Origin of the sequence: Pseudoalteromonas sp. 3D05 (assembly GCF_002723455.1) — a bacterium.
In the GTDB taxonomy this organism is placed as follows: domain Bacteria; phylum Pseudomonadota; class Gammaproteobacteria; order Enterobacterales; family Alteromonadaceae; genus Pseudoalteromonas.
The window spans coordinates 57,672-103,047 of the sequence record NZ_PDUS01000016.1 but is presented as its reverse complement, the minus strand read 5'-3'; the positions used below and the strand labels follow the sequence as shown (position 1 = coordinate 103,047).

Annotated in this window: 45 protein-coding genes and 1 tRNA gene (1 of these 46 running past the window's edge); 16 read left to right on the top strand and 30 right to left on the bottom strand. The window is 39.0% G+C overall.

All coding sequences use genetic code 11. The features are described 5' to 3' along the window. Positions 1–81: 81 nt before the first annotated feature. A tRNA-Phe gene (locus CSC79_RS15390) sits at positions 82–157 on the bottom strand. Between the two features lie 363 nt (positions 158–520). On the opposite strand from CSC79_RS15390, the gene CSC79_RS15385 reads away from it, so the two are divergent. Continuing rightward, entirely contained in the window at positions 521–3,295 is a 2,775-nt protein-coding gene (locus CSC79_RS15385) for an ATP-binding protein (protein WP_099296628.1), read from the top strand. Between the two features lie 58 nt (positions 3,296–3,353). Here CSC79_RS15385 and CSC79_RS15380 read toward each other — a convergent pair whose 3' ends face one another. Together CSC79_RS15380 and mutY are read right to left on the bottom strand one after the other, a co-directional pair. Next, positions 3,354–3,626, bottom strand: a complete 273-nt coding sequence (locus tag CSC79_RS15380; RefSeq protein WP_099296627.1) for an oxidative damage protection protein — start codon at positions 3,624–3,626, stop codon at positions 3,354–3,356. Between the two features lie 39 nt (positions 3,627–3,665). After that, a complete protein-coding gene (gene mutY, locus CSC79_RS15375) occupies positions 3,666–4,727 on the bottom strand; it encodes an A/G-specific adenine glycosylase (RefSeq protein ID WP_099296634.1) in 1,062 nt (353 codons plus the stop codon). Positions 4,728–4,888: 161 nt separating this feature from the next. On the opposite strand from mutY, the gene trmB reads away from it, so the two are divergent. The 5 genes from trmB to arcA all read left to right on the top strand — a co-directional run bounded on the left by trmB (position 4,889) and on the right by arcA (position 9,992). Further along, positions 4,889–5,614, top strand: a complete 726-nt coding sequence (trmB, locus tag CSC79_RS15370; protein ID WP_099296626.1) for a tRNA (guanosine(46)-N7)-methyltransferase TrmB — start codon at positions 4,889–4,891, stop codon at positions 5,612–5,614. Between the two features lie 43 nt (positions 5,615–5,657). Further along, positions 5,658–6,683, top strand: a complete 1,026-nt coding sequence (rsmC, locus tag CSC79_RS15365) for a 16S rRNA (guanine(1207)-N(2))-methyltransferase RsmC (protein ID WP_099296625.1) — start codon at positions 5,658–5,660, stop codon at positions 6,681–6,683. 339 nt (positions 6,684–7,022) lie between these two features. Continuing rightward, a complete protein-coding gene (locus tag CSC79_RS15360; protein WP_099296624.1) occupies positions 7,023–8,648 on the top strand; it encodes an ATP-binding protein in 1,626 nt (541 codons plus the stop codon). Between the two features lie 2 nt (positions 8,649–8,650). Further along, on the top strand, positions 8,651–9,169 hold the full coding sequence (locus CSC79_RS15355; RefSeq protein WP_237114038.1) for a YfiR family protein: 519 nt from the start codon (positions 8,651–8,653) through the stop codon (positions 9,167–9,169). A 106-nt stretch (positions 9,170–9,275) separates the two neighbouring features. Beyond that, positions 9,276–9,992, top strand: coding sequence for a two-component system response regulator ArcA (gene arcA, locus CSC79_RS15350; protein ID WP_099296622.1), 717 nt, complete (start codon positions 9,276–9,278; stop codon positions 9,990–9,992). A gap of 24 nt (positions 9,993–10,016) precedes the next feature. Here arcA and arcB read toward each other — a convergent pair whose 3' ends face one another. Then, positions 10,017–12,341 carry an aerobic respiration two-component sensor histidine kinase ArcB gene (arcB, locus tag CSC79_RS15345; RefSeq protein WP_099296621.1) on the bottom strand — a complete coding sequence of 775 codons (2,325 nt, stop codon included), beginning with the start codon at positions 12,339–12,341 and terminating at the stop codon, positions 10,017–10,019. A gap of 466 nt (positions 12,342–12,807) precedes the next feature. Between arcB and folE2 the strand changes: the two genes are divergently transcribed. The 4 genes from folE2 to CSC79_RS15325 all read left to right on the top strand — a co-directional run bounded on the left by folE2 (position 12,808) and on the right by CSC79_RS15325 (position 16,166). Then, entirely contained in the window at positions 12,808–13,728 is a 921-nt protein-coding gene (folE2, locus tag CSC79_RS15340) for a GTP cyclohydrolase FolE2 (RefSeq protein WP_099296620.1), read from the top strand. Between the two features lie 80 nt (positions 13,729–13,808). Next, complete coding sequence (locus CSC79_RS15335) at positions 13,809–14,402, top strand: DUF2726 domain-containing protein (RefSeq protein WP_099296619.1); 594 nt, start codon at positions 13,809–13,811, stop codon at positions 14,400–14,402. A gap of 110 nt (positions 14,403–14,512) precedes the next feature. Further along, complete coding sequence (gene mtnN / locus CSC79_RS15330; protein WP_099296618.1) at positions 14,513–15,220, top strand: 5'-methylthioadenosine/S-adenosylhomocysteine nucleosidase; 708 nt, start codon at positions 14,513–14,515, stop codon at positions 15,218–15,220. Between the two features lies 1 nt (position 15,221). After that, complete coding sequence (locus CSC79_RS15325) at positions 15,222–16,166, top strand: cobalamin biosynthesis protein (protein WP_099296617.1); 945 nt, start codon at positions 15,222–15,224, stop codon at positions 16,164–16,166. A 93-nt stretch (positions 16,167–16,259) separates the two neighbouring features. On the opposite strand, the gene tyrS is transcribed toward CSC79_RS15325, so the two are convergent. Continuing rightward, positions 16,260–17,459 (bottom strand): tyrosine--tRNA ligase, encoded by a 1,200-nt coding sequence (gene tyrS, locus CSC79_RS15320; RefSeq protein ID WP_099296616.1) that lies wholly within the window; start codon positions 17,457–17,459, stop codon positions 16,260–16,262. Positions 17,460–17,608: 149 nt separating this feature from the next. Between tyrS and CSC79_RS15315 the strand changes: the two genes are divergently transcribed. Further along, on the top strand, positions 17,609–18,922 hold the full coding sequence (locus CSC79_RS15315) for a peptidoglycan DD-metalloendopeptidase family protein (RefSeq protein ID WP_099296615.1): 1,314 nt from the start codon (positions 17,609–17,611) through the stop codon (positions 18,920–18,922). A 240-nt stretch (positions 18,923–19,162) separates the two neighbouring features. Here CSC79_RS15315 and CSC79_RS15310 read toward each other — a convergent pair whose 3' ends face one another. The 10 genes from CSC79_RS15310 to CSC79_RS15270 form a co-directional block, all read right to left on the bottom strand. Beyond that, the gene (locus tag CSC79_RS15310) at positions 19,163–19,456 is read right to left on the bottom strand and encodes a DUF3325 family protein (RefSeq protein ID WP_099296614.1); all 294 of its coding nucleotides are present in this window, start codon (positions 19,454–19,456) and stop codon (positions 19,163–19,165) included. 2 nt (positions 19,457–19,458) lie between these two features. Beyond that, positions 19,459–21,006, bottom strand: coding sequence for a PepSY-associated TM helix domain-containing protein (locus tag CSC79_RS15305; RefSeq protein ID WP_099296613.1), 1,548 nt, complete (start codon positions 21,004–21,006; stop codon positions 19,459–19,461). Between the two features lie 25 nt (positions 21,007–21,031). Further along, positions 21,032–21,322, bottom strand: coding sequence for a DUF3649 domain-containing protein (locus CSC79_RS15300; RefSeq protein ID WP_099296612.1), 291 nt, complete (start codon positions 21,320–21,322; stop codon positions 21,032–21,034). Positions 21,323–21,370: 48 nt separating this feature from the next. Then, positions 21,371–23,506, bottom strand: coding sequence for a TonB-dependent receptor (locus CSC79_RS15295; protein WP_099296611.1), 2,136 nt, complete (start codon positions 23,504–23,506; stop codon positions 21,371–21,373). Between the two features lie 89 nt (positions 23,507–23,595). Further along, positions 23,596–24,933, bottom strand: a complete 1,338-nt coding sequence (locus tag CSC79_RS15290; RefSeq protein ID WP_099296610.1) for a sensor histidine kinase — start codon at positions 24,931–24,933, stop codon at positions 23,596–23,598. Continuing rightward, a complete protein-coding gene (locus CSC79_RS15285; protein ID WP_099296609.1) occupies positions 24,930–25,616 on the bottom strand; it encodes a response regulator transcription factor in 687 nt (228 codons plus the stop codon). Before CSC79_RS15285 ends, CSC79_RS15290 begins: the two co-directional genes overlap by 4 nt. Positions 25,617–26,109: 493 nt before the next feature. Next, on the bottom strand, positions 26,110–26,286 hold the full coding sequence (locus CSC79_RS20115) for a hypothetical protein (protein WP_180270447.1): 177 nt from the start codon (positions 26,284–26,286) through the stop codon (positions 26,110–26,112). A gap of 149 nt (positions 26,287–26,435) precedes the next feature. Then, positions 26,436–27,566, bottom strand: a complete 1,131-nt coding sequence (locus CSC79_RS15280; RefSeq protein ID WP_099296608.1) for a sodium ion-translocating decarboxylase subunit beta — start codon at positions 27,564–27,566, stop codon at positions 26,436–26,438. A gap of 11 nt (positions 27,567–27,577) precedes the next feature. Continuing rightward, entirely contained in the window at positions 27,578–29,359 is a 1,782-nt protein-coding gene (gene oadA, locus CSC79_RS15275) for a sodium-extruding oxaloacetate decarboxylase subunit alpha (RefSeq protein WP_099296607.1), read from the bottom strand. 10 nt (positions 29,360–29,369) lie between these two features. Further along, positions 29,370–29,615: an OadG family transporter subunit gene (locus CSC79_RS15270; protein ID WP_099296606.1), complete on the bottom strand. Its 246-nt coding sequence runs from the start codon at positions 29,613–29,615 to the stop codon at positions 29,370–29,372. Between the two features lie 521 nt (positions 29,616–30,136). Between CSC79_RS15270 and CSC79_RS15265 the strand changes: the two genes are divergently transcribed. Both CSC79_RS15265 and CSC79_RS15260 read left to right on the top strand, forming a co-directional pair. Further along, entirely contained in the window at positions 30,137–30,307 is a 171-nt protein-coding gene (locus CSC79_RS15265) for a DUF1328 family protein (protein WP_087531995.1), read from the top strand. A gap of 49 nt (positions 30,308–30,356) precedes the next feature. Then, positions 30,357–30,548, top strand: coding sequence for a hypothetical protein (locus CSC79_RS15260; protein ID WP_064666403.1), 192 nt, complete (start codon positions 30,357–30,359; stop codon positions 30,546–30,548). Between the two features lie 57 nt (positions 30,549–30,605). On the opposite strand, the gene pdxJ is transcribed toward CSC79_RS15260, so the two are convergent. From pdxJ to rpoE, 10 genes are all read right to left on the bottom strand, one after another. Then, positions 30,606–31,337 (bottom strand): pyridoxine 5'-phosphate synthase, encoded by a 732-nt coding sequence (pdxJ, locus tag CSC79_RS15255; RefSeq protein ID WP_099296605.1) that lies wholly within the window; start codon positions 31,335–31,337, stop codon positions 30,606–30,608. Between the two features lie 16 nt (positions 31,338–31,353). Beyond that, complete coding sequence (recO, locus tag CSC79_RS15250; RefSeq protein WP_099296604.1) at positions 31,354–32,040, bottom strand: DNA repair protein RecO; 687 nt, start codon at positions 32,038–32,040, stop codon at positions 31,354–31,356. Between the two features lie 19 nt (positions 32,041–32,059). After that, positions 32,060–32,992, bottom strand: coding sequence for a GTPase Era (gene era, locus CSC79_RS15245; protein WP_099296603.1), 933 nt, complete (start codon positions 32,990–32,992; stop codon positions 32,060–32,062). Next, the gene (gene rnc, locus CSC79_RS15240; protein ID WP_099296602.1) at positions 32,982–33,659 is read right to left on the bottom strand and encodes a ribonuclease III; all 678 of its coding nucleotides are present in this window, start codon (positions 33,657–33,659) and stop codon (positions 32,982–32,984) included. The genes era and rnc overlap by 11 nt, the downstream gene beginning before the upstream one ends. Before the next feature lie 2 nt (positions 33,660–33,661). Next, positions 33,662–34,597 (bottom strand): signal peptidase I, encoded by a 936-nt coding sequence (gene lepB / locus CSC79_RS15235; protein WP_099296601.1) that lies wholly within the window; start codon positions 34,595–34,597, stop codon positions 33,662–33,664. A 25-nt stretch (positions 34,598–34,622) separates the two neighbouring features. Next, positions 34,623–36,410 (bottom strand): translation elongation factor 4, encoded by a 1,788-nt coding sequence (gene lepA / locus CSC79_RS15230; RefSeq protein ID WP_099296600.1) that lies wholly within the window; start codon positions 36,408–36,410, stop codon positions 34,623–34,625. 69 nt (positions 36,411–36,479) lie between these two features. After that, positions 36,480–36,929 carry a SoxR reducing system RseC family protein gene (locus CSC79_RS15225; protein WP_099296599.1) on the bottom strand — a complete coding sequence of 150 codons (450 nt, stop codon included), beginning with the start codon at positions 36,927–36,929 and terminating at the stop codon, positions 36,480–36,482. A gap of 6 nt (positions 36,930–36,935) precedes the next feature. Continuing rightward, positions 36,936–37,892 (bottom strand): MucB/RseB C-terminal domain-containing protein, encoded by a 957-nt coding sequence (locus CSC79_RS15220; RefSeq protein WP_099296598.1) that lies wholly within the window; start codon positions 37,890–37,892, stop codon positions 36,936–36,938. A gap of 4 nt (positions 37,893–37,896) precedes the next feature. Beyond that, a complete protein-coding gene (locus CSC79_RS15215; protein ID WP_099296597.1) occupies positions 37,897–38,502 on the bottom strand; it encodes an RseA family anti-sigma factor in 606 nt (201 codons plus the stop codon). A 2-nt stretch (positions 38,503–38,504) separates the two neighbouring features. Further along, positions 38,505–39,086 carry an RNA polymerase sigma factor RpoE gene (rpoE, locus tag CSC79_RS15210; protein WP_058560042.1) on the bottom strand — a complete coding sequence of 194 codons (582 nt, stop codon included), beginning with the start codon at positions 39,084–39,086 and terminating at the stop codon, positions 38,505–38,507. Positions 39,087–39,351: 265 nt separating this feature from the next. Here rpoE and nadB point away from each other — a divergent pair, with 265 nt between their 5' ends. Beyond that, positions 39,352–40,968: an L-aspartate oxidase gene (gene nadB / locus CSC79_RS15205; RefSeq protein ID WP_099296596.1), complete on the top strand. Its 1,617-nt coding sequence runs from the start codon at positions 39,352–39,354 to the stop codon at positions 40,966–40,968. 380 nt (positions 40,969–41,348) lie between these two features. Here nadB and CSC79_RS15195 read toward each other — a convergent pair whose 3' ends face one another. Further along, positions 41,349–41,600, bottom strand: coding sequence for a succinate dehydrogenase assembly factor 2 (locus CSC79_RS15195; RefSeq protein WP_099296594.1), 252 nt, complete (start codon positions 41,598–41,600; stop codon positions 41,349–41,351). A 185-nt stretch (positions 41,601–41,785) separates the two neighbouring features. Between CSC79_RS15195 and CSC79_RS15190 the strand changes: the two genes are divergently transcribed. Together CSC79_RS15190 and CSC79_RS15185 are read left to right on the top strand one after the other, a co-directional pair. Continuing rightward, complete coding sequence (locus tag CSC79_RS15190; protein WP_099296593.1) at positions 41,786–42,697, top strand: transcriptional regulator; 912 nt, start codon at positions 41,786–41,788, stop codon at positions 42,695–42,697. 12 nt (positions 42,698–42,709) lie between these two features. Continuing rightward, positions 42,710–43,195, top strand: a complete 486-nt coding sequence (locus CSC79_RS15185; protein ID WP_099296592.1) for a peptidylprolyl isomerase — start codon at positions 42,710–42,712, stop codon at positions 43,193–43,195. A gap of 58 nt (positions 43,196–43,253) precedes the next feature. Here the strand turns inward: CSC79_RS15185 and CSC79_RS15180 are convergent, their stop codons facing one another. The 4 genes from CSC79_RS15180 to CSC79_RS15165 all read right to left on the bottom strand — a co-directional run. Further along, complete coding sequence (locus CSC79_RS15180) at positions 43,254–43,703, bottom strand: hypothetical protein (RefSeq protein WP_099296591.1); 450 nt, start codon at positions 43,701–43,703, stop codon at positions 43,254–43,256. A 17-nt stretch (positions 43,704–43,720) separates the two neighbouring features. Then, positions 43,721–44,536, bottom strand: a complete 816-nt coding sequence (locus tag CSC79_RS15175) for a DUF481 domain-containing protein (RefSeq protein WP_099296590.1) — start codon at positions 44,534–44,536, stop codon at positions 43,721–43,723. A 60-nt stretch (positions 44,537–44,596) separates the two neighbouring features. Continuing rightward, the gene (locus CSC79_RS15170) at positions 44,597–44,917 is read right to left on the bottom strand and encodes an HI1450 family dsDNA-mimic protein (protein ID WP_099296589.1); all 321 of its coding nucleotides are present in this window, start codon (positions 44,915–44,917) and stop codon (positions 44,597–44,599) included. Between the two features lie 112 nt (positions 44,918–45,029). Next, a protein-coding gene (locus tag CSC79_RS15165; RefSeq protein WP_099296588.1) for a multidrug efflux RND transporter permease subunit crosses the window boundary here: on the bottom strand, positions 45,030–45,376 show its final stretch. The gene runs 2,764 nt beyond the window's last position; the window shows 347 of its 3,111 coding nt (coding positions 2,765–3,111); its start codon lies off the right edge, out of view — the gene reads right to left on this strand; its stop codon occupies positions 45,030–45,032.

Here is a 45,376-nt window from a genome sequence, read left to right as displayed (position 1 = left end):
AGCTAAGTCGGCACACTAAATCGTGTGCTTTGGCACGCGTAATAACGTTTATATTTTCATTTAAACACTATTACTAAATAATGGTGCCTCGACCCGGAATCGAACCAGGGACACGAGGATTTTCAATCCTCTGCTCTACCAACTGAGCTATCGAGGCAGCTTCAGATTTAACTAAAAACCACATGGATTTTTAGAACACTTCCCAAGCATTCTTCTGACTGAGCTGTTTGGGCGTGCGGCGTATTAAACTGGTTTTGCCCTTGCAAGTCAACTTTTTTTTTGTAGAGTCAAACTGTTTGAACAGTTTTACACCAATGTGATTAATTAACACAAGAAATGCTGCTTTTTAGAGCGCTTTTAAAGGTTTAAATGTATTAAAGCGCTTTTTTTATGAAATATCATGTAAATTTCATTTTAATGAACATTAACCAGTGAATTATTTCTGGTAAATGATAGGATTAATTTTCAGTACAAAGCCGCTATTTGGCCGCAGTTAATAATGATAATAATTGGAAAATAAATGCAAAGTAAATTTTCTTCTCCGGTGAAAGGCTTGTTGCCACTTATAATAGTCATAAACCTTGTTGTAACTACAATCGCACTAGCTGCTTTCGCTTTCTATCCCTCTGAGCAAACCAGTAAGCTTGCACCTAAAGAACCTGTTAGCTTAGTTGATTTATCTGAAAAGCTCGCCTCACCTCTGGTTACTGCACTGACAGAGCCTGGGCAAAATAGAGCCTCTAAATTACTTAATGTAAGCGCTGCGTTTGGCTCTGAGTTTGAATATCACTTATATAGATATGGTGTAAATTCACCAACAGAGTTAGTTTACTCAACGACTAAACCAGCGATTGAGCCATTGATGCTTGATTTACACACGCCTAATAAAAATACGGTTTACAAGCAATTAAAGTTAAATGACCAGCCTGTTGGTGAGTTAATTATCAAAAGAGTAATACCCAAAGACTCTGTAATTACTTCTGAGTCTTCCTCACTATCGTTAATTCTAGCTCTGTCTGCACTTGTGTGTTTAATTATTTTTTCTCTATTCATAAATGCTTATATTAATGTAAGAATTCGTAAATCAACCAATACGTTGGCTCTTGAATTACAATCAATAACAGAATCATCAGATTACAATAAAACCGTAGATGAAGGACTCGACGTTGGTTTAGATAATGTTGCTCAAAACGTTAATTTGTTGCTAGGCCAAGTACAAACAGCCATAAGTAATAACCGAGTAGCTCAATCAGATCTAGAAAAATTACAAAGTAGCCTAGAGACCGAAGTTCATAATAGAACGCTAGCACTTGAAAAAGCGACACACAGTGCTGAACAAGCTAGTGAAGCAAAAACAACTTTCTTAGCAACCATGAGTCATGAGATTCGCACTCCTATGAATGGTGTTATTGGTACCATTGATTTATTAAGGCAAACCGAGCTTGACGGTGCTCAGCATAGATTGAGCACAATAATCCGTGACTCAGCGTTCTCTTTGCTTGGCATTTTAGATGATATTCTAGATTTCTCTAAAATTGAGGCGGGTAAATTAAACATCGATACAACCCCTTTCTCTGTTACAGATACCATAGAAGAAGTTGCTCGTGTTCTTTCTTCTATTGCTAAAAAACGCCAACTAGATCTTGAGCTATCCATTGCACCGGATATCCCTACAAATTTAATAGGTGATACCATTCGAGTGCGTCAGGTACTTTATAATTTATGCAGCAATGCTATTAAGTTCACGAGTACTGATGAGTCGCGTCGCGGCCATGTTCGCATTGGTGTTGAGGTTGCGCAAAATACGACAGACCATTTTACCCTAAGGTTTACCGTGAGTGATAACGGTAAGGGAATGAGCCAAACTCAGTTAAGAGAAATATTTAGCCCGTTCATTCAAGCTGAAAATTCTATTACGCGTGAGTACGGTGGAACAGGGTTAGGATTATCTATTTGTAAAAGCCTGACTGAGTTAATGCTGGGCACTATATCTGTGTCTAGTGATGTTGGTATTGGCAGTGAGTTTATCGTTGAACTACCTTTTAGTACTGAAAGCACCATTAATTATGCCCATAAGAACACATTAAAAGGCAAGCATGTCGCTCTTGTAACCAACGACTCATCAAGAAGACAAACATTAAGCCGTTACTTATCATTTATGGGTGCCAATACACATTACGCTCAATCAATTTCTGAAATAGAAGAAATTCAAGAACACAGTGAATTGATATGGGTTCTTGATGGTATCGAGTCTATTGATAAAACAAACTCACTATTACGCCGATTAGTCTATACGTTAGAAGATTATAACCAGCAAGTTGTGGTTTTAAGTAAACTTGATGAAGCTGCGATTAATCATAAAAATATCTTTTATCTCAATGCCACTCCGTTATGTAAGTCAAGTTTTATGATCTCAGTACTTGTAGCGGCTGGACTACATACCCCCAAAAAAATAAAACAGGTAAAAACCCTCAATAACTTCTTGAATATAGAGCAAGCAAGAAGCGAGAATAATCTGGTTTTATTAGTTGAAGATAATCTTTTGAACCAGCAAGTATTAACAGATCAACTTCACTTATTAGGGTTTGGTGTAGAAGTTGCTGACAATGGTGAAGAAGGGCTTAAAATTTGGCGCAAAGAACGCCATATGCTTATTTTAACTGACTTACATATGCCAAAAATGTCTGGCTACGATATGGTTGAAAAGATCCGAGAAGAGGCATCTGAGTTAGACGACATAAACGCACAACCGTATATTATTGCAATAACGGCAAATGCACTTAAAGGCGAAAAAGAACGCTGTTTAAATGCGGGGATGAACGATTATATAACTAAACCCGTTGAATTGAATGCTCTGGAAAAGCTACTTAACAATTGGCGAGATAAAAACCAAGAAGACTCCGCTTTGCCGGCCGTCGAGGAAATGAAAGGCCCTTCGGCACCAATTGATATGGACAAACTTTCTCAATACGTTAATAACGACGAAGCAAAACAGATTCGCTTTTTCAAAATGTACATTGAGCAAAGTAGCGTGCTAGTTAAGGACATTAATAGCGCAGTGATTATTAATGACACGCAAAGCATCGCTCAAGCTTGCCATCAATTAAAATCAATCTCGACAACTATTGGTGCAGAAAGTATTGCAAAACTAGCCATAGATTTTGAAACACATTGTAATCAACAAGATTTAACGAGTGATGAGCTAATTGAGCTTAGGGATAACTTAGAGATTGAGTATTCGCGGGTTGCTCAGTTTTTAAAAGAGCAGATAAAAAATGCTGACGAAGACATTTAATTTTTGAACAAAACAAATAAAAGGGCTGACAGCCCTTTTATTTTAACAAAGCTAAAAGTTACTTTTCAGGTGGTCGATAGCCTTCTATCTCAACATCTTTATTCTCAAACAAAAAGCCAACCATCTGCTCTTCTAAAAATGTACGATGTTCAGGGTCCATCATGTTTAGGTGTTTTTCATTAATCAGCATCGTTTGCTTGTGTTGCCACTGTCCCCATGCTTCTTTTGAAATATTATTAAAAATCTTTTCACCCAGCTCACCAGGGTAAAGCTGGTAGCCAAGACCATCCGCTTCTTTTTGTAACTTTTGACAAAATACTGTGCGTGCCATGATAGACCTCTTATACGCTTAAATTTAATTACACCTAGTTTAAACTATTGTAGCGATTTGTTTAACTAGCTTTTTAGTTGGCGCAGCTAAACCAACCTCAATTGATTGGTCAAGTGGATACCAAACGAGTTGACGTTCATTAACTACATCAGGCATTTTATTAATTTTAAGCACATGGGGGTTAATCGTTAATTCAAAATGCGAGAACACATGAGTAAACGGCTCAACTTCTTTGGTAGTTAACTCAAGTCCCTGTTGCACTAAAAAAGCATCCAACTGGCTTTTTTGTTCAAATTCAAAAAAGCTAAACAAGCCACCCCAAATACCAGAGTTAGGTCTTTTTTCCATTAATACTTGGTCATCACATTGGATAATTAATTGATGACAGGCTTTTTTAGGCACTGCTTTTTTTGGTTTTGAATGAGGGAACTGCTTAACGACCGCGTTATTAAATGCCTTACAACGGCTGTTAAGTGGGCAAGATTCACAGTCAAACTTACTTCGTGAACATAGGCTTGCACCTAAATCCATCATTGCCTGATTAAACTCAGTAACGTTATCTTTTGGGGTCAGTTGTTCTGTTAATTGCCATAGTTGGTTTTCAACCTTTTTAACCCCATACCAGCCTTCAACCATAAAATAACGAGCCAGCACGCGCTTAACGTTACCATCTAATATTGGATGATGTTGGCCAAGAGACAATGATAAAACAGCGCCAGCTGTTGAGCGCCCTATTCCTGGCAACGCTATCACTTCGTCTATGCTGGTTGGGAATACACCACCGTATTGGTCTCGCACTATTTTAGCGGTTTTATGTAAGTTGCGTGCTCTGGCGTAATAACCTAGCCCAGTCCAATGATGCAGCACAACATCTTCATCTGCATCCGCCAAAGCAATAATATCGGGGAAGCTTGCCATAAACTTTTCAAAATAAGGAATAACTGTAACAACTTGAGTTTGCTGTAGCATTACCTCAGATACCCAAACTTTATAGGGGGTTTTATTCAATTGCCATGGTAAGGTTTTACGCCCATGTAACTGATACCAATCAACTACTTGCTGTGAGAACCAGCTTGCGTCAGTGTTGTTTAACTTCAAAATAACTACTTTTATAACTCTACCCTTGATAGCGGGCAGTCTATTGCAGTGAGTTAAAATATCAAGTTCTAAACATACTAAAGGATAAAACCTTGTGATCAAGCTCACGGTCGGGGATAATACGCCACCATTTTAAACATGTTGTTTTCATCAGGCCAAAATATATGAGTGATTCAAGTAACGATAACCTTGAGCAAGCAAAGCAAGAAGGTAAATATATCCGTACAATTCGTAGCTTTGTTAAACGCGAAGGTCGTTTAACCAAAGGACAAGCAGCAGCAATTGAAAAGTGCTGGCCGACGATGGGCCTTGAGCATCAAAACGGCATGCTTGATTTAGCTCAAGTTTTTGGCAATGACAATGATGTTGTTTTAGAGATTGGCTTTGGTATGGGTAAGTCATTAGTTGAAATGGCTAAAAACGCACCACATTTAAACTTTATTGGTATCGAAGTACACCGCCCAGGTGTTGGTGCATGTTTAATGGACGCAGATGAAGCTGGTGTAACCAACTTACGTGTTTTTGAGCATGATGCTGTTGAAGTCCTAAGAGACTGTATAGCTGATGGCGCTCTTAGTAAACTGCAGTTGTTTTTCCCTGATCCATGGCATAAAAAACGTCATCATAAACGTCGTATTGTACAACCTGCATTTGTTGAAAGCTTACGTAGTAAATTAAAGCTTGGTGGTGTTTTTCACATGGCAACAGATTGGGAAAACTACGCAGAGCATATGCTTGAAGTAATGCAAGCTGCTGAGCACTATAAAAATCAATCAGATACCAATGATTATGTACCTCGTCCTGATTTACGCCCACTTACTAAGTTTGAACAACGTGGTCATCGCTTAGGTCATGGTGTATGGGATTTAATGTTCGAACGCATTAGCTAAGCAACAACCAATTTAATTAAATAAACTTAAGGTAAAGCCATTTATGAGCGCATTAACCAACCCAAGTTCATTATTACTGCGAAATAGCGAGTCACTCAATGCTGAGTCTATTTTGGTGGTTAACTTTGTGCAAGATGGCTTTTTATCTCAACTTAAAAGTTTAAATCCTAAAAGTAACATCACAGCCTTTAGCTATAACCATGCAAATGGTGAGTTTGCTAAAAATATGAGTGGTATAGATGTATCCGTGAGCCATGAAATTGCCAACAAGCAATTTGATTTAGTGATTTACTATTACCCCAAAGCCAAGCCAGAGGCATTGATGACTCTGGATAACATTCGAGCAGTAATTAATGCAGATGCGGATTTACTTGTTGTTGGCGAAAATAAAAGCGGCGTTAAATCAATAGAAAAACAATTTAGCGCTAACTGTGAGTTCAGCCGTAAAATTGATAGCGCTCGTCATTGTGCCTTGTATTTATTTTCAGGCATTACACAGTCAGCTGAATTTAACATTAGTCGTTACCATAAACAGTTTACTGTTGATGTAGCTGGGGCACAATTTGCTGCAATAAGTATCCCTGGGGTATTTAATCACGGCGAACTTGATGCCGGCACTAAGATGTTATTAGAAAACGCACCGAACATTAAAAATGGCCAAGTGCTTGATTTTGGCTGTGGTGCGGGTTTAATCGCAACCTTTTTAGGGCTTAAAAACGCCTCACTATCATTTGTTTGTTCTGATGTAAGTGCGCTTGCTGCCTATGCCACAACACAAACTTTAGCGCTGAATAACATTAATGGTGAAGCCATCCTTAGTGATGGCCTTGCTAATGTCAAAGGTAAGTTTGATTTAATAATTTCTAACCCGCCCTTTCACACAGGTATTGCAACGGACTATACAATTGCAGAGCAATTTTTGAGTAATGCCAAACAACATTTAACAAAATCAGGCAAGCTAACTATAGTTGCAAACTGCTTTTTAAAATACCCGCCTATTTTAGAAACCCAATTTGGTGAATATCAAACTGTTCATAAAAATAATAAGTTTGCCGTTTATTCAAGCTAATTTAAGTACCTAGTAAAAATTTTTATCGCTGCGTAAGGCTGCACCTATGTGCCGTGGTTATTCCCCATTTATGGGTGGTTAACTCTTAATACCTAAATGGATGTAGGTAAAGAGAGTGAGTAGGATGCGGAAACTTTGCTCGGTTTTTACTTAGCTCACTAAGTTGCAAACCTCGCGCCGCGATTAAATCGCCCCTAGTTTGAACGAGTTTTAATCCATAAAGGCCAACAGACATTAAACAACTCAATAATTTTTTTGATATTTTTTAGTCTCTTTCCTTTGCTTTTGCTAGACTTAAAAAACTTACAATAACGACAGCATTCGGGCTTCATCTAAAAAATGCCTAAACCTCTACCACAAACCAGTATACGAAAAGCTCTTATCAGCGCTGTTATGCTGGTTACAGCATTATGCTTATCGTTATCGATTTCAATATCTACATATCTTGATGTTAAAGAGCAAAAACAATTAATTATTAGTAAACTTAACATTCTTGCCGAAATAATATCTTTTAATGCACAAATCACCGTTTTATTTGATGATAATAAAACTGAGCAGCAACGACTTAAGTCATTTGAGAGCATTCCTCTTGTAAAAAATATTCATATCTATTCTATAAATGAAATTTCCAACAAACCTGAGTTTTTTACTAGCTTTAATGCAAAGAAAACCCCGCCTGTTCCATTGCGCGTAGATAGTATTGATGAACTCAAAGAAGCAAGGATAACGGACAACCAGGTTGAGCTAATTAAGCCCATAATGTATGAGGGTGAAGTTAAGGGTTATGTATACATACGGGGCGGCTTAGAAAGGTTAAATGATTATATAAACAAAAAAATAATCATTGATATTCTCCTCACTTTATTTGTTTTAGTGCTGGTGTTTTTTGTCGCAAAACGTATTCAAAAACGGATCGCCAACCCAATTGATGATCTCAGCTTACTATTGCAAGATGTGTCAAAAAATCATAATTATAATGTTCGCGCACCAAAAACAAATATCAGCGAAATAAATATGCTCGCTAGTAGCCTCAACATAATGCTTACTCGCACTCAAAACCAAATTGAGCGCCACAAGAATGATAAGCTTGAAATAAAACAATTAAACCAAAGCCTTGAAGAAAAAGTTAATCAACGCACGATTGCCCTACGTGAAGCGAACCAAGAGCTATTGAACACATTAGAAAGAATGCATCAGTATCAAAATCAAATTGTTGAAAGTGAAAAGATGGCTTCTTTAGGCCAAATGGTTGCTGGTGTTGCTCATGAAGTAAATACACCTATCGGGCTTGGTATTACAGGCTCTACTCTACTTAGAGATAAACTTAGCGAAATCAACAATGGATTCGAAAAGAAAACCCTCACCTCAACCCAGTTAAAACGCTTTATTGATGACGGCATTGAGAATCTAGATCTTATCTATCGAAATTTGAATCGAGCGGCTGAGTTAGTCTCGAGCTTTAAAAAAGTTGCAGTAACCCAAGACGGTGAAATTAAGTCTGCTGTGAATGTTTACAACCTAATTTCAGATGTGCTTTTATCAATGCGTGCAGACATGCAACCCAAAGAACCTGAAGTAAAGGTTCATTGCCCAAGCGAACTAATCTTCGAAACGAAAGTCGGTCCATTACAACAAGTTTTACAGCAATTAATTAGCAATTCAGTAATTCATGGCTTTAAAGATAATATCGGTAATGAAATTGAATTCACCATTGAACGTAATGAGAGCAGTTTAATTATTAATTATCGAGACAATGGTGTTGGTGTTGACAAGACAATCAAGAAACGTATTTTTGACCCGTTTGTTACCACAAAACGAGGTGAAGGTGGCAGTGGCCTAGGTATGCATTTAGTTTACAACTTAGTTACACAAGCCCTGGGTGGAAACGTTTTTTACGACGAGAAGGATGACCGTGGAACCAGCTTTATTATTACTCTACCAACTGATGAAGCGAAAATGAAATGAGGATGAGAGCATTATTAATCTTATTAATATGTATATCATCCAACTCTGTATTGGCGAAATCGCCAGAGCAGGTCAAAGCAGCTTTTTTGTTTCAAATGAGTAAGTTTGTAGAGTTTAATCCTGAGTCAAAAAATCAAGCTGTTAGGTTTTGCTTTTATAACTTAGAACAAGGTATAGGGGGCGTTTTAAAGAGTAATTCGTCACTAACAATAAATGAAAAGCCGATTGAAGTCGTTTTAATTAATAAAAACCAACAAACTTCGGAACTTTATAGCTTTTGTGATATCACATACATTGATGAAACGTTGGAAGATGATATAATTCCGTTTTGGATCGATACCACTTCATCAGACACCTTAACAGTGGGTGAGAGTATCAGTTTTTTAGAAAAAGGTGGTATCGCCGCTTTGGTCCAAGAAGGGAATAGAATCCGACTGTATATCAATAAGCAGCAACTGATGGGCAGTAACTTTAAAGTTCAGTCTCGGTTATTAGCTGTTTCTAAGTTTCATCCAAATTGATTTTACTTGTTAACAAATGGATATACTCCTATAATCTCTGTATTCGGTTTTATAATACAATACCGAATTAATTGTAAATAAAATATTCCGAAAAGGTTAATTAATAATGCAAACGCCAGTCATTCTGATTGTAGAGGATGAAGACGTAACTCGACTAAACCTCGTTAGTTTATTTGAAGCTGAAGGTTACAAAGTTATTGAAGCCATTGATGGCGATGACATGCATGACAAGCTTACAAATAATGATGATGTGAATCTTGTAGTTATGGATATCAACCTACCAGGTAAAAACGGGCTTATTTTAGCACGTGAATTACGTCAAAAGCGTAACGTTGGACTTATTTTCCTAACCGGTCGCGACAATGATGTTGACCGTATCTTAGGCCTTGAAATTGGTGCAGACGACTATATCACTAAGCCATTCAATCCACGTGAATTAACTATTCGTGCTCGTAACTTAATTTCTCGCACAGCCCTTGGTGGTGAAGAGTCTAGTCTCGAAACAAATGGTGTTATTACGTTTAATGGCTGGGAACTTGATGAAAATAGTCGCTGTTTAACATCACCAAATGGTGACGCTAAACGCCTTCCTAAAGGTGAGTACAGAGCGTTACGCTTAATGTTAGATTCACCAGGTCGTATTTTCAGCCGAGAACAACTAATCAAACATATGACTGGTCGTGAGCTACGTGCAAATGACCGCACTGTTGATGTAACAATCCGTCGCATTCGTAAGCACTTTGAAAGCGATAACAGTACATCAGAGTTGATTAGCACCATCCATGGTGAAGGCTATCGCTTTATCGGTAAAATTGACGCCTAAACTACGTTAATTCCACCTCAGCAACTACTTCTCTAGTTGCTGTAAGAATAAATGAAGGGCATGTTGTCCTTCATTTATTTTATCTCCAAGTTCAACCAACCATGTTTGTAACAGGTCGATATCTTCATCAAGCGCCCCATGCTCCATTTTTTTAGCATGTAACTGTACATCGTTTAAACCTACAGAGCCTGCTGCTCCTTTTAGCTTGTGTGCAACTGATTTATATTCTTCTCTATCATCTTGTTTTAATGACGTAGCTAATTCCTGTTGATATTGCGGGTTTAACTTTTCAAATAAGCTACTGCTTCGTTTAAATATTTCAATTCCCATTGAATTTACAAAGTCTTCAATTGTTTCCACATCGAGTAACTCAACTTTTATATCAGTACAGTCTTTATTGGCTACCGTAAGGCGATTTTCATCACATGATTGTGCAAGTTTGATGTCAAATAAGTCCGCCAGCATTCTATCAAGCTTTGTTGTATTAATAGGCTTTGCTAATGCTCCTTGAATAGAAATACCTTCTAGCTCCTCTTCTGCACTTCTTACATTCGCTGTTAAGGCAACAATAGGTAATTTATCAAAGAAACTGTCTGAACGAATTTGTCTGGCAACTTCATCGCCATTAATATCAGGCAATTGCATATCAAGGAGGACAAGATCTAAGTCATCTTCAGTTTCTACGAATGAAAGTGCATCTTCACCTGTTTCAGCCCAAATCACCTCATGCCCTCGCTGCTCAAGCAAGTTTGTAGCAATCTCTGCGTTTAGTGGCACATCTTCCACAAGTAAAATATTTAAGCTTCTACCTACATAATTCTGCTCAGCGGGAGCAACACACAGTGAAAGTGGTATTTCTACCACAAAACTACTCCCTTCTCCTTCAGTGCTGCTCACACGGATATGGCCACTCATTGCGGTAACTAACGCTTTTGTTACTGCCAGTCCAATCCCTGAGCCAATTGCATTTGTGCCGTTTATATCTGGGGCTTTATAGTACATATCGAAGATACGCTGAAGTTGTTCTTGAGGTATACCCTGCCCAGTATCAGTCACATTTATAACTAGCCATGTACCATCTGCGCGATTCTCGCGTAAACACGATAATTGCACCTTGCCTTGCTGTGTAAATTTGACTGCATTGTTTATCAGGTTCCATACAACTTGGCGTAATCGTGTAGGATCTAAAGCTGCGTATACATCAAGCATACCTTTTCGTTCTATATCGAATTCGAGCCCTTTTTGTTCGGCAATTAGTCCTGCAAAGTTAACCACGTCATTGATAAAGTCTGATACGTTAATTGGTGCGGTAACTATATCTAGCTGTTCTCGATCTATTTTGTCTAAATCGATAATGTCATTAAAGATATTACCCAGGGTTTCAGCGCTTGAGAATACAGTATTACACCAACTACGTTGCTGCTTATCGAGCTCAGTATCTAACAGCATACGCGTTAAACCAACAATGCCATTTAATGGCGTTCTCAATTCATGGCTCAGTGTGGCAATAAATTTCCCTTTATCTTTATAGGCAGTTTCAAGTGCTTGCGCTGCTTCTTTACGGCTGGTTATATCACGACCAAACGCCAGTAAACCAATATATTCACCCTCATCATTAATAAAAGGCAACTTACGCATTTCAAACCAACGATTTTCATTATCTACTGGATACTCGACATCGAGCGTAAGGGCTTGGTGTGTTTCCTCTACTTTATTATCTGTTGTGAGTACCTCTGGCAAGTAGGATTCAGGGTATATTTGTTCGGCTGTTTTCCCAATTAGCTCACTAACAGGTTTACCTATCACCTTTTCAAACATTTTATTACACCCGGCAAATACACCATTATTATCACGGTAATAAAATAGATCTGGAGAGGAGTCGACAATAGAACGAAGTAACATGCCCTGTTGTGCAAGTTCCTGTTGCGTTTTTTTACGCTCTGCAATCTCTCTACGTAACTCTTCAATCGCACTATGCTTAGCTTGAAAAGCCATTTTACGTTCATCAATCTCAACATTTAAACGCTTGATATTATCTTTAAGCGTTTGGTTAAGAAGCTTTTCTTGCTTAGTTGCACTATCAAGGTAGGCGTATGTTGCGTCGAGTTGGCGAATTGAGTTAATCAACACACTAATTATAATAGGCGATACAACTGCAGTAAAAAACAGCATCGCAAGTACATCTACAATAACCACTTGCCCAATAGCAACGTAATAGAACATGCAGGCCAAAATCAGCGAAACAACCAATAATAGGGCATAGCAAATAGCGGCTGCTTTAAATTCACCAAAACGTGTAATCAAACTGGAAAGCATTCGAACCCAAGGGCTCAAAGGAGAATCTATCATATTTAAATCTGTCTCGTGGCTATGCGCTTGATATCATTGTAAAAGCAATTAGCGCAGTGATAGCGTTGAATAAGTGGCTCAATACGCAGATAGATTGCTAATTATACTATCCGAAGGCCTACAATTTAAGTAAAGCTATAAAAGATAGAGAGTAAATACCATCACTATGGCTGAAAATAAGTATTCTCAAATTCAAATTGATACAAAAGTAACTTAATGATTTGAGTTAATAGAACAACTTAGAAACATATACCAGCCATTACTGATATGCCTTCTCATCAAAACAAAGCAATAATGATCTGCCTAGATGAACTAAAACTTATCTCTCTATAGAAGTATTTTAGCATTTTTACTTTAACAATTTTCATGTTCCGCGACGAAAACATAAAATTTTCATCTACCACGTTTTTTTAAATTATTTCGTGTAAAATACCGCCTTTTAAACTTGCCAATAACGAGATTTTTCATGCAAAGTACTATGCCCGATATAGCGGATACGGCTCCAGCTCTTCAAACAGGTAAATTAAACTGGGTGGGTATGTCAGAAATTGAACTGCCATTTATTTTTGAATCTCGTGGCCTTACACCTGTTAACGTTAATTCTAAAGCAAGCGCTTTTGTAAACCTTCATAAAGAAGATGCCAAAGGTATCCACATGTCGCGCCTGTTTTTAGCGCTAGATACCTTATCTACCGAACAGCAAGTTAATCCTAAAACCATCGCTCAAGCGCTTGATAAATTTATATCTAGCCACGAAGATTTGAGTAACCAAGCTAAAGTAGAGTTTAAATTTGAACTTCCACTGCGTAGAAAATCATTACTCAGTGGCAAAGCTGGCTGGAAAAGCTACCCACTAGTGTTAGAGGCAAAAATTGACCGCGGGCAGCTAAGTTTTGAACTGAGTGTCGATGTCACTTATTCTTCAACATGTCCTTGCTCAGCGGCTTTAGCACGCCAACTTATACAAAATGCGTTTGTTGAAAAATTTGATAAACATGCGCTTAACCATCAAGAGGTTCTTAATTGGTTGGGCAGTACAGAGGGAATTGTTGCTACTCCACACTCTCAGCGCTCTATTGCGAATGTAAAAGTTAAGCTAGATGAACAGATCACAGAGTTTGATGTTGTTAATTTAATAGATACGCTAGAAAATGAGCTAAAGACCCCAGTACAAGCGGCTGTTAAGCGCGAAGATGAGCAAGAGTTTGCACGTCTAAATGGTCAAAATTTAATGTTCTGCGAGGATGCCGCACGAAAAATCAAATCGCGATTAGAAGACGCACAGTACACCGATTATTGGTTAAGAATAAATCATTATGAATCTTTACACGCACATGATGCTGTTGCTATTGCAGTCAAAGGCATAGAAGACGGCTACCAGCCTTAATTAAAAAGTGACTTCACTACAACTAGGCACGTTAATTGCTATTAATTTACAGTGTCAATTTGTTGTTGTGGAGTTACCATATGGAATTCGCTTTATTATCAATATTAGTATTAGTTGTAGGGGCATCTGTTGTTGCATCAAAATTTACCGATGATGGCGGCAATCCTTATCCTTTCACCCGCAAAGAGAGTGTATTTACACAAGTAGAGAGTGCTTTTTTAAACCTACTTGAGCGTGCTGTTGGCGATCAATATAAGATTGTCAGTCGGGTTAAACTGATAGATGTTATTGATTGTAAAAAGGGCTTGTCGCCTAAGGCTAAACGCGCGGCAATTACCAAAGCAAAGAATAAACAGCTAGATTTTGTCTTGATCGACAAAGAAAAAATGACGATTGTTGCTGCTGTTGATTTAGTTAATAACGCTAACAAAGACGGCCACAAAGCGCAGCGCGATTGGTTTGTTAATGGTGCATTAGAATCAGCAGGGATCCCTCACATTCGCATGAAAGTTAAATCAGGTTATCGACCAAGTGAAGTTCGTAATGCCATTATGTTTAAGCTTGGAAAACCAGCGGCTCCGAGTGTTAGACCAAGCCGTAACAGGGTGACTAAGCCAGCAGTACTTTCCCCTTCTCAGGCAAAAGCGCATTCAACAGCATTAGCCGAAATTTAAAGTTTGAAACTATAAAAATGCGAGATTAATCTCGCATTTTTTTGTTTGGTTTTACCCTACTCTCATTTTTGCAGTATAATCACGGCATCTAATTCGAGGAATCAAAAATTATGAATGTTGGTATTATTGGCGCAATGGAGCCAGAAGTTAAAATTTTGCGTGAGGCAATGCAAAACCCACAAATTTTAACTAAAGCAGGCTTTACTTTTTATACGGGTGAATTAGCTGGCAACACGGTTACTTTGGTTCAATCAGGTATTGGTAAAGTAGCATCAGCCATAGCAACAACATTATTGATTGATAATTTTAATCCTGATTGCGTGATCAATACAGGTTCTGCCGGTGGCTTTGATCCATCACTTAGCGTAGGCGATGTGGTTATTTCATCACAAGTACGCCATCATGATGTTGATGTAACTGCGTTTGGTTATGAGATTGGCCAAGTTCCACAAATGCCAGCAGGTTTTGCTGCACACCCTAAATTGATTGAAGCTGCTGAGCAAAGTATTGCTCAAATCAGTGACGTTAAGACATTGATTGGCTTAATTTGTACTGGCGATTCATTTATGTGTGACCCTGTACGAATCGATAAGGCACGTGCTGACTTTCCAACTATGCTTGCAGTAGAAATGGAAGGCGCTGCTATTGCTCAAGTATGTCATAGTTTAGAAACCCCTTTTGTGGTTATTCGTTCTATGTCAGATATTGCAGGTAAAGAATCGCCGCAATCATTTGAAGAATACTTAGAAACGGCATCAATCAACTCTTCGAAGATGGTTGTTGCTTTGCTTGAAAAACTAACATCGGTTAGTTTATAAGGTGTTACCCAATCTAGTTCAACAGCATTTGGACTTTATTGTGTTTTTATTAGCGCTCCTTGTTGAGCGCTTTTTACCTTTGAGTAGTTGGTACCACCCTGATACATTTTTATCTGTAATCTATCGTGCTTTGGGTAAACGCGTTTATCGCGACAAAGAACCTAATAGTTACCAATATTTGTCTTCAATATTGTGCTTTAGTTTAGTTATACTAGTAATAATAACTATTACAGTACTACTGCTAGAGTTTGCTTATTACCCTGAGTTACTCGCTGGGTTAATTTTATATATTTGTCTGCAATGGCAAACACCACAAAAAAAAGCGCTTCGTATAGCTCGTCTGCTAAGGCAAAACCAAAAGGCAACCGCGCGAGAATTACTCAAGCCATTGGTTGCTCGTGATGTAAGTAAGCTTTCAAATACAGGTATTTGTAAAGCGACCATGGAAACTTTCGCGCTAAGAGTTGCCCGCCATTATTTTGCCGTTATTTTTATATATTTGGTTTTTGGCGCCATGGCAACGTTAAGTTATCACTTATTGAGCTTAATGCATCAAGCCTGGCGCAGTGACCTTCCTCCTAACAATGCTTTTTTAAGACCTATTTCAGGGCTATTATTTATTCTCGAGTGGCTGCCAATCCGTTTGCTTACTATAACTGTTGCTCTCAGTAAAGCGAGCAAGCAAAGCATTCATTATATAAAGCATTATGGAAGACACTTTTATCAAAGTAATTCAGGTTGGTTATTAAGTGCATGCTCAGCTTCAGTGGGTGTGCAGCTTGGCGGACCTGCTATGTATCAAGCGCAGCGCTTTAACAAAATGCGTATAGGTACTGAGAGGCTACCAAAAGCTGAAGACATAGCAGTGCTGGTAAGTCGTTTAAATCAGGCTCGCGGGTTTTGGTTATTGGTGATTTTTGGTATTGAGATTATAAAAACGATATAAAAAAACCAGCAGAAGCTGGTTTTTGGATAACCAAACCTCTTAGCTAGTTTGGCTATATTATTACTGAATTTTCATTCTTAGCTATAAAGCTACTTAAGCAACCGTAATATTGGCAAATTTACGTTTACCTACTTGGTAAATAGCCGTGCTACCTTTTGCGATTTCCAGTTTAGAGTCTGTTACTTTCTCTTCACCGTTAATTTTTACCGCACCTTGCTTGATCATACGCATAGCTTCTGAAGTACTAGCAACGAGCCCTGCTTCTTTAAGCATGTTCGTTACAAATACAGTGTCTTCGTCAATTGTCACAGTTACATCTGGGATATCATCAGGTAATGCGTTCTTTTGAAAACGTTTAATGAAATCCTCATGTGCGCCTTGTGCAGCTTCGTCACTATGGAAACGAGCAATCATTTCTTTGGCTAAATCGATTTTGATATCGCGTGGGTTAGTACCCTGCGCAACTTTTTCTTTTAACGCAGCAATTTCTTCGATCGATAAGCTACTTAGCAAATCATAATAACGCCACATTAGTTCATCGCTGATTGACATTACTTTACCAAACATGTCATTCGGCGCGTCTGTAATACCAATGTAGTTCCCTAGCGACTTAGACATTTTTTGAACGCCGTCGGTACCTTCTAATAAAGGCATCATTAGTACCGTTTGCGGCTTTTGGCCTTCATCTTTTTGTAGCTCTCTGCCCATAAGCAAATTAAAACGTTGATCGGTACCACCTAATTCAACATCTGCTTCTAATGCAACTGAATCCCAACCTTGTACTAAAGGATATAGAAACTCATGAATTGCAATGGATTGACCATTTGCATAACGCTTTTTAAAGTCATCACGCTCAAGCATACGTGCAACAGTTTGGCGTGCAGCTAATTTGATCATGCCAGCAGCACCTAAATTCTCCATCCACGATGAGTTAAACGCAACTGTTGTTTTGGATGGATCTAGAATCTTAAATACTTGCTCTTTATACGTTTCAGCATTTGCTAATACATCATCACGAGTAAGTGGCTTACGTGTTACATTTTTGCCAGTTGGATCACCTATCATACCGGTGAAATCACCAATTAAGAAAATCACTTCGTGACCTAAGTCTTGGAAGGTTTTCATTTTATTAATTAATACGGTATGGCCTAAGTGTAAGTCAGGTGCAGTTGGATCAAAACCCGCCTTGATCTTCAGCTTTTTACCAGACTTTAGCTTCTCGACTAATTCGTCTTCAATTAATATTTCTTCTGCACCGCGTTTAATCTCTGCTAGAGCGGTTTGTAAATCCACTTGTATTACTCCAAAAAATTCAGTCAACCTAGGGATTCTAGCGTAAATTAGCCACAGTTTAAATCCACAAAACACTGGTATTAACGCTTTATTAAGTATATCCTGCAATATTAATGATTAATTATCTTGACAGCAGAAAAAGGCACGTTATGGTTCACGTTGTGCACAAACTCCCAAAAAAACACAAATTGCTTATTCTAGGTTTTGTTTCTGCTATTGCTGCCCTAACCCTTATTCCTTCAGAAAAAGCAACCGCCTCAAAAGATAACAGTGCGGGAGCACTCGAAATCGGCAAACGCTACGAATTACAAATTAAAGTTGATGACGCTGAACAATTAACTGAATTAAATTCGCAAGAAGACGCAGCAAAATTACCAGAATATGACCTAGTCGATTTTGAAGTAAAGAACGGTGACAATTTAGCACTTATCTTTAAGCGCGCTGGTTTTAATGCGCAAACCGTTCATAAATTACTTAACACCAATGCAGAAACACGTAAGCTAACTAAAATTCACCCAGGTGAAATACTCAGTTTTGCGACAGCTGAAGACGGCTCTTTAGCGCAGTTACGTTATGTGATTTCAAAAACAGACACTTTATTTGTTACATTAAACGAAGACGGTAACTACGATACTTCAATCGATAGCAAAGAAATCGAAACCTTAACTAAATCTACCGGCGGTGAAATCAGCAATAGCTTTTGGACTTCTGGTATTGCAGCGGGTTTAAGCGAACGCCAAATTATGAACTTTGCTGATATTTTTGGCTGGGACGTGGATTTCGCTAATGACATTCGTAAAGGTGATCAGTTTGGTTTAATTTACGAATCACATTATGTTGATGGTGAATTTATAGGCACTGGTAAAATTATTGCCGCTGAATTTATTAATCAAGGCGAACGCTACGCCGCAATTCGCCACAGTGATGATAACTTCTATACACCGGAAGGCCGCAGTATGAAAAAAGCGTTCTTACGGGCACCCGTTAATTTTAAATATATAAGTTCTAGTTTTAATCCACGGCGCTTACACCCTGTTACAGGACGAGTAAAAGCACACCGTGGTATCGATTATGCAGCTCGCACAGGTACTCCCGTTGTTGCATCGGGTAACGGTAAAGTTATTAAATCAGGCTACAGCAAATATAATGGTAATTATGTATTTATTAGTCACGGCACGCAGTACGTTACTAAATATTTGCACTTGAACAAACGCGCGGTTAAAAAAGGCCAAAAAGTTAAGCAGGGCCAAAAAATTGGTACTGTCGGTGCTACAGGCCGCGTAACTGGCGCTCACCTACACTATGAATTTTTAGTGAACGGCGTTCACCGTAATCCTAAAACGGTTAAACTACCTAAATCTGAGCCATTACCTCGCGCAGAGCTTGCGAAGTTTAAGCCGATTGCAGATACATTCTTAGCACAGTTAGAGCGCAACAGAGAGCTACAGCTAGCGCTTAAATAAGAGCGGTCAGCCGTCAAAAATAAAACCGTTGCTATTCACATAGCAACGGTTTTTTAATGTCTAAACAAAGTCAATCGTTGCGTTTGTGATCGACTTTTTTGCAATTGAATTAAGACTTTAAACTAACAGTAAAGAATAATATTACCAAATGGGCTCTACCAATTAATTGTATAATGACTCAACCGTATTTAATAATTACTGATAAATCACAACCGTGATGAGTGTTACTGTTATGCTAATTTATTTGGCGATTATCTTTGCTCTTGTAATATAAGCTAATAGAACAGCTAATAAAGTCGTTATTAGTGTTGCGGTTGCAAAAACATAGACTAAGCCAAGTGAATTGCCCCACAGACTGATTGCATTGATTGCTGCAACAATAAGTAATGCAAAGCCAGCACATCTAAACAATATACAGGTGCTTTTTTTTAAGCCCAGTGCTTGACTAAATACATGGTTATAATAGCGTTGTAATGACAAACTCAGCAGTGTAAAGCCCACTAATTGCAGCATTATTTGTAGTAATATCAACATATTTAAATACCTTTTACTGTTTGCTTTATATGTGCGTTTGCAGAGCCAATAACACTTCGCCTTTGCAACACAATCGCCGTAACAGCAAAGCCCCCAGCAAAAACCAGCATACTTAAATCAACCCCCAGCATTAACCAATCATTATTCTGTAAGCTCGATAATATACTGTGCTTTGTTGTGAGCATATTAACAAGTGGTATCAAGGCATAGGCTACAGCTGCTAACCACAGCATATTTTGCCAGGCTTTTTCTGCTGCTCGCGTAACACAAAAACAGCTACACAATGCAAATACAATAAACAAGCTGTTCATTTCCCAATGAGCACGGCTAGCCATTTCAACAGGTAGTAAACGGTTAGCCCAAAAATAAGCCGCGATGCCTATGGGTAAGCCAACGACCACAGCTGCATTAAGCTTATCGATAACATTGATAAACCTAGATTGCTGCTTTTTACGTTTTTGCACCCAAATAATCATTCCCGTTGCTATCATTCCAGCCCCTAGCAAGCCAGATAAAAAGTACAACCACCTTAAATAAGTATCTGCAAACAATCCTTCGTGTAAATGCTCCAGCACATCATAAACCTCAGCTGCACTGTATTTTTTTCCTGTGGCTTGTTCTATTTGAACTTGCCCACCGACAGCGCGATAGGTGAAGAGCGTGGCAAGCTCAATGCCCTCTTGTGCACCGAACCACACTTCAAACCCTGGCTGCTCAGTATTTCGGTCAATTAACCCCAAATAACTTACTGCTTGATCTTTAAAACGTGATTTTGCATCAATTAATGCGCTTTCAAGTGATAAGTTTTCAGCGGGTAACGCTATAACTTCCTTTGTAAGGTTTTCAGCTTGTGTTTCATTGTATAACTGGCGATGCATTTTTTTGCCTTCGCCATAGGTTGCATCCACCACAGGGGCAAATGAAATACCCATTAATAAAATAAGTCCGCTGTATGTGATCATTAAATGAAAAGGTAATGGCAATACGCTAAAAATGTTATGTATATCGAGCCAACTACGCAGCCCTTTATTGGCACGAAAAGTAAAAAACTCAATGAATATTTTTTTATGAATAATCACCCCAGTGACTAAACCAATCAGCATCAGCATCGTGGCTAAACTAGTGACCAAATAGCCAACAACAATCGGTACATAATGTAAACTATAGTGCAGTCGGTATAACGCTTCGCCACCACTGGTTTCTCTGGTTGTTATAAGCTCGCTGGTATCAGGCGCAAGGTTTTTTTCATACCACTGCCTACGTGCCCCAGTCTCTTTATTTGCTGGCTGCAACCATGAAATATCAATATAAGGATTACGTGCTGATGGATAACTAATGTACCACTGAGTTGCATCTTCTGCATTGTCTGTGAGTTGTTGCTGAGCAATATCAAGTATTGCTAAGTCATCAATGGGTTCATTTACTATGGCTATTTCTGGTTTCATCCAGCGGTCTATTTCATTTTCAAAATAGCCTGCAGTGCCTGTAATAAAAATAAAAAACAGTAGCCAAGCAAATACAAAGCCAGACCACGTATGTAGCCAGCTCATAGATTGTCTAAATCGAGGTCTCATACTATTGCGGCCCCTGCAAATAGTAATTCAAAAAGTAAAGTAAAATACATGAAACCAATACAACGGCAAAAGCGCGTAACGTTGTTTTAGTAGCAAATACAAATAGCACTGTGATGAGGTAAATGATAAAGCTAGACATTAATCCTGTGATAATACTGTTAGTCTTATCACTTAATAAATGATTGCCAATCAAGATAGCACCATGCATTGCCACAAAATAACCGCCAATTAAAGCAATAAGCACACGAGTAGTTACATGAAATACTGAGAGATGTTTTTTTGTGATATTCATCAATAAGCCCGTTAGGTGCTTTCTTAAAGCACCTAACTAATTCAGGAGTTAAAATGTATACGACACACTAAGGCGTATATCACGCCCTGGCTCTTTAATACCTACAACACCTTCATAACCCTTAATATGTCCGTAGTCAGCAACACTACCGTGGCTTAAATAAGATTCGTCTAGTAAGTTTTGCACTGATAAATCAAACCTTAGATTGGTGAGTGGCTCATAGGTTACATAGACATCAAATAAATCGTAGCCTGGCTTATTGATTGTTTCGAGCTCATTCAACCAACCAAGTTCAATCGAACGGTGGAATACTTCAATATCGTTGAGGCTAGCAACATGGTTATAGTTTAGACCAAACTTAATTTTCTCATTCACATGGTAGTTAAAGTTAATATTGATAGAATCGCCAATTGCATTACCTAAACCGCCATATTCATAGGCTGCCATATCAATACCATCGATAATAACAGTGCTATAACCAGTGGCATCATTAGCGTCTGGCCACACAAATGAGGCATTGTTTAGTTCAACATCGTTATGGCTATAACTTACGATAACATCAAAATTATCGCCTTGATAACCCGATACAAGTTCAATACCTTTGGTTTCTAAATCACCGATATTTTCGTTGAATACACCTTCACGGCCTTTGAACTTATCAAATACCACGTCGTTAATTACACTTAGATACAATGATGCTTCAAACAACCAAGTGCCATCGTTATACACTAAGCCAAGCTCAGTATTATCGACTTCTTCAGGTGATAAGTTTTGATTATATGTCAACTCACCTACAGTGAAAGCATCTGCAACTTGCCTACCTCTAAGCGCTTGTGCATAACCAGCAGACAACTTTAATGATTCGGTAAAACTATACTCAAAACCAATATTGCCACTAATGCCATCTTGTTTTTTAGTTGAAAACTCATCCGATGAAGTCACTGGCGCACCACTTGCGTCGGTTTCAATGACCCAGACACCATCAACTTTAACCCAGTTAACTTCAACAGCGCTGTGATCAAGTTCATAAGCATCATAACGCGCACCAAAGCTAAGTAATAAAGCATCGCTTAATTGCCAGTGATCTTGAATATATACACCCGTCACCGTGCCTTCTTCATCAAAAATACCACCAAAGTCTTCATACGAAGCAGCATGAACTTTATCTACTTTTTGTTCTACACCGTAAGTCAGAGTATGATTGCCTAAATCACTGGTATTTCGGATATCAAAACCCGTTGTTTCGATTGCAGCATCCCAGGTATAAAGTTCGCGTTTAAATGAAGACTCTGTTTGGTAAATAGTCGTTTCAAGGTTTACGAAACTATTTAAGTACCAGCCATGATTTAACACAATGGTTTCGCGCTCTCCCCATGATTCAAACAATGGTGCTCCAGCAATTTGGGCCCAGTTAGTTTGTTTACCAAACTCACCTTCTTCTTGGCGGTTTTCATAGCTTAATGTCAAGCTTTGGTTTTCTGTCAGATCGGCGTTTACTTTTATGAATGCAAGGGTTTGATCGGCTGCTGTCCCTTCTAGATTTCTGCCATCACCATCATCCATGTCATTACGACTAACATTAACATAGGACGCTAACACCCCTATTTCATCAGTTAACCTGCCGTATAATGATAGGCTTTCTTTGTGGCCGTCATTACTAAAATAACTCGCTTTGGCAATACCACCAAACTGCTCGTTATCGCTGAGTAAATTATCAGCACTTTTTGTTTTAAAACGAATTGCTCCGCCAACAGCACCTGTACCAGATGTTGCTTCACCCGCACCGGCTTGTACTTCTATACTTTGTAATAGTTCAGGTTCAATTGCAACACGGCCAATATGATGAAACAGCGTGCTGGTTTGCGGCGCACCATCAACAGTTACATTGACCATTGAGTCTTCCATACCACGTACAAATATCTTTTGTGCTATGCCTAATGATCCACCTACAGTAACCGATGGTGTATGACGAAAAATATCATCTAAATCGTTTGCCTGGTAGTTTTCAAGCTCAAGTGGTGTGATTTCTGAATTTGTTGTAGCACCAACGACTGTGATTTTTTCTATCTTCTGTTCTTGTTTAGTCTCTTCTTGAGTAGCCGCATTGGCGTTAAAACAAAGCGCAATTACAGCGCTGGCAATACTGGTTTTTACAAACGGTTTATTTATTAATACAGATGGCATGAATTAGATCTCAAATAAGTGTTAAATACTTAATTAAGAATTATTACCATTTAAAGTCACTAATGATATGACTTTTACAATTGTTACATTTAAGAAATAGGAATCATTATCACCACTACCAACCCTACACCTAACTCATTTTGTGCGTAGATCTTTGCCCTAACACTGGCTAAATGGCGTTTAGCCAAGGCCAAACCTAAACCAAAGCTATCACCTTCACTTATTCGTGCGTCGTCGACTCTAAAAAATGGCTCAAATACTTTCTTTAAAAATTGCTCAGGGATACCAGGACCTTGATCGCATATCTGTAATTTGTAAAAATTAGACTCCAACGACATGCGAATAGTAACTTGTTCATTGACCGGTGTATAACGCAGCGCATTTCTAATCACGTTTTCGATGGGTGGACATAATGCACGATGGCAGCTATTTTCAATCACTGCGGTTGCTGGGGCATGAATAACCAGCTTTCGATCAGGAAATTCATAACGAGCATCCTCAATTAACACATCAAGCAGGTCTACCAGATCAACGGGCTCTTGTTTAATTATCGGCTTTTCATTTTCAAGCCATGCAAGGGTTAAACTATCTTCAACGAGTTTGCGAATATGTTTTGACTCGCGAGTGATTCGCTCAAGGTGCTGTTTACTTTCGTGCTCATCAAAGTTTTCAACTGCTATATCTAAACGCGTAAGTGGTGTTCTTAATTCGTGGGATAAGTCTGAAATTAATTGTCTTTGATTATTAATGAGCTCACCAATACGACTAGCCATTTGATCAAAGGTAAATGCAAGTTGGGCAAGTTCATCTTTGCGCCCTCCTAAATATTTCGCCACCCTAACTGAAAAGTTACCACGGCTAAATTCTGCAGTCGCTTTTTCTAATTGCTGTAGAGGCGTAATAATATGGCGATATAAAATAATCGATAACACGACTAAAACCAGCATTGGCATTATTATTTGCAACATAAACTTAGTTGTTGTCCAGTAGTTACCTGGGCGCATACGCTCAGGTAATTTTATTAATAAGCTGCCATTAGTATGAATGAAAGGAATTTCCATTATGGGGTTTTGCTCAAAGTAGAGATGAATTTTCCATTCAATGCTGCGCCCAAAGTGATAACCACCAACAATATTTTGATCAAATGATTCACCAGCTATGTGGCTTACCTTAAAACCAGCTATGGATACCCAAGTGTTTTCTTGAGTTTTTAACTGTGCCAACCACGTATTTAATTGGTCTATTTTTCCAGTGGAATAGAGCTTTTCAGCATGTGCTCCCCACGCTTGTAATTGCATGCGATCTTGCTCTGCAATAAAACTCATGCTCTCTTCTGTTTTTAAGGTGAATATGTGTAATAAATAAAAAAATGAAACTAAACCTGTAGCCAAAATTAGGCATAATTTCCAAAGTAACTTTCGCTTCATTTAAAACAGTATCCTTTACCATGCACCGTTTGTAAGCGCTCCCCAAGCCAGTTAGCGTCTGTTAGTTTTCTTCTTACTCGACTAAGATGCATATCAATACTACGATCATAAGCGCCTAACTTTTTATTAAGCACTGCTTGGTATAAATCTGATTTACTGACTATTTTATTTTGTTGCGAAACCAGCTCCCAAAGTAATTTAAACTGAATTGGTGTGAACTCAAGCTCTTCACCATTTACATAAATAACCTGTTTGATAACGTTGAGCATGAGGCCATCAATATTTATTTCTACATGACTGCTTGGTTTGACGCTTGCTTGGCTTCGTCTTAATAGGCTCTCAATTCTGAGTAACAGCTCTTGGGTATTAAATGGCTTGGCAACATAATCATCTGCGCCATGGCTCAAGCCTAAAATACGCTCTTCTTCTGCACCTTTGGCTGAAACCATAATAACAGGCTGCTGGCTGGTCTCTCGCAGTGTTTTTAAAAGTGATACACCGTCTAACTTAGGGAGCATTTTATCAAGTAAAATAAGGTGGTGCTGCCGACGCTGAGCTATTTCTAACCCTGTTAAACCATCAAAGCACTGCTCAACACAGTAACCTGATTTAACCAATAAATCGGTGAGATAATGATTTAACGTATTATCGTCTTCAATTAATAAAACTTTTATTTTTGACACTAGAAATCCAAACCAATAGAAATAGTAATTATTATTATTTGCATAGTAATCACTGAGCTATGTAATGTAAATAAGTAGCTAGGTATTTAAAAAAGGAACAGCTTAGTCATATTGCAAAACGAGTATAGTAAAGCGATTTATCTCCTGAGCACTTCCCTAAGCAACATGATCTATTTTCGCTAATATTTATTAAAAGAAACTATTATGGTGTGACAATATAAGGTTAAGGCATTGTGTGAAATTCAAATCCTGCACCTTAATTACACAGGATAAACCTGAAGAAACGATGGTATTTCTATAATTTCACATAAAACATAAACAATTGATTTTAAATAAATATTTAAAATTATTTTCCCACGACTCAGAGTAAACTGAATAAATAAAACACGTGATAATGCTGCGCTTTAATAAAGACTGAAAGGATATTATTCGTTGGGTTTCGTGATGCGCAAGTCTACGTACGCATCCAATTTTGACGGTTGACGGCTATGCTCTATCGCACCAATACATAAATCAATTGTATAACCAATGAAATCATGACCAATGGCCAAATATACTTAGCATATTTAGTTGCACCATCTAAACCCATTTTTGATTGGTACTTTTCAAGTAATGGCACAAGAATGACAAGAGCGACAACCAAAGATATTAAAATCACAAAAATACTCATACCACTCCTTTAAATTTGTAAAACTAACGTTGAGTATACCCAAAAAGCGCCCAAAAAAAAGCGCAGTTTAAACTGCGCCAGTCGGTTGGAAGTAAAAGTTTACTTAAATATACTCAAACCACCTCAAGATGAATGAGCACCGCGGTTTTTTAACCAACAAGTGCTAACAAAATACCCGCGGCAACGGCACTACCTAGTACACCTGCTACGTTTGGCCCCATTGCATGCATCAATAAGAAGTTATGCGGGTTATTTTCAAGGCCTACTTTGTTAACTACTCGTGCAGCCATTGGTACGGCAGAAACACCCGCCGCCCCCACTAAGGGGTTTATTGGTGATTTAGATAACTTGTTTAAACCTTTTGCCATAAACACACCTGAGGCTGTACCGATAGAAAATGCTAATGCACCTAGCGCTAAAATACCCAGTGTTTCGACAGTTAAGAATTTATCTGCGGCTAATTTAGACCCTACAGCGAGTCCTAAGAAAATCGTTGTGATATTGATAATCTCATTTTGTGCACTGTTGCTTAAGCGATCAACCACACCTGATTCTCGCATTAAGTTACCTAAACAAAACATACCAACAAGCGGTGTTGCGGCGGGTAAAAACAACATAGTTAAGCCCAATACCATTAGAGGGAAAATGATTTTTTCCTTCTTAGATACTGTACGTAATTGTGGCATTTGAATTTTACGCTCTTCTGGCGTTGTAAGTGCGCGCATAATAGGCGGCTGAATAATAGGCACAAGTGCCATATAAGAATATGCAGCTACAGCGATAGCACCGAGCAAGTCAGGCGCTAACTTTGATGCTAAAAAGATAGCTGTTGGGCCATCAGCACCACCGATAATTGCAATCGCCGATGCATCTTGTAATGAGAACTCAAATCCTGGTACATAGTTAAGTAAAATTGCACCAAATAATGTAGCAAAAATACCAAACTGAGCAGCAGCACCAAGCAACATCATGCGCGGATTTGCTATCAGGGCACTAAAATCAGTAAGCGCCCCAACCCCCATAAAGATTAATAGCGGAAAGACTCCGGTATCAATACCAATATGGTAAACGTAGTACAACAAACCACCTGGATCTGATAAACCAGCAACAGGGATATTAGTTAATATTGCGCCAAAGCCAATTGGCACTAATAATAATGGTTCAAAATTACGCGAAATCGCGAGGTACAATAACAAACACCCTACTGCAATCATTATTAATGCAGGAAACGTGAAGTTTGCTATACCCGTTGCCTGCCAAAGATTTAGTAATGCTTCCATCCTCTACACTCCTAAGCCATTGCAATCATGGCGTCACCAGTTGTGACAGAATCACCCTCAGCAACGAGAACTTCTGCAATCGTTCCACTGTGTGTTGCGCGGATCTCAGTTTCCATTTTCATCGCTTCCATGATCATCACAACGTCACCCGCGTTCACTGCTTGACCAGCTTTAACTTTGATTTTAAAAATGTTACCAGCAAGTGGAGCATTTAATGTTTCACCAGATGCAACCGATGCAGATTGAGGAATTAGCTCACTATCTTTAAGGGTTACTTCTTTTAATTCACCGCCTTGGGCTACAACAACATCATATACTTTGCCATCCACTTTAACGCTGTATTGCTCAGCTTTAACGGTGTTGTTATTAGGCTTATTACTAGAAGGCTTCTCTTGCTTAGCAGAGTCAGCACTTGGTACTGCTTCAAATGCATCAGGGTTGTTACGGTTTTTAAGGAATTTCAATCCAATTTGAGGAAACAGTGCGTATGTTAGAACATCATCGATTTGCTCATCGGCAAGCGCTAACCCTTGCTCTTGCGCTTCTTTTAATAACTCTGTGTGAAGTGTTTCAAGCTCAGGCTGAAGTACATCAGCTGGGCGACACGTAATAGCTTCGCCGCCATCGAGTACGCGCTCTTGAAGTTCTTTGTTCATCGGTGCTGGCGTTGAACCATACTCACCTTTAAGCACGCCCGCCGTTTCTTTTGTGATGGTTTTGTAACGTTCGCCAGTTAGTACATTTAATACAGCTTGTGTGCCCACAATTTGCGATGTAGGTGTTACTAATGGCAAAAAGCCTAAGTCTTCGCGTACACGTGGTATTTCAAGAAGAACCTGGTCTAGCTTATCAGCTGCACCTTGCTCTTTTAACTGGTTTTCCATATTAGTCAACATACCGCCTGGCACTTGCGCTAATAAAATTCTCCCATCCACCCCTTTTAAGCTACCTTCAAATGCCGCATACTTTTTACGAACATCACGGAAATAGGCAGCAATCTCTTCAAGCTGATTGAGATCCAAGTCGGTGTCGCGTTCAGTTCCTTCAACAATTGAAACAATCGTTTCAGTTGCGCTGTGACCGTAAGTCATACTCATAGATGAAATAGCGGTATCAAGCATATCAATGCCTGCATCAATTGCTTTTTGATAAGTCGCGGTGCTTAAGCCAGTAGTTGCATGACATTGCATTGCGATAGGAATTGAAACAGTCTCTTTTAACCCTTTGATCAACTGCTCACAGTCATAAGGTTTAAGTAGACCAGCCATATCCTTAATACAAATTGAGTGACAACCTAAATCTTCTAGCTGCTTAGCTAAGGTTAGCCACATATCAAGTGTATGCACTGGGCTAACAGTATATGAAATAGTACCTTGTGCGTGTGCACCCACTTTTATAGCAGCTTTAATCGCCGTTTCAAGGTTGCGTACATCATTCATCGCATCAAAAATACGGAATACATCAACCCCATTTTTGTGGGCGCGCTCAACAAACTTTTCGACTACATCATCAGCGTAATGACGATACCCTAAAAGGTTTTGACCACGCAGCAGCATTTGCTGCTTAGTATTTGGCATGGCTTTTTTAAGTGCTCTGATACGCTCCCATGGATCTTCGCCTAAATAACGAATGCAAGAATCAAATGTAGCCCCGCCCCAAGATTCTATAGACCAATAACCCGCGTTATCTAATTTTTCAGCAATAGGCAGCATGTCATCTAAGCGCATGCGTGTTGCTAGCAAAGACTGATGTGCATCTCTGAGTACCAACTCAGTAAGTTTTAATTTAGCCATAGGACACCCCTTATTGTTTTTGATTATTTTTGTATTGAGCAATCGCGGCACTGATTGCAGCGATATGGCCACTAGGCACACCTTGAGCTTTAAGCGATGGAGTGCGAGCAGCTTCAGCCACAGGCTCTTCAAACCGGCTCATTAACTTAGACATAAGCGTAATTGCTGAGATTAGCAATGATAAAAAAATGAAAACCCCCACCATGCCAGTAACCATTAAATTTGCAGCTGTTGCAAGTGATTGACCAATATCCATGCAGACTCCCTTAATACAAAATTTGAAACCCATTTATCACAAATGGATAATAAACCAGTTTATATAAATAAATATTCAACAATCATAACAAAGATATCGACCCTATCCAACCTTTGTAAATTGGTAAAACCAATTAATATTAAAATAACATAACCACACTTAAGTTAACACTCTCTATATTGGTACTATTTGACGTTATATAGATTACAAAAATAGTGAATATAGCTAAAAGTTATGCTCCAGCTTAACCAACATGACTGTTTTTAATTTCAAGCTCGTAAAATTAACTGGTTTAAGATTCAAATAAAAATAAAGTTAAATTGGTCTTACCAAAAAGAGAGTGTTTAATAAAAGAATATACAACAGCAAGCATAAGTTACACGTAACAAAGTAAATATTACTTACAAACTTTTTCAGCCGCTCCCCAATACAATTTAAACCTTTGAAAAATAACAGTTAAATTTATGGCACGTTACTCGCATAATCTAGTTTGTACAAATTAACAAACCAAGGAGACGACAATGTTACGCTGGACAATTACATTTTTAGTTATTGCACTTATTGCTGCAGTGTTAGGTTTTGGTGGTATCGCAGGTGCCGCAGCAGGAATTGCCAAAATTATATTTTTTATCTTTTTAGTATTATTAGTTATTTCGCTAGTTTCAGGTGCGCTACGAGGCAAAACACCTTAGTCGAAACACATACATACTGATTTATTTATTATTTACAAGGAATTACATTATGAAATCAACAACAGTAAAAACTGCCGTTATCGCACTATTTGCAAGTTTCTTTATTATGGGTTGTGAAGACAACCACGCTGAAGAAGCCGGTGAACGTATTGATGAAGCTGTAACAGACGTTCAAAACAAAGTAGAAGATGCATGTGAAGAAGTTAAAGAAGGCGTAAACGCCGAAGAAACTAACTGTTAGAATATGCTATTGATTTAAATGAAGCGGCTCCTAGGAGCCGCTTTTTATTGGTTAAGTTTATGCTCTTGCTTCCAACATTAAGCGTTTCATATCGCGAACGGCTTTATCGAGGCCATCAATGGCTGCACGGGCGATAATCGCATGGCCAATATTTAGTTCATAAATATCTTTCATTGCAGCAATGGGTTTAACGTTGTGGTAGTGCAAACCATGTCCTGCGTTTACCGTCATACCTAAACTAGCCGCATATTCAACACCTTGGCGAATGTGCTCAAGTTCTTTATTCATATCAATATCATTTTCAGCATCTGCGTATGCACCTGTATGGATTTCAACAAACGGAGCATTACATGCTTTAGCAGCATCGAGTTGTGCTTTATCAGCATCTATGAATAGTGATACTTTTATCCCCGCAGCAGTCAATTTTGCTGTAGCTGCTTTAATTTTTTCAAGGTTACCTACAACATCTAAGCCGCCTTCAGTTGTTAGCTCTTCACGCTTTTCTGGTACTAGGCATACATACTCAGGCTTAACATCTAATGCGATATCGAGCATTTCATCTGTCACGGCAATCTCTAAATTCATGCGTGTTTGAATGGTTTTAGCCATAACATGAACATCTCGGTCTTGAATATGACGACGATCTTCACGCAAATGAATTGTAATACCATCAGCGCCAGCATGTTCAGCTACACTGGCTGCATGAGCCGGATCAGGATAATTTGTTCCGCGTGCTTGACGTAAGGTTGCGATATGATCAACGTTGATACCTAACAGAATGTCTTTCATTTTTTACCTATATAAATTATTTAATAAAAAGCTCGCGGCTTTTTAATGGTTTTTTCCCAAGTAATGGCTTCATTAAATGACGACTTAATTGTTTCGCCATATATAGCACATCAGGTGCACTAAAGTCATGATCTGCAATTGCATTTAGTTGTGCACCAGTAAATCCACTGCCTTTTAAATCCTGAATCACAAAGCCATATTCAGCAAAGTAACTATACGTGTGCGCCGCATCAATTGGATCGCCCGCCGCATCAAAAGTGAAGTCAACACCATAACCGAGTAACTCTAGTAACTGAAACTCATAAGAGCGCAACACGGCTTGTAAGTTTGGATGCTGGTTTAGTTGCGTTAGGTGAGTTTTATAAAGCTGATAAGCATAATCAATTGGCTCATTAATTGGCACAATGCGGTTAGTGAGTTCATTTAAATAAAAGCCACAGTAAAGCTGGTCACCTACAAGTGGCGATTGTCCACCATGTAATTCAAAGCGTTGGATATATTTTAAATCATGTTTACCAGTGTAATTTACTAGTAAGGTTTGGAAGGGTTGTAACTGTGCTTTATGCTTTGTTGCTTGTCGGCCACTGATACGGGCTAACATTCGCAATTGGCCAACGCCTTCTACTAGCATATCAAGCATTACTTGTGAGTCGCTATAAGGACGTCGGTGTAATAAGTATGCTGTGTAGAAGTCGCTATCCATAGGTTAATTTAGGCTGAAGTTAATCTTCACCATAGCCTAAACTACGCAGGGCTCTTTCATCGTCAGCCCAACCCGATTTTACTTTTACCCAAAGCTCTAAGAACACTTTATTATCAAGCATTTCTTCAAGATCTTTACGTGCTTCACGGCCAATAACTTTTAGCTTTTCACCTTTGTTACCAATAACCATGCGCTTTTGTGTTTCACGCTCAACTAAAATCAGGCCGTTGATGTGCCAAACACCGTTGTCTTGCCATTTAAACTGCTCGATTTCAACAGTCACTGAATAAGGAAGCTCTTCACCCATGAATCGCATTAGCTTTTCACGAATAACTTCAGCTGCCATGAAGCGCATTGAGCGGTCAGTTACATAGTCATCTGGGAAGTAAAATTCACACAGAGGAAGGCGCTTCGTTACTTCATCTTTAATCAAGTTAATATTTTTACCTTGTGTCGCTGACACAGGCATAATACCTATAAAGTCAAACTTATCGCCTAAAAACTTCATGTGCGGTAATACAAGGTCACGATCTTTAACTTGGTCAATCTTATTAATAACTAATAAAACTGGCTTACCACTTTGGCTTACCTTATTGAGTACCATTTCATCATCAGCATTCCAATGAGTGCCTTCAACCACAAAAATGATTAATTCAACATCACCGATTGAACTTGATGCTGCGCGGTTCATTAAACGGTTAATGGCGCGTTTTTCTTCAACGTGCAACCCAGGTGTATCAACATAAACAGCTTGATGCTGACCTTCTGTATGAATACCCATAATACGGTGACGTGTAGTTTGTGGTTTACGTGATGTAATACTTACTTTTTGCTCAATGATTTCATTAAGTAAGGTTGATTTACCAACGTTAGGACGACCGACAATTGCTATCATGCCACAATAAGTGTCTAGCTCACCTTCATGAGGTTGGATAAGTGTATCAAGATTCATTTTTAAGTATCTTCAATGCTTTTTCAGCGGCTTTTTGCTCAGCCTTACGACGAGAGCTACCTACTGAGATTATGCTATCCATACCTTCAACAATACATTCAACCGTGAATGTTTGATTGTGAGCTTGGCCTTTGGTATCAACGACTGTGTAACCTGGCAAAGACAATTTGCGTGCTTGTAAGTATTCTTGCAGCAATGTTTTAGGATCTTTTTGGTTTAATCCAGGTGATATTGCATCGAGTCTTGGCTCATACCACTGCAAAATTAAATCACCACATACATCAATGCCTGAATCTAAGAATACTGCACCAATAATCGCTTCAACAGCATCAGCAAGTGTAGATTCACGTCTAAAACCGCCACTTTTAAGTTCACCTGGGCCTAAACGTAAATAGTCACCTAAACCAAATTCAAGACCAAACTCAGCGAGAGTTTGACCACGCACTAAAGTAGAGCGCATACGGCTTAAGTCACCTTCACGGGCTTTTGGAAACTTGCCATAAAGCGCATTGGCAATGACAAAGCTTAGAATAGAATCTCCTAAAAACTCTAAGCGCTCATTATGCTGCCCTTTGTGACTACGATGGGTCATTGCCTGTTCAAGCAGTCCTTGATCAGTAAATGTATACCCTATTTTGTTATATAACTCTGTTACGTTTTTTTTCATTGTTACTGAATGTTACCTAGGCGTTCAAAACGAACTCCAGTTGGAACCCAGCCTGGTAAAATGTCACCTGGGCCATTATCAAATTCAAAACTCATCCATATAAAGACAGCTTTACCCACCAAGTTTTCTTTTGGTACAAAGCCCCATACACGACTATCTTGGCTATTGTCGCGATTATCACCCATCATAAAATAATGATCTGCCGGTACTACCCATTCATCTGAACGTGTACCCGGTTGTTGATAGTAACGCCCTTTCATTTCAAGCGCTTCTGGGTTTATTAAAATATCATGCTCTAATGTGGTTAAATTTTCATTAATACGCACTAAATCCATTGAGCCTTGCTTAAATTCGTCACGATTGATGATTTCCATGTCAATTTTATTAAACTCATTACACATTAAATCACCCTTTTGTGTTTGTCCTTGTTCACAATTAGGCTGAATATATAAACGTTTATTTCGATATACAATTTTATCACCTGGCAAACCAATTGCGCGTTTAATGTAATCAACCCGTTCATCGAGTGGGTATTTGAATACCACGATATCACCACGCTCAGGCTCACTAACATCAACTAATTGAGTACGCCAAACAGGGTCTTTTACCCCATATGAATACTTTTGCACTAGAATAAAATCGCCAACAAGCAATGTTGGCATCATTGAACCCGATGGAATTTGAAACGGTTCGAACAAAAACGATCTAAATATCGTAATTGCTGCAATCATCGGGAAGATTGATTTTGCAGTTTCTATTATTGCCGGCTCCGGCGCGATTAATGCAACAGTTTCTTCATCTAATTCCCCGCCTGCAGAGTTACTCGCTAAGGCGATACGCTCTTGCCTTTTTGGTGCAAAAATAAAGTGGTCAATTAACCAAATTAAGCCTGAACCTAAAGTTAAAAGCACTAAAAATATTGAAAAGTAACCGGCCATGCATTAATCCCTTTATCTACGAAACTTATTTACCAACTTTAAGAATAGCTAAGAAAGCATCTTGCGGTACTTCAACATTACCTAGTTGCTTCATTCGCTTTTTACCGTCTTTTTGTTTCTGAAGAAGTTTCTTCTTACGGCTCACGTCACCACCATAACATTTTGCGATTACATTTTTGCGTAACTGCTTAACGGTGGTACGCGCTATTACATGCTGACCAATTGCTGCCTGAATTGCAATATCAAACATCTGACGAGGAATAAGCTCTTTAAGCGCATCAGCTAATTGACGGCCACGTGATTGCGCACTCTCTCTGTGTACAATTATAGCCAACGCATCAACACGATCACCATTGATTAAGATATCAACTCTAACCATGTCTGAAACTTGGAAGTGCTTGAAGTTATAATCAAGTGATGCAAAACCACGACTAGTAGATTTTAACTTATCGAAAAAGTCCATGACCACTTCAGCCATTGGCAGTTCGTAAGTGACTGCAACTTGTTTACCGTGATAGCTCATTTTCGTTTGCATGCCACGCTTGTCGACACACAAAGTAATAACACTACCTAAATATTCTTGTGGTACAAGTATATTGGCTTCCACTACAGGCTCACGAATCTCTAAGATATCATTCACTGGTGGTAAGTCTGATGGGTTATCTATTTGAGTAGTACCTTCTTTAGTCACTACTTCATAAATTACTGTTGGTGCGGTGGTGATCAAATCAATATCGTATTCGCGCTCTAAACGCTCTTGAATGATCTCCATGTGTAGCATGCCTAAAAAGCCACAGCGGAAACCAAAGCCAAGTGCCGTTGAGTTTTCCGGCTCGAAGAATAACGATGCGTCATTTAAACTTAATTTGTTAAGTGCATCACGGAAAGATTCGTACTCATCAGATGCAATTGGGAACATTCCTGCATAAACCTGCGGTTTTATTTTTTGAAAACCAGGTAAACGTTCAGGTGCCGCATTTTTTTGATGCGTAATAGTGTCACCAACCGGTGCGCCGTGAATCTCTTTAATACCCGCAATCACAAACCCAACTTCGCCGGTTCTTAAAACGCCAGTATTGGTTTGTTTTGGCGTAAATATACCCACATGATCAGCAATATGAACTTGCTCATTCGACATGATTTTTATTTTGTCGCCAGCGCGCAGCTCACCATGCTTGATGCGAACAAGTGATACAACGCCTTGATAAGGGTCAAACCATGAATCGATGATCAGTGCTTGTAGAGGTTCATCCTTATCACCAACCGGTGGCGGAACATCCTTCACGATCATTTCTAATACTTCGGCAATACCTACGCCGGTTTTAGCACTACATTGCACGGCATCTAAGGCGTCAATACCGATAATATCTTCGATTTCTTCTGCGACACGTAACGGATCAGCTTGCGGTAAATCAATTTTATTTAAAACTGGAATTACTTCTAAATCCATTTCAATTGCGGTGTAACAGTTCGCCAATGTTTGCGCTTCTACACCTTGACCAGCATCTACAACTAACAAAGCACCTTCACATGCTGCTAATGAGCGTGATACTTCATAAGTAAAGTCAACGTGTCCTGGGGTATCGATAAAGTTTAATTGGTATGTTTCGCCATCATTGGCTGTATAATTTAGCGTTACACTTTGCGCTTTAATGGTAATACCACGCTCACGCTCAATGTCCATCGAATCCAATACTTGCTTTTGCATTTCACGGTCGGTTAAACCGCCACAAACTTGGATTAAACGATCAGAAAGGGTCGATTTACCGTGGTCAATATGGGCGATGATCGAAAAGTTACGGATATGCTTCATAAACTGGATTCTAAACTTCTATTTTAATGGAATAAGTGTATAAAGGCGCAATTTTACATTTAATTGGCCTCAATCACCATCTATTTGAGTTAAAGGAAGGCTAATTGGGTGAATTTTTATTACTTTTATATCGTGCTTAAGGCTTTTAACACGACTTTTAGCAATTCTAAAGCCTGTAAAACCACCTATAACAGCGGCTAATATTTGTATCCACTCAGCAACATCGAATATTTCACTAGCAACAAGTGCAAATATAAGGCTTAAAAATAAAGGCAGCATGTAAACAGCAAAAGCATGCTTAACCATATGGCTGTCATCTAATGCTAAGGTTACTTTTTGACCGACTTCAACGGGCTTATCAAACTTATATGGGAATGTTTTTTTAGCAGTGCCGAAAAGCTTACCAAATACTTGAGAACCACAGCGCCCATTGCATCCTTCACATGCTTTTTTTTGTTGAGCTTCTAAATTAGCAGTGGTGCCTTTAATAGACACCACTGTAAGGGTTTGTTCAATCATGTTGAATTATAGGGGCCTTGCCACAGACTCTGCGATAGTTTTGGCTGTTGACGCTGGGATATTACCCACCACCGACACATCGAAACTGCCAGCATTGTGAACATAAATAGTTGTAGCGCCTGATGATAACGCACCGCTTGGTCTGCGTCCTGGCAACGGACGCTGCACAAATACAGACACTTCTACAAAACCATCGGAATACAGATAGTAATCGGTTAACTCATTATTTAAATCAAGCTTATGCCTGTCTGATTTTAATAAGCTAAAGCCGTCGGGCAACCAGCCTATTTGCCAATTGTTACTCGCTAAATTGTCAGTTTTTTGTGCTATTGCATCACTAGGTAGCGGTGTTGGAAACTCTTTGTTAAGCATTTCAAGTAACAAAGGTGCTGGCTCTTCTGTCACACTAATATGTGTTAGCTGTAGTTGCTCGAGCATGTCACCATTGTGATTCACATAGGCTGACTTTAGAATCAGCGATGACTCCGCATCTATCCAAAGCCAATAGTTAAATTTATACTCATCTTTTGACTCTATACGTACGAGTTGTGCTGGTCTGCCTGCAATGCGCCCTTTACCACCTAATACAAAATCATATTCTTGATTTAAACGCTCTATGTTTTTAAAAAGAACCTCAGGTATTGGCCCTGCAATTGAATCTGTGGCAATAGAATAAGGAGCTGATTGGGGTTCGAAATAGGTTACCTGATCATCAATTCTAATTATTTCAAGGCCAGCACCGTTTAGTAAACTTAAGTGCTCTAATTCGGTTTCACCTTGTTTTGCATGGAGCCAACGATAGGGCTCCATAGATTTGCCCTTAACAACAACAAACGATGCATCAAAGTTGCGGTTATGAACGGCCTCAGCCATATTGAGCAAAAGCTCTTTTGCTGATTTTTCATCACTAGAATAGGCAGGAGCTATTAATGCCAGCGATAAAATAAAGGTAATGAATTTCATCTACTTATTTTTTTTCCTCTTCGGCTTGCGCCTTAGTTTGAGCCTTTTCTAATGAATATGCAACGCGTGCTTGACGCTGATGCTCTAATACAAGAGCTCCAATACGTTGTTGCTGTAACTCACGAAATCCTTTTTCTGCATTTTCAAGTGCAGGCTCCGACGAGTAACTCACTGGCGACGCAACTCCTGTTAGAGGCGTGCTTTGCAACATCGGTATTTCATTCATTGGTGAATCATCACCTTGTGGCAATGTCTGAACCCCTACAATAGCAAACATTGCAACACTTGCAGCAATTGCTAACTGTGCAACAGGTCTACGCCAGTTAAAAGCAACGACATTATCGCTGGCCTGGGTTGTTTGCTCAGTGTTTTGTTTTTGGCTGAAATCAGCATATACGGGTTCGCTTTCAAGTGCCTTGGCAACGCTATCACTAATATCTAAAACAAAGTCATCTTCAGACTCAGCACGCATAACATCGCCAATCAAAGCATAACGCCCTAGTGTTGCAGACTCTTTAGCAGCAATTTCCTGATCGGTTAAAAACTCTTCGCCGTCAAGTAACGCGGATAGGTCTTGATCATCCAACTTGTTAACGTGTGCTTTTGTCATATTTAAGACTCGCCTATTAATGGGTTTATTTTGTTATCAATTGCCTCTCGGGCACGAAATATGCGCGAACGCACCGTACCTACAGGGCAATCCATAACCACGGCTATTTCTTCATAGCTCATCCCTTCGATTTCTCGTAAGGTGATCGCGGTTTTAAGATCTTCAGGCAAACTATCAATTGTGTTAAAAATTACAGCGCGAACTTCGTCACTGAGTAACAAATTTTCTGGGGATGCATTTGAGCGTAACGCATCAGCACCTTCATAAAATTCTGCATCCTCAGCATCAACATCATTTGCTGGCGGTTTGCGGCCTTGAGCCACTAAATAATTTTTAGCACAATTAACTGCGATACGGTATAACCAAGTATAAAAAGCACTGTCTCCACGAAAGTTCGGAAGTGCACGATAAGCTTTAATAAACGCTTCTTGTGCAACATCAGCAATGTCACCATGATTAGATACATAACGTGATATCAATCCGGCTATTTTATTCTGATACTTCTTTACTAATAAGTTGAAGGCATTCTTATCGCCTTGCTGAACTCTTTTTACCAGCGCTAAATCCAAATCCTGCTCGCTCATTCGAGCCGGTACTCCTATATCTAATTATTACTTGTTATTCATATCTTAGTCATTGTTCACAAATACTCTGACTGGGGGGTGAATAAAAAGTTCATTTAATATTATTTTTTTATAAAATAGCTCATAAATATGTAGACGAGGGCTTAAAATGACTAATTGTGTCGCCCCAAAATATGATACATATATGCATATACAATAATATTGATTGCTCGTACCAATTTCATAAATTAGTATCTCGGGCATTGTAACCGCAAAGACCACGGACATGAACCAAAATAAACACCACACCACAGATGTTGCTATTATTGGAAGCGGCGCGGCTGGACTTTCATTAGCTTTATCGCTAGCTAATCACTGCAACGTTATCGTTATTAGTAAGGGTGAATTAAAGGAAGGTTCAACCCTTTATGCCCAAGGGGGTATTGCCGCCGTTTTTGATAAAAAAAATGACAGCATTGAATCACACGTTCAAGATACATTAGATGCAGGTGGCGGCTTATGTGAGCGCGAAGTGGTGCATTACACAGCAAGTAATGCACAAGATTGCCTACAATGGTTAATTGAACAAGGTGTTCCATTTGATATGGAGTTTGATAGTCAAGGCAAAGAACGTTTTCACTTAACCCGTGAAGGTGGACATAGCCATCGACGTATTTTACATGCCGCAGATGCTACAGGCCGTGCTGTACAAACAACTCTCATTAGCCAAGTTCAAGCCCACCCCAATATAACAATTTTAGAACAATACAATGCAATAGATTTAATTGGTGACAAAAAATTAGGCCGGCAAGGGCAACATATCCACGGTATATATATGTGGAACCGCCAAGCAAAACGTGTAGAGACTGTTGCTGCAAAATTTGTTGCATTAGCCACTGGTGGCGCAAGTAAAGTGTACTTGTACACATCAAATCCTGATGTATCAAGTGGTGATGGCATCGCTATGGCTTGGCGCGCAGGATGCCGTGTAGCAAATATGGAGTTTAACCAATTTCACCCAACAAGCCTGTATCATCCAGAACTACAAAACTTCTTAATCACTGAAGCAATGCGTGGAGAAGGGGCATATTTAAAGCGCCCCGATGGTACACGTTTTATGAAAGACTTTGATGAAAGAGAAGAACTTGCACCGCGCGACATCGTTGCTCGCGCAATAGACTTTGAGATGAAACGCTTAGGTGCTAACTGTGTTTACTTAGACATTAGCCATAAAGAAAAAGACTTTATCATTGAGCACTTCCCCACTATTTATGCCAAATGCTTAAGTGTAGGTTTAGACATTACTAAAGAACCAATACCGGTTGTACCTGCAGCACATTACACATGCGGTGGCGTGATGACTGACTTTAATGGCAAAACAGATCTGGATAACTTATATGCTATTGGTGAAGTCGCTTATACTGGTTTGCACGGTGCAAATCGCATGGCGAGCAACTCACTGCTTGAATGCATTGTTTTTGCCCATGCAGCAGCCAAAGATATACTAGCAAAAATTAATCAAAGCCCTGAACAACAAGCATTGCCAGTATGGGATGAAAGCAGAGTCTCTAACTCGGATGAAGAGGTCGTAATTACACATAACTGGCATGAGTTACGACTTTTTATGTGGGATTACGTTGGTATTGTTCGCTCAACAAAACGTTTAGAGCGAGCCCTTCATCGTGTTGAGTTATTACAACAAGAAATTCTTGAGTATTATGCAAACTTTAGAGTTTCTAATAACTTACTGGAATTACGTAACTTAGTGCAAGTAGCGGAGCTTATTATTCGCAGTGCAATGCAGCGAAAAGAAAGTCGAGGCCTTCACTACACCATTGATTACCCAGATAAAGATAACAACCCTAAACCAACTATTTTGACACCGACACATCAGCAGAACTAATCAATACAGCTCGCTTTAGGCGGGTAAAACTTTGCTCATCGCATCCATTAGCATTAATAATTAGCCAATGGGTGCGACTTAGTCCAATAATGTTCAACCAAACACTATGCTGATACACTCTACTTTTGCAGCCTATCTTACCCGTGATTTCTTTTTCTGAATTCACAAAGTGACAGTGTGGAGAATCAATAATCAACGTACCTTTTATCGGATGTTGATGCGTATACCATCGCCAACAAAACAACCCAACTAGTAAACTCAAACATAAAGTCAAAACTTGAGCAAACAGTGTGGTTAAAAAGGCACTGAAACAACACGCAAATAAACCAAAACAGACCACAAATGCTTTATGATCTGCTTTATTATTTGTAACGCAAAATCTATACACGAACTCGATTTAAAATAAGCTGCACCATCTCGTTTAGTTCAGCGTCTTTGCAAGGTTGATGGCCCATGAACCAAGCAAATAAGTCGGGATCATCCGCTTCTAATAAACGTTGAAACACTGCTTGTTGCTTTGCTGATAATGAATCAAACGCTTCTTCAACAAATGGCATAAACAATACATCAAGCTCTAACATCCCGCGACGACAAGCCCAACGAATACGTGCTTTACTATGAATTTCAGTCATTTTTTACCTCGTACTTAGTTGTTACTGAGTTTAACAAAATGCCTATGAATAAACAGCTTTAAATAATACTTCGTATCTTTGCGTGAAATAATTTCTAATGTATTGATTTATCATTTAGTGCATCTATACCCATCGAAGCATCTACGTTATTATAAGTACCTAAATTTCTCGCAAAGCAGGTTTTTATGTCGACTGTATATGCATGCCCATTATCACACAAGCTGATCAGCATAAGTGGTATAGATAAACTCGCCTATCTCCATGGCCAAATCACCCAAGATATAAATATACTTAAGCAAGATAACTTTCTTTGGGCCGGCCACTGTAATGCAAAAGGCAAACTGTGGAGTGTCGCTAAATTATTTGCATTTAAAGATAGTTACTTTCTTGTTGCCTCTGAACCAGAAATTGAACAATCATTAGGTGAACTTAAGAAATATGCTGTCTTTTCAAAGGTAGATATTGAGTTATCTTCAAATCAATTGGTCGGTTTAATCGCAGAAGATTTAAGCTCAGTAGAGGAGCAATTAGGGCTTGATTTTTCAGAGCAAATCACTGCCTGTGATTTTGCTGGAGGAAAAGCCCTTAAGCTAGCAGAAAACCGCTTATTACTTATGCTCAATGATGGCTTTAAATTACCTGAGACGGTTACCCGTTTAGAGGACGATGCACTATGGCAACAGCATTCAATTTTAGCTGGCGAGCCGCAGCTAAACAATGAAGCTATAGGTGAATATGTACCACAAATGGTTAACTTACAAGCGATTGGTGGCATTAGCTTTCGTAAAGGCTGCTACACAGGTCAAGAAACTGTCGCTCGCATGAAGTATTTAGGCAAAAATAAACGCGCTATGTTTATCGTATCAGGTAAAAGCGATGGCATATTTGAAGAATTAGATGTAGAAACCCAAATCGGCGAAAACTGGCGTCGAGCTGGAAAAATCATAGCGCAAGCATACAATAAAGAATCAGGTACTTCTTATGGCCTTGTTGTGTTGCCAAACGACAGTGAACCTAGTCAATCACTGCGTGTAAAACATGCTCCACAAGTAGGGCTGAACATTCAAGTCCTGCCTTACTCTCTTGAAGACGAATAAATAGGAATGACTATGATCATTGCAGAAAATAAAGTGGTAAAAATGCATTACTCCGTGACGGATAATGACAATAACTCTATCGATAATTCTTTTGATGGCGAGCCACTCGTGTTTATCATTGGAACTGGTTATTTGATTCCAGGCCTAGAAGATGCGCTGCAAGGCAAGCAGGCAGGCGATACATTAAGCGTAACTGTTGAACCTGAAAATGGTTATGGTGAGCGCCATGATGAATTAATGCAAGCTGTGCCTAAGTCTATGTTTGAAGGCATGGAAATTGAAGTTGGCATGCAGTTCAGAGCAACGACTGATGATGGTGATCAATCAGTTATGATTATTGATATCCAAGAAGATGAAGTGATTGTTGATGGAAATAACCCGCTTGCTGGCGTTACTTTGAAATTTGATGTAGAAGTTCTTGAAGTCCGTGATGCTAGCGCTGATGAGCTTGCTCATGGCCATGTTCATGGTGAAGGCGGCTGCGGCCACGAACACTAAATAACTTGAGTTTAGGTCGTTACAAAAAAAGCGCCTAGGGCGCTTTTTTTGGACAGTTTTAAGCAGCCTCAGTTGCTTCTAACGGACAAATCTTACCATCTAATGCAGCAAGTAATCCCGCTTGGTCATTTGTACCTAACCTGTACTGACTACCGTCTTTCATTGTTAACTGCACCGCACTAAACCCTGACACAGTATAAATCCAACCGTCATGAGTTATGCGTAAGCCTATACCATGGCGAAATGAATTTTCCACAGCTTTCGCTTCCACAATATCCTGCAACAATAAAGTATCTCCAAATAGACCAGGACCAAAACCCCAGCTAATAGATGTGTGATCCACCTTAATGGTCAAGCCATGGAATACATAACCAACCAGAATTAATATGCCAGCAAACACCATTAAAGGCATATCTGCGCCAATTAAATACCAAGCAAGTCCAACAAAACTGCCGATCCAAGCAAGGACCGCAAAAATGAATAATGCATACTGCTTATTTTTATACATAAAAATCTCAATAGGGGTTAAAAACTATAAACCAAAGTCGCGCTAAGCTCTGAATCGTATTTGAGTTTATCGTCTTCAGGTTTTGAGTTATAGCGATATAAGTAAGTAAATTTTAAAGACATGTCACCCATAAGCTGACTGATCAATGATGTTTCAGATTTTAAACGTGAATTGAGCCCAGATAAAGACTGCTCAATACTTACATCCTGGTTAAAGCGTGTGCGTTTAGATACCGTGCGTTCCCACTGAAGAGCTAGACGTAAAAGATAACCTGTTTTCGTGGCATCTTCCCCCTCTTCAAGCTCGGTCTCGCTATCTGCAACTGAGCGATATAAGCCCGGCCCAATATCAAAATCGACTTGGTTTTTTTCACCCTCATATAAACGATTACCGTAACCTGTTGCTAATGTGCTTTTAAATGCAAGGCCACTAAACTCATCGTTTTCATAATCGCCATAAATAAAGAATGATGCATCTTTGACACCTACCTTGTAGTTTCCCTGAGCAGATATAAAGATACGATTAGCAGAAACCTCATTCTCACCTGTTGCCTCATTTTCATCACGTTTATAAAGCGTGTCTATTTTAAATTGATTGCGCCAATTTTCGAGATCTTGATATAAATTGCCTTTAAGTTTAAAGCTGGTCGAATTTGTATTACCACTGCTGACGATAAAACCAAATTCAGTATCACCATAAAGTAATTCACCTTGGTGAATTTTATGTATTTCCTCTTCTGATAGTTGTCCATACTCATGGAAGTCTTCAAATGGATCGACTGCCCAGCTTTTTAAACTGACGAATACGCAGAGTAACAGAATAAAACGATTCACTATTTACCCACTAACATGGTAAGGAAATTAACTATTTGGTGTACTAAATTGATCATCTGATTATTCGCTATCCTTCCATAAAATGTGGCAAAAAGGGGCATCTTTATCGCGACTAATTAAAATTTTGGCAAATAGAATATCTTGGTTCTCAAACTCCAAACCGACTAATACCTGTAAAAAGTGCTCTGGTTCAATCTCAAGCGCAACAAAATCTTGCCATTGTTCATCTGGCTCACCTTCTTCAATAAAGCCAAGCTCTTCACGGTGCATATTAAAATCTTCAATATCTTGTTCGCTTAAGTTATCTGGTGCTAACTCTAAAAAGATATCATATGCTTGATGTGTTACTTCTTCTTCGCTGTATAAACGTGGACCAGTCATTACAGTGGACCCTTCAACATTATCAATTGCCTTATAGTATCAAACCTAAAAAAATTTTTGCCAAAAAAAAGCCAGGTTTCCCTGACTTTTTTAAATAGCGTCTTTTTAAGTTTTAAGTATTAGCAGTGCCTTTGACTTTCTCTCGCATGGTTTGTACCAAACTATAAAACAGCGGGACTAATAATGTACCAAATATCGTGGCAGCTAACATGCCTGCTAAAACAGTAATACCCAACGATACTCGACTACCTGCGCCAGCCCCCGTTGCGAAAACCAGTGGCAATACACCCAATACAAATGAAAATGCCGTCATCAATACAGCTCTAAATCGCATTGTTGCCGCACTTAGCGCAGCCTCAAAAATACTCTTGCCAGCGAGGCGCTCTTCCATCGCAAATTCCACAATTAAAATGGCTGTCTTGGTCGACATACCAATTAAGAGCACTAAGCCAACTTGGG

What these genes read in the sequence shown, in the direction of transcription:
- CSC79_RS15355 (WP_237114038.1), top strand. Translation starts at nt 8,651, where the DNA reads ATGAGAGCATTATTAATCTTATTAATATGTATATCATCCAACTCTGTA.
- CSC79_RS15300 (WP_099296612.1), bottom strand. Translation starts at nt 21,322, where the DNA reads ATGAATATCACAAAAAAACATCTCTCAGTATTTCATGTAACTACTCGT.
- CSC79_RS15170 (WP_099296589.1), bottom strand. Translation starts at nt 44,917, where the DNA reads ATGACTGGTCCACGTTTATACAGCGAAGAAGAAGTAACACATCAAGCA.
- CSC79_RS15265 (WP_087531995.1), top strand. Translation starts at nt 30,137, where the DNA reads ATGTTACGCTGGACAATTACATTTTTAGTTATTGCACTTATTGCTGCA.
- pdxJ (WP_099296605.1), bottom strand. Translation starts at nt 31,337, where the DNA reads ATGAAAGACATTCTGTTAGGTATCAACGTTGATCATATCGCAACCTTA.
- CSC79_RS15215 (WP_099296597.1), bottom strand. Translation starts at nt 38,502, where the DNA reads ATGACAAAAGCACACGTTAACAAGTTGGATGATCAAGACCTATCCGCG.
- oadA (WP_099296607.1), bottom strand. Translation starts at nt 29,359, where the DNA reads ATGGCTAAATTAAAACTTACTGAGTTGGTACTCAGAGATGCACATCAG.
- CSC79_RS15295 (WP_099296611.1), bottom strand. Translation starts at nt 23,506, where the DNA reads ATGCCATCTGTATTAATAAATAAACCGTTTGTAAAAACCAGTATTGCC.
- CSC79_RS15360 (WP_099296624.1), top strand. Translation starts at nt 7,023, where the DNA reads ATGCCTAAACCTCTACCACAAACCAGTATACGAAAAGCTCTTATCAGC.
- CSC79_RS20115 (WP_180270447.1), bottom strand. Translation starts at nt 26,286, where the DNA reads ATGAGTATTTTTGTGATTTTAATATCTTTGGTTGTCGCTCTTGTCATT.
- CSC79_RS15385 (WP_099296628.1), top strand. Translation starts at nt 521, where the DNA reads ATGCAAAGTAAATTTTCTTCTCCGGTGAAAGGCTTGTTGCCACTTATA.
- rpoE (WP_058560042.1), bottom strand. Translation starts at nt 39,086, where the DNA reads ATGAGCGAGCAGGATTTGGATTTAGCGCTGGTAAAAAGAGTTCAGCAA.
- CSC79_RS15220 (WP_099296598.1), bottom strand. Translation starts at nt 37,892, where the DNA reads ATGAAATTCATTACCTTTATTTTATCGCTGGCATTAATAGCTCCTGCC.
- CSC79_RS15335 (WP_099296619.1), top strand. Translation starts at nt 13,809, where the DNA reads ATGGAATTCGCTTTATTATCAATATTAGTATTAGTTGTAGGGGCATCT.
- arcA (WP_099296622.1), top strand. Translation starts at nt 9,276, where the DNA reads ATGCAAACGCCAGTCATTCTGATTGTAGAGGATGAAGACGTAACTCGA.
- rsmC (WP_099296625.1), top strand. Translation starts at nt 5,658, where the DNA reads ATGAGCGCATTAACCAACCCAAGTTCATTATTACTGCGAAATAGCGAG.
- CSC79_RS15290 (WP_099296610.1), bottom strand. Translation starts at nt 24,933, where the DNA reads ATGAAGCGAAAGTTACTTTGGAAATTATGCCTAATTTTGGCTACAGGT.
- CSC79_RS15180 (WP_099296591.1), bottom strand. Translation starts at nt 43,703, where the DNA reads ATGTATAAAAATAAGCAGTATGCATTATTCATTTTTGCGGTCCTTGCT.
- CSC79_RS15225 (WP_099296599.1), bottom strand. Translation starts at nt 36,929, where the DNA reads ATGATTGAACAAACCCTTACAGTGGTGTCTATTAAAGGCACCACTGCT.
- trmB (WP_099296626.1), top strand. Translation starts at nt 4,889, where the DNA reads ATGAGTGATTCAAGTAACGATAACCTTGAGCAAGCAAAGCAAGAAGGT.
- CSC79_RS15185 (WP_099296592.1), top strand. Translation starts at nt 42,710, where the DNA reads ATGATCATTGCAGAAAATAAAGTGGTAAAAATGCATTACTCCGTGACG.
- era (WP_099296603.1), bottom strand. Translation starts at nt 32,992, where the DNA reads ATGAATCTTGATACACTTATCCAACCTCATGAAGGTGAGCTAGACACT.
- arcB (WP_099296621.1), bottom strand. Translation starts at nt 12,341, where the DNA reads ATGATAGATTCTCCTTTGAGCCCTTGGGTTCGAATGCTTTCCAGTTTG.
- CSC79_RS15260 (WP_064666403.1), top strand. Translation starts at nt 30,357, where the DNA reads ATGAAATCAACAACAGTAAAAACTGCCGTTATCGCACTATTTGCAAGT.
- rnc (WP_099296602.1), bottom strand. Translation starts at nt 33,659, where the DNA reads ATGAAAAAAAACGTAACAGAGTTATATAACAAAATAGGGTATACATTT.
- folE2 (WP_099296620.1), top strand. Translation starts at nt 12,808, where the DNA reads ATGCAAAGTACTATGCCCGATATAGCGGATACGGCTCCAGCTCTTCAA.
- CSC79_RS15190 (WP_099296593.1), top strand. Translation starts at nt 41,786, where the DNA reads ATGTCGACTGTATATGCATGCCCATTATCACACAAGCTGATCAGCATA.
- recO (WP_099296604.1), bottom strand. Translation starts at nt 32,040, where the DNA reads ATGGATAGCGACTTCTACACAGCATACTTATTACACCGACGTCCTTAT.
- CSC79_RS15270 (WP_099296606.1), bottom strand. Translation starts at nt 29,615, where the DNA reads ATGGATATTGGTCAATCACTTGCAACAGCTGCAAATTTAATGGTTACT.
- CSC79_RS15305 (WP_099296613.1), bottom strand. Translation starts at nt 21,006, where the DNA reads ATGAGCTGGCTACATACGTGGTCTGGCTTTGTATTTGCTTGGCTACTG.
- CSC79_RS15380 (WP_099296627.1), bottom strand. Translation starts at nt 3,626, where the DNA reads ATGGCACGCACAGTATTTTGTCAAAAGTTACAAAAAGAAGCGGATGGT.
- CSC79_RS15310 (WP_099296614.1), bottom strand. Translation starts at nt 19,456, where the DNA reads ATGTTGATATTACTACAAATAATGCTGCAATTAGTGGGCTTTACACTG.
- nadB (WP_099296596.1), top strand. Translation starts at nt 39,352, where the DNA reads ATGAACCAAAATAAACACCACACCACAGATGTTGCTATTATTGGAAGC.
- lepA (WP_099296600.1), bottom strand. Translation starts at nt 36,410, where the DNA reads ATGAAGCATATCCGTAACTTTTCGATCATCGCCCATATTGACCACGGT.
- CSC79_RS15280 (WP_099296608.1), bottom strand. Translation starts at nt 27,566, where the DNA reads ATGGAAGCATTACTAAATCTTTGGCAGGCAACGGGTATAGCAAACTTC.
- CSC79_RS15315 (WP_099296615.1), top strand. Translation starts at nt 17,609, where the DNA reads ATGGTTCACGTTGTGCACAAACTCCCAAAAAAACACAAATTGCTTATT.
- mtnN (WP_099296618.1), top strand. Translation starts at nt 14,513, where the DNA reads ATGAATGTTGGTATTATTGGCGCAATGGAGCCAGAAGTTAAAATTTTG.
- CSC79_RS15195 (WP_099296594.1), bottom strand. Translation starts at nt 41,600, where the DNA reads ATGACTGAAATTCATAGTAAAGCACGTATTCGTTGGGCTTGTCGTCGC.
- lepB (WP_099296601.1), bottom strand. Translation starts at nt 34,597, where the DNA reads ATGGCCGGTTACTTTTCAATATTTTTAGTGCTTTTAACTTTAGGTTCA.